The sequence below is a fragment of the Youngiibacter multivorans genome, from assembly GCF_017873395.1.
GTDB lineage: Bacteria > Bacillota > Clostridia > Clostridiales > Clostridiaceae > Youngiibacter > Youngiibacter multivorans.
Genome location: NZ_JAGGKC010000027.1, coordinates 1 through 57,033 on the forward strand (window position 1 = coordinate 1; position 57,033 = coordinate 57,033).

At 39.8% G+C, this 57,033-nt stretch carries 62 protein-coding genes; 58 read left to right on the forward strand and 4 right to left on the reverse strand.

What is annotated here, in order from left to right; genetic code table 11:
- The first annotated feature begins 424 nt into the window (after positions 1–424).
- On the forward strand, positions 425–868 hold the full coding sequence (locus J2Z34_RS13775; protein ID WP_209460447.1) for a hypothetical protein: 444 nt from the start codon (positions 425–427) through the stop codon (positions 866–868).
- Here the strand turns inward: J2Z34_RS13775 and J2Z34_RS17990 are convergent.
- A complete protein-coding gene (locus J2Z34_RS17990; RefSeq protein ID WP_425348050.1) occupies positions 808–1,230 on the reverse strand; it encodes a recombinase family protein in 423 nt (140 codons plus the stop codon). The genes J2Z34_RS13775 and J2Z34_RS17990 overlap by 61 nt on opposite strands.
- Before the next feature lie 349 nt (positions 1,231–1,579).
- On the opposite strand from J2Z34_RS17990, the gene J2Z34_RS13785 reads away from it, so the two are divergent.
- The 16 genes from J2Z34_RS13785 to J2Z34_RS17655 all read left to right on the forward strand — a co-directional run bounded on the left by J2Z34_RS13785 (position 1,580) and on the right by J2Z34_RS17655 (position 18,361).
- Complete coding sequence (locus J2Z34_RS13785; protein WP_209460449.1) at positions 1,580–2,239, forward strand: flavin reductase family protein; 660 nt, start codon at positions 1,580–1,582, stop codon at positions 2,237–2,239.
- A 197-nt stretch (positions 2,240–2,436) separates the two neighbouring features.
- On the forward strand, positions 2,437–3,705 hold the full coding sequence (locus J2Z34_RS13790) for an L-lactate MFS transporter (protein WP_209460450.1): 1,269 nt from the start codon (positions 2,437–2,439) through the stop codon (positions 3,703–3,705).
- Between the two features lie 423 nt (positions 3,706–4,128).
- Positions 4,129–5,352 (forward strand): thiolase family protein, encoded by a 1,224-nt coding sequence (locus tag J2Z34_RS13795; protein ID WP_209460451.1) that lies wholly within the window; start codon positions 4,129–4,131, stop codon positions 5,350–5,352.
- Between the two features lie 48 nt (positions 5,353–5,400).
- Entirely contained in the window at positions 5,401–6,144 is a 744-nt protein-coding gene (gene fabG / locus J2Z34_RS13800; protein WP_209460452.1) for a 3-oxoacyl-ACP reductase FabG, read from the forward strand.
- 429 nt (positions 6,145–6,573) lie between these two features.
- On the forward strand, positions 6,574–7,209 hold the full coding sequence (locus J2Z34_RS13805; RefSeq protein WP_209460453.1) for a YczE/YyaS/YitT family protein: 636 nt from the start codon (positions 6,574–6,576) through the stop codon (positions 7,207–7,209).
- A 104-nt stretch (positions 7,210–7,313) separates the two neighbouring features.
- Entirely contained in the window at positions 7,314–7,706 is a 393-nt protein-coding gene (locus J2Z34_RS13810; protein WP_209460454.1) for an enoyl-CoA hydratase/isomerase family protein, read from the forward strand.
- 6 nt (positions 7,707–7,712) lie between these two features.
- On the forward strand, positions 7,713–8,858 hold the full coding sequence (locus tag J2Z34_RS13815) for an acyl-CoA dehydrogenase family protein (protein WP_209460498.1): 1,146 nt from the start codon (positions 7,713–7,715) through the stop codon (positions 8,856–8,858).
- Between the two features lie 11 nt (positions 8,859–8,869).
- The gene (locus J2Z34_RS13820; protein ID WP_209460455.1) at positions 8,870–9,658 is read left to right on the forward strand and encodes an electron transfer flavoprotein subunit beta/FixA family protein; all 789 of its coding nucleotides are present in this window, start codon (positions 8,870–8,872) and stop codon (positions 9,656–9,658) included.
- 21 nt (positions 9,659–9,679) lie between these two features.
- Positions 9,680–10,693, forward strand: coding sequence for an electron transfer flavoprotein subunit alpha/FixB family protein (locus J2Z34_RS13825; protein ID WP_209460456.1), 1,014 nt, complete (start codon positions 9,680–9,682; stop codon positions 10,691–10,693).
- Positions 10,694–10,716: 23 nt separating this feature from the next.
- On the forward strand, positions 10,717–11,175 hold the full coding sequence (locus J2Z34_RS13830; protein ID WP_209460457.1) for a MaoC family dehydratase: 459 nt from the start codon (positions 10,717–10,719) through the stop codon (positions 11,173–11,175).
- Between the two features lie 87 nt (positions 11,176–11,262).
- A complete protein-coding gene (locus tag J2Z34_RS13835; RefSeq protein WP_209460458.1) occupies positions 11,263–12,861 on the forward strand; it encodes an acyl CoA:acetate/3-ketoacid CoA transferase in 1,599 nt (532 codons plus the stop codon).
- 363 nt (positions 12,862–13,224) lie between these two features.
- On the forward strand, positions 13,225–14,154 hold the full coding sequence (locus tag J2Z34_RS13840) for a LysR family transcriptional regulator (RefSeq protein WP_209460459.1): 930 nt from the start codon (positions 13,225–13,227) through the stop codon (positions 14,152–14,154).
- Between the two features lie 592 nt (positions 14,155–14,746).
- Entirely contained in the window at positions 14,747–16,540 is a 1,794-nt protein-coding gene (locus tag J2Z34_RS13845) for a hypothetical protein (protein ID WP_209460460.1), read from the forward strand.
- A gap of 213 nt (positions 16,541–16,753) precedes the next feature.
- Positions 16,754–17,464 carry a uracil-DNA glycosylase family protein gene (locus J2Z34_RS13850; protein WP_209460461.1) on the forward strand — a complete coding sequence of 237 codons (711 nt, stop codon included), beginning with the start codon at positions 16,754–16,756 and terminating at the stop codon, positions 17,462–17,464.
- Between the two features lie 81 nt (positions 17,465–17,545).
- Positions 17,546–17,854 carry an SRA domain-containing endonuclease gene (locus tag J2Z34_RS17650; protein WP_245250774.1) on the forward strand — a complete coding sequence of 103 codons (309 nt, stop codon included), beginning with the start codon at positions 17,546–17,548 and terminating at the stop codon, positions 17,852–17,854.
- Between the two features lie 87 nt (positions 17,855–17,941).
- Positions 17,942–18,361, forward strand: a complete 420-nt coding sequence (locus J2Z34_RS17655) for an HNH endonuclease (RefSeq protein ID WP_245250776.1) — start codon at positions 17,942–17,944, stop codon at positions 18,359–18,361.
- Positions 18,362–18,658: 297 nt separating this feature from the next.
- On the opposite strand, the gene J2Z34_RS13860 is transcribed toward J2Z34_RS17655, so the two are convergent.
- Genes J2Z34_RS13860 through hsdR form a run of 3 tightly spaced genes read right to left on the reverse strand, consistent with a single transcriptional unit; the run spans position 18,659 to position 24,136 of the window.
- Entirely contained in the window at positions 18,659–19,630 is a 972-nt protein-coding gene (locus J2Z34_RS13860) for an abortive infection family protein (protein WP_245250777.1), read from the reverse strand.
- Complete coding sequence (locus J2Z34_RS13865; RefSeq protein WP_209460463.1) at positions 19,584–21,806, reverse strand: N-6 DNA methylase; 2,223 nt, start codon at positions 21,804–21,806, stop codon at positions 19,584–19,586. Before J2Z34_RS13865 ends, J2Z34_RS13860 begins: the two co-directional genes overlap by 47 nt.
- A gap of 5 nt (positions 21,807–21,811) precedes the next feature.
- Positions 21,812–24,136, reverse strand: coding sequence for an EcoAI/FtnUII family type I restriction enzme subunit R (gene hsdR / locus J2Z34_RS13870; protein WP_245250790.1), 2,325 nt, complete (start codon positions 24,134–24,136; stop codon positions 21,812–21,814).
- Between the two features lie 622 nt (positions 24,137–24,758).
- Here hsdR and J2Z34_RS13875 point away from each other — a divergent pair.
- The 41 genes from J2Z34_RS13875 to J2Z34_RS14075 all read left to right on the forward strand — a co-directional run.
- Positions 24,759–25,715: a restriction endonuclease gene (locus J2Z34_RS13875; protein ID WP_245250779.1), complete on the forward strand. Its 957-nt coding sequence runs from the start codon at positions 24,759–24,761 to the stop codon at positions 25,713–25,715.
- 37 nt (positions 25,716–25,752) lie between these two features.
- Positions 25,753–26,271 carry a hypothetical protein gene (locus J2Z34_RS13880; RefSeq protein ID WP_209460464.1) on the forward strand — a complete coding sequence of 173 codons (519 nt, stop codon included), beginning with the start codon at positions 25,753–25,755 and terminating at the stop codon, positions 26,269–26,271.
- A 98-nt stretch (positions 26,272–26,369) separates the two neighbouring features.
- Positions 26,370–26,621, forward strand: a complete 252-nt coding sequence (locus J2Z34_RS13885) for a hypothetical protein (protein ID WP_209460465.1) — start codon at positions 26,370–26,372, stop codon at positions 26,619–26,621.
- Between the two features lie 117 nt (positions 26,622–26,738).
- Positions 26,739–27,371 carry a hypothetical protein gene (locus J2Z34_RS13890; RefSeq protein WP_209460466.1) on the forward strand — a complete coding sequence of 211 codons (633 nt, stop codon included), beginning with the start codon at positions 26,739–26,741 and terminating at the stop codon, positions 27,369–27,371.
- A 2-nt stretch (positions 27,372–27,373) separates the two neighbouring features.
- A complete protein-coding gene (locus tag J2Z34_RS13895; protein ID WP_342453190.1) occupies positions 27,374–28,219 on the forward strand; it encodes an ATP-binding protein in 846 nt (281 codons plus the stop codon).
- Positions 28,220–28,850: 631 nt separating this feature from the next.
- The gene (locus J2Z34_RS13900; protein WP_209460467.1) at positions 28,851–30,134 is read left to right on the forward strand and encodes a DEAD/DEAH box helicase; all 1,284 of its coding nucleotides are present in this window, start codon (positions 28,851–28,853) and stop codon (positions 30,132–30,134) included.
- Between the two features lie 27 nt (positions 30,135–30,161).
- Positions 30,162–30,557 carry a gp33 family protein gene (locus tag J2Z34_RS13905; RefSeq protein WP_425348051.1) on the forward strand — a complete coding sequence of 132 codons (396 nt, stop codon included), beginning with the start codon at positions 30,162–30,164 and terminating at the stop codon, positions 30,555–30,557.
- A gap of 111 nt (positions 30,558–30,668) precedes the next feature.
- Positions 30,669–31,430, forward strand: a complete 762-nt coding sequence (locus J2Z34_RS13910) for a hypothetical protein (protein ID WP_209460468.1) — start codon at positions 30,669–30,671, stop codon at positions 31,428–31,430.
- 53 nt (positions 31,431–31,483) lie between these two features.
- Positions 31,484–33,406 (forward strand): bifunctional 3'-5' exonuclease/DNA polymerase, encoded by a 1,923-nt coding sequence (locus J2Z34_RS13915; protein ID WP_209460469.1) that lies wholly within the window; start codon positions 31,484–31,486, stop codon positions 33,404–33,406.
- The gene (locus J2Z34_RS13920) at positions 33,403–33,588 is read left to right on the forward strand and encodes a hypothetical protein (RefSeq protein WP_209460470.1); all 186 of its coding nucleotides are present in this window, start codon (positions 33,403–33,405) and stop codon (positions 33,586–33,588) included. The genes J2Z34_RS13915 and J2Z34_RS13920 overlap by 4 nt, the downstream gene beginning before the upstream one ends.
- Positions 33,576–34,055: a DUF7768 domain-containing protein gene (locus J2Z34_RS13925; RefSeq protein ID WP_245250780.1), complete on the forward strand. Its 480-nt coding sequence runs from the start codon at positions 33,576–33,578 to the stop codon at positions 34,053–34,055. The genes J2Z34_RS13920 and J2Z34_RS13925 overlap by 13 nt, the downstream gene beginning before the upstream one ends.
- On the forward strand, positions 34,021–36,933 hold the full coding sequence (locus J2Z34_RS13930) for a DUF927 domain-containing protein (RefSeq protein ID WP_209460471.1): 2,913 nt from the start codon (positions 34,021–34,023) through the stop codon (positions 36,931–36,933). Before J2Z34_RS13925 ends, J2Z34_RS13930 begins: the two co-directional genes overlap by 35 nt.
- A 264-nt stretch (positions 36,934–37,197) precedes the next feature.
- Positions 37,198–37,410 carry a VRR-NUC domain-containing protein gene (locus J2Z34_RS13935; RefSeq protein WP_245250782.1) on the forward strand — a complete coding sequence of 71 codons (213 nt, stop codon included), beginning with the start codon at positions 37,198–37,200 and terminating at the stop codon, positions 37,408–37,410.
- On the forward strand, positions 37,401–37,880 hold the full coding sequence (locus J2Z34_RS13940; RefSeq protein ID WP_209460473.1) for an RNA polymerase subunit sigma-24: 480 nt from the start codon (positions 37,401–37,403) through the stop codon (positions 37,878–37,880). Before J2Z34_RS13935 ends, J2Z34_RS13940 begins: the two co-directional genes overlap by 10 nt.
- A 449-nt stretch (positions 37,881–38,329) precedes the next feature.
- Complete coding sequence (locus J2Z34_RS17900; RefSeq protein ID WP_342453191.1) at positions 38,330–38,494, forward strand: HNH endonuclease; 165 nt, start codon at positions 38,330–38,332, stop codon at positions 38,492–38,494.
- Between the two features lie 267 nt (positions 38,495–38,761).
- On the forward strand, positions 38,762–39,199 hold the full coding sequence (locus J2Z34_RS13950; RefSeq protein WP_209460475.1) for a sigma-70 region 4 domain-containing protein: 438 nt from the start codon (positions 38,762–38,764) through the stop codon (positions 39,197–39,199).
- On the forward strand, positions 39,189–40,433 hold the full coding sequence (locus tag J2Z34_RS13955; protein ID WP_209460476.1) for a site-specific DNA-methyltransferase: 1,245 nt from the start codon (positions 39,189–39,191) through the stop codon (positions 40,431–40,433). Before J2Z34_RS13950 ends, J2Z34_RS13955 begins: the two co-directional genes overlap by 11 nt.
- Before the next feature lie 68 nt (positions 40,434–40,501).
- Positions 40,502–41,266: a hypothetical protein gene (locus tag J2Z34_RS13960; RefSeq protein WP_209460477.1), complete on the forward strand. Its 765-nt coding sequence runs from the start codon at positions 40,502–40,504 to the stop codon at positions 41,264–41,266.
- Between the two features lie 56 nt (positions 41,267–41,322).
- Positions 41,323–41,802, forward strand: coding sequence for a phage terminase small subunit P27 family (locus J2Z34_RS13965; RefSeq protein ID WP_209460478.1), 480 nt, complete (start codon positions 41,323–41,325; stop codon positions 41,800–41,802).
- Positions 41,803–41,807: 5 nt separating this feature from the next.
- On the forward strand, positions 41,808–42,308 hold the full coding sequence (locus J2Z34_RS13970; RefSeq protein WP_342453192.1) for an HNH endonuclease: 501 nt from the start codon (positions 41,808–41,810) through the stop codon (positions 42,306–42,308).
- A gap of 34 nt (positions 42,309–42,342) precedes the next feature.
- Positions 42,343–43,899 (forward strand): terminase large subunit, encoded by a 1,557-nt coding sequence (locus J2Z34_RS13975; RefSeq protein WP_209460480.1) that lies wholly within the window; start codon positions 42,343–42,345, stop codon positions 43,897–43,899.
- An 88-nt stretch (positions 43,900–43,987) separates the two neighbouring features.
- Entirely contained in the window at positions 43,988–44,344 is a 357-nt protein-coding gene (locus J2Z34_RS13980) for a hypothetical protein (RefSeq protein WP_209460481.1), read from the forward strand.
- A complete protein-coding gene (locus J2Z34_RS13985) occupies positions 44,341–44,565 on the forward strand; it encodes a gamma-glutamylcyclotransferase (RefSeq protein WP_209460482.1) in 225 nt (74 codons plus the stop codon). Before J2Z34_RS13980 ends, J2Z34_RS13985 begins: the two co-directional genes overlap by 4 nt.
- Positions 44,501–45,052 carry a DUF5049 domain-containing protein gene (locus J2Z34_RS17995; protein WP_425348049.1) on the forward strand — a complete coding sequence of 184 codons (552 nt, stop codon included), beginning with the start codon at positions 44,501–44,503 and terminating at the stop codon, positions 45,050–45,052. The genes J2Z34_RS13985 and J2Z34_RS17995 overlap by 65 nt, the downstream gene beginning before the upstream one ends.
- Positions 45,053–45,126: 74 nt before the next feature.
- Positions 45,127–45,771 (forward strand): hypothetical protein, encoded by a 645-nt coding sequence (locus tag J2Z34_RS13995; RefSeq protein WP_209460483.1) that lies wholly within the window; start codon positions 45,127–45,129, stop codon positions 45,769–45,771.
- A gap of 169 nt (positions 45,772–45,940) precedes the next feature.
- Positions 45,941–46,291 (forward strand): DUF1413 domain-containing protein, encoded by a 351-nt coding sequence (locus J2Z34_RS14000; protein ID WP_209460484.1) that lies wholly within the window; start codon positions 45,941–45,943, stop codon positions 46,289–46,291.
- 70 nt (positions 46,292–46,361) lie between these two features.
- Positions 46,362–46,757, forward strand: coding sequence for a hypothetical protein (locus J2Z34_RS14005; protein ID WP_209460485.1), 396 nt, complete (start codon positions 46,362–46,364; stop codon positions 46,755–46,757).
- 4 nt (positions 46,758–46,761) lie between these two features.
- Positions 46,762–47,049 (forward strand): hypothetical protein, encoded by a 288-nt coding sequence (locus J2Z34_RS14010; RefSeq protein WP_209460486.1) that lies wholly within the window; start codon positions 46,762–46,764, stop codon positions 47,047–47,049.
- Positions 47,050–47,146: 97 nt separating this feature from the next.
- Positions 47,147–48,442 carry a phage portal protein gene (locus J2Z34_RS14015; RefSeq protein WP_245250784.1) on the forward strand — a complete coding sequence of 432 codons (1,296 nt, stop codon included), beginning with the start codon at positions 47,147–47,149 and terminating at the stop codon, positions 48,440–48,442.
- Positions 48,384–49,073 carry a head maturation protease, ClpP-related gene (locus tag J2Z34_RS14020; protein ID WP_209460487.1) on the forward strand — a complete coding sequence of 230 codons (690 nt, stop codon included), beginning with the start codon at positions 48,384–48,386 and terminating at the stop codon, positions 49,071–49,073. The genes J2Z34_RS14015 and J2Z34_RS14020 overlap by 59 nt, the downstream gene beginning before the upstream one ends.
- Positions 49,074–49,083: 10 nt before the next feature.
- On the forward strand, positions 49,084–50,277 hold the full coding sequence (locus J2Z34_RS14025; protein WP_209460488.1) for a phage major capsid protein: 1,194 nt from the start codon (positions 49,084–49,086) through the stop codon (positions 50,275–50,277).
- Between the two features lie 10 nt (positions 50,278–50,287).
- Positions 50,288–50,509 carry a Head fiber protein gene (locus J2Z34_RS14030; protein WP_209460489.1) on the forward strand — a complete coding sequence of 74 codons (222 nt, stop codon included), beginning with the start codon at positions 50,288–50,290 and terminating at the stop codon, positions 50,507–50,509.
- Between the two features lie 327 nt (positions 50,510–50,836).
- Positions 50,837–51,112, forward strand: a complete 276-nt coding sequence (locus tag J2Z34_RS14035; RefSeq protein WP_209460490.1) for a head-tail connector protein — start codon at positions 50,837–50,839, stop codon at positions 51,110–51,112.
- 2 nt (positions 51,113–51,114) lie between these two features.
- Complete coding sequence (locus J2Z34_RS14040; protein ID WP_209460491.1) at positions 51,115–51,441, forward strand: phage head closure protein; 327 nt, start codon at positions 51,115–51,117, stop codon at positions 51,439–51,441.
- A complete protein-coding gene (locus tag J2Z34_RS14045) occupies positions 51,434–51,832 on the forward strand; it encodes an HK97-gp10 family putative phage morphogenesis protein (RefSeq protein ID WP_209460492.1) in 399 nt (132 codons plus the stop codon). Before J2Z34_RS14040 ends, J2Z34_RS14045 begins: the two co-directional genes overlap by 8 nt.
- Positions 51,825–52,154, forward strand: coding sequence for a hypothetical protein (locus tag J2Z34_RS14050; protein ID WP_209460493.1), 330 nt, complete (start codon positions 51,825–51,827; stop codon positions 52,152–52,154). Before J2Z34_RS14045 ends, J2Z34_RS14050 begins: the two co-directional genes overlap by 8 nt.
- A 1-nt stretch (position 52,155) precedes the next feature.
- Positions 52,156–52,728, forward strand: coding sequence for a major tail protein (locus J2Z34_RS14055; protein WP_209460494.1), 573 nt, complete (start codon positions 52,156–52,158; stop codon positions 52,726–52,728).
- Between the two features lie 186 nt (positions 52,729–52,914).
- Positions 52,915–54,990, forward strand: coding sequence for a DUF262 domain-containing protein (locus J2Z34_RS14060; protein WP_209460495.1), 2,076 nt, complete (start codon positions 52,915–52,917; stop codon positions 54,988–54,990).
- A gap of 84 nt (positions 54,991–55,074) precedes the next feature.
- Positions 55,075–55,419 (forward strand): hypothetical protein, encoded by a 345-nt coding sequence (locus J2Z34_RS14065; protein ID WP_209460496.1) that lies wholly within the window; start codon positions 55,075–55,077, stop codon positions 55,417–55,419.
- 26 nt (positions 55,420–55,445) lie between these two features.
- Complete coding sequence (locus J2Z34_RS14070; RefSeq protein WP_209460505.1) at positions 55,446–55,589, forward strand: hypothetical protein; 144 nt, start codon at positions 55,446–55,448, stop codon at positions 55,587–55,589.
- 14 nt (positions 55,590–55,603) lie between these two features.
- Positions 55,604–57,033: phage tail tape measure protein (locus J2Z34_RS14075; protein WP_209460497.1), on the forward strand; the 1,430-nt coding region annotated here is incomplete at its 3' end.

Below are 57,033 nucleotides of genomic sequence, written 5' to 3' on the forward strand. Positions count from 1 at the left end.
TAAAAATAAAATTTATTATTGCATATATTTAATATTCAAATTTGTATCAAAATCTGCGTTATTAGACATATTAGTACTCAAATATTGATACAATGCATAGTCCTTGAATTTCAAGGGCTATCATTGTTTTTGCGGACAAAACCATAAATGCGTTGATATTACTCACTTATTCTTTAATTCATCTGCACCTGATCAGGTGCTTTTTTGTTTTCAATTATTAATAAATATACAGATATATTGAATAATAGCTAGAACTATGCATCCTTATTTTAAAATATAGATGGTTAGGCTAAATTTTCATGGCTATTTATTGTGCTTTGAAAAACTGAATAATATCAGTGGTGATATATATAAATGCTTGCTATTAACAGCTGATAGAGCGAATATGACCATACCTGAATAAAGTAATGGGGGAGTGTTCGATATGAATCAGTCTAGAGTAACTGTAATACCTGCAATTTTTGAAAGTAAAGGGGAGCAAACTAGGGGAACTCCAGGAAAGATCCATGTGGAGGGTTATACGCTCGCGAATAGGGGAACACGTCCATGGGCAATGGTACGGAAAGATCTTAGAGGGTTTGCTGCAGCCCACACAAATTGGGAGATAACAGGAATAGCAATTGATTATCGTGAGACTGAAGATAAAGAGGGAACCAACCATGTCTTTCCTGCATTATCAAGAAGAATTAAAAATAGAGAATTAGATATTCTTATAGTGCATTCTGGAGGAAATTTGGACTCGGTTCTTCTTATCACTTATTGTTTACTCGTCTATTGTGAATTTTATTCAGTCCAGCTTTATGTTGCTCATAATGGATTGCTGCTATCAGAAGATGACCTGGTGTTTCCTGAGAGCATCATGCTGTAATGAGTAGACTTGCGGGCAGTTTTATCAACATCTATTCGATGGATGTTGCTTCGATGCTCTTTCTCTTGTTGAGCTTTTTCGAATAGATCATTGGAAATTATTTGGGGATGTGTATTAGCAAGCTGAAATTTCGGGTGCTTGCCATTGTTGACATAACGTATTTTTTCTTTGTAGTCATGAGTATATGTTTTCCCGACCAATGAGTTTCCAATATACTTCTCATTCGTAAGGATCGTTTCAATTGACCTTTTTGGCCATGTCTCTTTACCTGTAGGGGATTTTATTCCCTGTAATTTAAGTTCTCTAGTTATTGCTAAAATACTATAACCCTTCAAATACAAATCAAATATGTGCCTGATCAGATCTTAGCAACGTCCTATTTGGAAGAAAGGAGCGGGATTTGACAAATAGGAAATTCTATTGAGTCATCTGGCTGAGAACAATAAGGATGAAGATAAGGATTTATGTCAGAATAGATGTGATGATTAGGAGAGAAGGATAGAAATGTGGAGGAAGTGTAATATGACATTCGAATTTTACACTTCAACGTTCTATTTGGCATATATAGTACATTATTTAATTTCCAATTTGGAATGAAAACGATTAAATTGGATTTGAATTGGAAGAAAATTCATACTAATATTATAAATAACAACACAGACCAATAAAAAAGTTTGTGATTGAAGAACAATAAAAAAGGAGAGTTTTATTATGAATTATGATCCAGTACTAGACAACCATGGACTACCAATGGGACCCTTCAAATCCATATCGGTTCCAAGGCCCATTGCTTGGGTATCAACTATGAGCAAGGATGGAAAATCAAATTTAGCCCCTTATAGTCAGTATATGAATTTGACCTTCGATCCTCCATATGTAATGTTATCAATAAATCAGACAACAGAGGGTGTACGCAAAGACACATGTAATAATATTGAGCAAACAGGTGAGTTTGTTATAAATATGCCTACATATGAACTTCGGGAGGCTTTGAACCGTACAGCTACTCAGTTTCCACCTGGCGTTGATGAATTCATAGAAGCAGGTGTTACAAAGGCACCCTCCATTAAGGTGAAACCGTATAGAGTTGAAGAAAGTCCTATACAGCTAGAGTGTATCCATCATCAAACTTTGAGATTGCCGGGAGCAGGTGCACAAGGAACTTGTGATGTCATTATTGGTAAAGTTGTTATGATTCACATAAAAGATGAAGTTATTGGAGAGAATGGGCAAATTGACATAGTTAAAATTAGGCCTTTGGCTAGACTTGGCTATTGGAATTATACATCAGTTACGGATAGCTTTGAAATGGTTATACCTAATGCAAATAAAGAGCTACTTGTCGGACTACAAGGCGCGAAACAGAAATAAACAGATTAATTAGGTATTTCGGATATTATAGCGCCATAATGATGGCGCTATAATATGGATTACTTACATGAACTTACATGATGAGGCGATGTGAGATTTAACCAGCAAAATCTTTAAATGGCAGATTTTAAGTGTAAAGACAGCACAGAAGAAAACAAAATTTTGGAAGTTTTCATAATATGTGAGGAGTGAATCAGATGGAAAATAAAATTAATCGGTGGTCCGTCTTAATTGCTGGTGTATGCGCTAATTTGTGTATAGGTGCGGCATACGCATGGAGCGTTTTTTCCAAGCCAATAGCAGGAGTATTTAGTGCTTCCCCAAGTCAAGCTGCTTTAGTTTTCAGTATTGTTAATGTATCAATGCCTATATCAATGCTTATTGCAGGGAAAATTCAGGATAAGCATGGCCCCCGACTAATATTTAGAATTGCTGGAGTTATGTTTGGTCTGGGTTATATTATTTCAAGTTTTGCTACATCAATAGAATTCCTATATATTTCATACGGTCTTATCGGAGGAATTTGCAATGGAGCAGTGTACTCGTGTACTGCAGTAAACACAGCAAAATTCTTTCCTGATAAACGAGGTTTAGCGGGAGGATTAATTTCTGCGGGATTAGGATTAAGTTCAGTCATAATTGCTCCTATTGCTGCAAAAATAATTCAACAGAGTGGTCCGCTTTATACATTTAGGATACTCGGCATTGTCTTTATAGTAGTAATTCTCATCGCATCACTTTTCATAAAAGCTGCACCAACTGGATACAGGCCGGAAGGTTGGACACCACCCGCAGTGGCAGCAAATAAGAAAAAATCTTCATTGGTTAGTGGTGTAGAACTTACTTGGAAAGATATGTTAAAAGAACCGCTTTTCTATATTGCTTGGGTGATGCTACTAATTGCTGGAATAGCTGGATTGATGATTATTGGGCATGCTTCAGCGATAGGTCAAGAAATATTTGGGCTGACTCCTGCAATTGCTGCTATTTCAGTTAGTATTTTGGGACTGTCAAATACATTAGGACGTGTATTCTGGGGTTGGGCCTCTGACAAGTTAGGTAGATTCAGAGCTCTTCAAGTCATGCTTGTTATGTTTGCCTTAGGTTTGGGAGTTCTTGCAACAATAGCAAGCACATTCGCTGGATTCTTAGCATGCTTAATGCTGATCGGATCTAGTTATGGTGGATTCTTCGGTGTTTATCCATCAGTTACTGGTGATATGTTCGGAATGAAAAATATGGGTATGAACTGGGGAATAATGTTTACAGCGTTTGCTCCCGCTTCAATAATTGGGCCTTTGTTAGCTGCAAGAGTAAAAGTCTTGAATAATGGCGATTATGGAATGGCTTTTGCTATAGCAGGAGGATTGAGCATTCTTGGAATACTGTTGACATCTTTGGCACTTAATATATTAAAAAAGAGAAGCCAGGCTAATACGAAAGTACAAGTTGAAACTGTAAATTAATAACTCTGGTATACTATTCTGCGAAGCTATCACACAATGTGGATAAGCTTACTAAAGCATCAAACGTGATTGATAAGTTATTTGCACACTTATAAATACTGAATCTGATGTCTCCTACTATAAGTGTGCTATAAACAGAATTTATGATGTTGTTTCTCGAGCCTGATATTGCTTTGTTATATTTAATATTAATCGAACGATTCTGTTTAATATCAAGATTTCCTAAGTGAAAATGAGTAATCTCGTGGTCACAATAAACATCAGTTTGTATTGATTTATTAAATCTCTTTTTTATATTGGGACATTATATTTTAATGTCCCTTTTATATACGAAAAATAGATACAAGAAAACTAGCTATAAATATACAAAGCAAATCTATTAATTATTTAGAGATACTAAAACATACTTAAACGGAGGTAGTAATGGAAAAGAAGGTAGTTATAACAAGTGGAGCAAGAACTGCAGTAGGAGCGTTCATGGGCGGGCTCAAGACAGTTCCTGTGCAGCAGCTTGCAGCTAAGGCCATAACGGAGGCACTCAAGCGATCCAATGACCTGAATCCCGAGCTTGTGGATGAAGTTGTAATAGGTCACGTTGAGTCATCAGGTGAATCACCGAATATCGGAAGAGATGCAGCTCTGCTTGCAGGACTTCTGTCAGCACCAGGAAGCTCAGTCAACAGGATATGCGGATCAGGAATGCAGTCAGTTGCGAACGGCCTGATGCTTATACAGACAGGAAATGCAGATGTTGTTGTAGCAGGCGGTGCAGAAAGCCTTTCAAGGGCTCCTTTCTATCTTCCGCTCGAGGCAAGATATGAAGGCCTTAAGATGGGAAACTCGGTACTTAACGATGCCAACAGCACATACCACTACAATGCTCAGCCTGCACCTCAGTATCCGAGGATGCACATGGGAAACACCGCTGAGAACGTGGTAAGGCGTCACTCCATACCAAGAGAGGATGCGGACAAGTTTGCATTCGACAGCCAGATGAAGGCAAAAGCGGCCATGGAAAGAGGAAGATTCGACAGGGAGATAGTTCCTGTAGAGATTGCTGGAAGAAAGGGTGCAGTAACAGTAATAGACAAGGATGAGCATCCAAAGCCGGCTACAAACATGGAAGGACTTGCGAAGCTCAAGCCTGCATTCGAGAAGGAAGGGACTGTAACAGCCGGAAATGCATCAGGACTAAATGATGCAGGTGCCGCAGTTGTCATGATGAGCCAGGAGAAGGCTGATGCGCTTGGACTTGAGGCTTTGGTTGAAGTAGTGGACTTTGCAGTAGTTGCACTTGACCCAAGCGTAATGGGACTCGGACCGGTCTACTCCATAAGGAAGCTCCTTGAGAAGACTGGGCTTAAAAAAGAAGACATCGATGTATATGAGATCAACGAGGCATTTGCAGGACAGATGCTCGGATGCATGAAGGAACTCGACATGTACCTTGACAGCCCGCTTTATGAAAGGATCAACCCTAACGGTGGAGCCATAGCACTCGGACATCCACTGGGAGCTACAGGCACAAGGCTTGTAATCACAGCAATGTATGAGCTCATCGAGAAGAACAAGAAGTATGCGATAACCAGCGCATGCATTGGCGGCGGAATGGGCATAGCGGTTCTTCTGAAGAATCCGAAGGCATAGCAGCAAGCAGTAAGATAAAGTAGAAAGCAAATAATAGGAGGATATGAAATGAGATTAGAAGGAAAAGTTGCAGTAGTCACTGGTTCAGCAAGAGGATTGGGGAAAGCGATAGTCGAGAGGCTTGCTAAAGAAGGGGCCAAGGTTGTAGTAACAGACGTAAATGAGGAGGGATGCATTAGTACAGCAAACGAAATAATAGCAAATGGCGGAGATGCACTGGCGGTAAAATGCGACGTTACAAGCAGGGAATCGGTTGAGGCACTTGCATCGGCGATTATTGCCAAGTACGGGAAGATCGATATACTTGTCAACAACGCAGGAATCACAAAGGACTCATCACTTAAGAAACTCACTGACGCGGCATGGGATGCAGTAATCAACGTAAACCTTAAATCTGTTTTCCTCTGCACTCAGATCATGAGCAACTACATGGTAGAGCAGAAGTGGGGAAGGATCATCAGCCTGAGTTCACTTGCGGGAGTTGCTGGAAACTTCGGACAGACGAACTATTCTGCATCAAAGGCAGGAATAATCGGATTGACTAGGACCTGGGCGATAGAGCTTGGCAAAAAGAATGTCACAGCAAATGCAATAGCACCTGGATTCATGAACACAGAAATGACAAAGACCATACCAGAGGACATCAAGAAGACTCTTCTTGCAGCTATTCCGGTCGGAAGAATGGGAGAGCCTGAGGAGATCGCTGCTGCCGTAGTATACCTTGCATCTGATGAAGCTGGATTCGTAAACGGAGTCACGCTCAACATCAATGGCGGAGCATACGTTAACTAAATCAGACATTAGAATGTTGCAGACGAAGAATTGTCAATTATTATGAAGGAATCCTATTGAAAGTGAAGCTTAGGGAGAATTCTAGGGAAGGTGTTTTATAGTCAATGGCTTAGTTACTCAAAAGCATGTAAATCGTGTCATTTGAAATCTATGACATGGAATAAATCCTTGCTAGAGCTCCCAAGCAGCACTGTGGTGTTTTTCATAATTCAAAATTAAATAGTTGAATATAATGTATTACTCTCGTGTAGTTTTCATATGTCTACAACTACGCGGAGAGGATAGCGAAAACCTTGTTATCATGATTTCGATTTTTCAAGTAATGGATTACTATTTTCTGGGCTCACTTTAGTCCAGTCGTAATAACTTTCATTATAAGTATTGTAAGTACTAAATGGATTGTAATCTACCAAAAGGAGTAATTAATTAATGTTAACCACAAAGAGATTTTTTGTTTTTATAATCGGCCTTTTGGTCTTATCTTTCGGAATTGCATTATCAATCAGGTCAGGATTAGGAATATCACCTGTTAGCTCAGTTTCATTTGTGCTGAGCCGTATAATTGGCATTTCTGTAGGTAACACGACGACTGCATTCTACTCATTCTGCGTGTTACTTCAGCTTTTTATACTTAAGAAAGATTTTAAGCTCAAACATTTCCTTCAAGTTGTCTTCTCATTCGTATTTGGAAAATTTACTGATTTGAGTCTCTTTATCACAAGAGCCTTTATAACAGAAGTTTATATATTTAGGGTTCTAATGCTTTTTGCAAGTTTAGTCATAATAGCATTAGGAGTGTACACTGTTGTGCTAACGGATATAGTAATGATTGCTCCTGATGGCCTTGTAAAGGCGATTGCCGACCATTGGAGTTTGGAATTCTCACAAGTAAAATCAACCTTTGATATTATCTGTGTTTCCATTTCGGCTATCCTATCGCTTGTTTTTCTTGGAAGTATACAAGGATTGAGAGAAGGTACCTTAATATTAGCCCTTTCTATAGGGAGATTGATAGGAATAATATCTAGAAATTATAAAGATATGATTACTGCATTGTATATTTAATAACTAAATAATGTCAATGTTTATACGATAACAATTGAAGTAATGATAACACAGCAAGTATTTTTTAGAGAACTGAGCTGCTTGATCTATCGACCATAGCAGCTGTGAATGGATTCTGCTTCGGTGGCGGCCTGGAATTCGCACTTTGTGCTGACATAAGGCTTCCAAGGACAGTCGGCAAGTCAAATGCCAAGGAGATGCTCTTCACAGGAAAAAGGGTGAAGGCTCAGGAAGCTTTGGAAATGGGACTGGTGAACCACGTATATCCTATGGATGAGCTGATGGGCAAGGCGTTGGAACTTGCTGAGATGATGGTTAGGAATTCACCTAATGCGATTGCAAAGATCAAGATGCTTGTTGAGAAGGGCGTCGATATGGACCTTGAGGACGGGATAACATTGGAAAGTGATTATTCTGCACCTAACTTCGAATCCCGGGACCAGCTGGAAGGCATACAGGCATTTTTTGAAAAGAGAAAACCAAATTATAGGAGATAAGGAGAAATAGGTATGAAATTGACTAAAGAGCAAGAGATAATAGTTAAGCTTGCCAAGGACTTCAGCTTGCGAGAGGTAGAACCGCTTGCTGCAGAAATTGATGAGACAGGTGAATATCCTGATGAACTTGTACAGCTGCTGAAGGACACAGGCTTCCTTGGATGCATATTCCCAAAGAAGTACGGCGGATTCGATACTGACTACCTGACATATGCAATGATAGTTGAGGAAGTATCCAAGTACGATGTGGCAACAAGCATGATAATCAGCGGCAACTGCTCACTTTCCGCTGGACCTCTGGCTAAGTTCGGTAGCGAACAGCAGAAGGAGAAGTATCTTACAAAGGTCTGCAACGAGGGCATGATTATGGGCTTCGCCCTTACTGAGCCTGGTGCTGGATCTGATGCGGCCGGCGTACAGACCACTGCAGTGCTTGACGGGGATGAGTGGGTAATCAACGGAAACAAGATATTCATCTCAAGCGCAGGAATAGCTGACCTCTACATAGTCATGGCATCGACCGACAAGTCAAAGGGAACACATGGCATATCAGCGTTTCTTGTTGAATACCCAACTCCAGGGTTCACCATACCTAACTTTGAAAACAAGATGGGTATCAGGGGATCACATACAGGGGAGCTCGTTTTCCAGAATGTAAGGATTCCTAAGGATAACCTTCTTGGAAAGCTGGGTCAGGGCTTCCAGATATCGATGCAGGCTCTGGACGGCGGCAGGATAACTGTCGCAGCAAGCTCAGTAGGACTTGCGCAGAGGGCTCTGGACGAGGCTGTCAAGTACTCAAAGGACAGGGCACAGTTCGGTAAGCCGATATCCAAGAACCAGGGTATATCCTTCATGCTTGCTGAGATGGAGACGAAGCTTGCGGCTGCAAGGCTCCTTACCTATGATGCTGCTGCCAAGAAGGCGGCTGGAGAGCCTCATTCCCACGAAGCTGCAATGGCAAAGTATTTCGCTTCAGAGGTCGCTAACTTTGTAGCTGACAAGGCTGTGCAGATACATGGCGGTTACGGCTACACGAAGGATTATGTTGTTGAGAGGCTTTACAGGGATGCGAAGATCCTGGAAATCTATGAAGGAACCACAGAAATCCAGAAGATAGTAATCGCAGGACACGTCCTTAAGAGAAAGTAGGAGGGAACACAATGAAGATACTCGTCTGCGTAAAGCAGGTACCAGATACAACAGAAGTCAAGATAGATCCAGTCAAGGGAACGCTTATAAGAGAAGGCGTTCCAAGCATACTTAATCCTGATGATGCAAATGCAATAGAAGAGGCGTTAAGGATCAAGGACAAATATCCAGACACGAAGATCACAGTAGTATCCATGGGGCCACCATCTGCAGAGCTTGTCCTGTACGAGTGCATGGGAATGGGAGCTGACGATGCATACCTAATAACCGACAGGGCCTTCGGAGGCTCGGACACATGGGCTACATCCAATGTAATAGCTGAAGCAATAAAGTACCTTGGAGAGTTCGACATCATATTCGCAGGCAGGCAGGCTATCGACGGAGATACCGCACAGGTAGGACCTCAGATAGCGGAGAAGCTTGGAATACCTCAGATCACATACGTGCAGAAGGTTGAAATCGAAGGCAACAAGCTTGTGGTTGAGAGAAACCTTGAGAACGGTTATGAAGTCCTTGAGGCTACCACTCCGATAATGCTTACGGCGATCAAGGAACTCAACGAGCCGAGGCTCATGAACATGAGGGCGATCCACAAGGGCTTCCATGAGGCTGGAATCAAGCAGATCACAAATGCCGAACTGAAGATTGAACTGGATATGGCAGGACTTAAGGCATCACCAACGAATGTAAAAAAGACATTCACCCCGGAACTTATCGTCAAAGGAACAAGGATTGAGGGCAATCCAAAGGATGCTGCAAAAGAACTGATCAGGCAGCTTAAGCTGAACCATATAATTTAGTCTTCACGAAAGGAGAAACAGATGAAACTTATCGGAAATAAAGATGAATTTAAAAATGTGTGGGTCTATGCAGAGCAAAGGGAAGGCGAGCTGCAGAAGATAGCCCTTGAACTTGTAGGTGAAGGAAAGAGACTTGCTGAAAAGCTAGGAGTGGAGGTATGTGCGGTACTAGTAGGAAAGAACGTACCAGGACTCACAGGCAAGCTTTTCGAATACGGAGCGGACAAGGTATACGTTGTCGAGGATGACCTCCTTGAGCACTACACTACAGATGGGCATACAAAGGTCATCAGCGAGATGATTGATAAGCTGAAGCCTGAAATCATGCTCATCGGAGCGACAAACATAGGAAGAGACCTTGCACCAAGGATAGCTTCCAGAGTATCCACAGGACTGACTGCAGACTGCACCCATCTGGATATTGAAGCTGAAACAAGGACACTGCTTCAGACTAGACCTGCCTTCGGAGGCAACCTGATGGCTACTATAATAAATACTGAGTTCAGGCCGCAGATGTCCACAGTAAGGCCTGGAGTAATGGATCCACTTGACCCGGTTGAAGGAAGGACAGGGGAAGTCATAAGGATAACACCTAATATTTCCGCAGCGGATGTCAGGGTCAAGGTAAGGGAGATCGTAAAGGCGAAGAAGAAGGGCGTGCTCATTGAAGAGGCTCATGTGATAGTATCTGGCGGACGAGCCATGGGAGGTCCTGAGGGCTTTGAGATACTCAAGCCTCTTGCAGAGAGACTCGGAGGAGAGATCGGTGCATCAAGGGCTGCCGTTGACAGCGGATGGATCGAGAAGAGCCACCAGGTAGGCCAGACAGGAAAGACCGTAAAGCCTGTCATATACATTGCATGTGGAATATCAGGCGCAATCCAGCACCTTGCAGGAATGAAGGATTCTGATGTAATCATAGCAATAAACAAGGACCCTGAGGCTCCGATATTCAAGATAGCAAACTATTCTATAGTCGGTGACTACAAGGAAGTCGTTCCAGAATTAATAGAAAATCTTAATAATAATAAATAAACAAATTAAATGGAGGGAAAGAAATGATTGAGTACAAATCAAAAGGGCTATTTTTTGAAGACTTTGAAGTAGGTCAGGAGTTCGCAACAACAAGAAGGACCGTAACAGATGGAGATGTAATAAACTTCGCTTGCCTTACAGGAGACTTCAACCCAATCCACATCGATGATGTTACTGCAGCTGAAGGGCCATTCAAGAAAAGGATAGCTCATGGCCTGCTGGGAGTGGCGATAATGAACGGGCAGATGAACCAGCTTGGAATTTTCGAGGGCACCACGATTGCGAAGGCAGAGGATACAAATAAATATAAATCTCCACTTTTCATTGGTGACACAGTCAGCACACTGATAAAGATCGTCGGAGCAAAACTTAGCAGCAAGGGTGGCAAAGGTACAGTTAATGCAGATACATACCTCATAAATCAAAGAGGTGAAATTGTGACTGAAAGCAACAATGTAATACTCATAAAGTGTAGAGAGTAGGGAGTAATGAGTATGAGAGAATTTTATGACAGCATGGAACTGTATGCAAGAAAGCTGCAATGGTTACCAAAATAGAGACATATCATAATGAACAAACGGATAGGAGTTGATGGTGAGATGAAAGTGATAAGCCAAGAAGAAGCAGTAAAAATGGTTAAAGATAATGATACAATTATCACAGCTGCATTTGGGATGCATGGATTTCCTGAAGAATTCGCTATGACTCTTGAGAAGAGCTTCATTGAAACAGGAAAGCCGGTTGGAATAACATACTTCAATGCAGCTGCGAGTGGAGACTTTGGACAAAGTGGAGTGGCACATCTGGCGCACGAAGGACTTCTCAAGAGAATTATTACAGGACATTTCGGATCAGGAGGACCAGCTCTTCAAAATCTCATTGTAAAGAATAAGATTGAAGCATATAACATGCCACAAGGAGTTCTTGCCAATATACCAAGATACATAGCAGCAAGAAAACCTGCGCTGATTACAAAGGCAGGACTTGGGACTTTTATTGATCCAAGAAATGAGGGTGGGAAAGTTAATGATAAAACAACAGAGGATCTAATTGAACTCATAAATATAAACGACGAAGAATATATGATGTATAAGCTTCCCAAAATTGACGTTGCAGTAATAAGAGGTACATATGCAGATGAAAATGGCAATGTATCAACTGAAGATGAAGCAATGCATACTGATCCTCTCGCTGTTGCGACTGCTGCAAAATCATGTGGTGGAATTGTAATAGCAGAGGTAAGATCAATAGTAAAAGCAGCTACATTGCATCCTAAAAAGGTTAAAGTGCCGGGACTTATGGTAGATTATGTTGTCCTTGCTAAACCTGAAAATCACCGCCAGAACGCAACAACGATTTTTAATCCTGCTCTATCTGGGGACATGAAAATTCCTCTTAACTCAATTCCAAAGATGCCACTAAATGAAAGGAAAATAATCGCTAGAAGGGCATCGATGGAACTGATTCAGAATGCTGTAGTTAATGTAGGAGTTGGAATTCCTGATGGGGTTCCAACTGTAGCAAATGAGGAGGGTGTAAGCGGTGATATTTACATGGGAACTGAAGCTGGGGTAATAGGTGGAATTGCTGGCCAGGGTGCATTTGACTTCGGGAGTGCATATAATTCTGAAGCAATAATTGAGCATTCTCAACAGTTTGACTTCTATGATGGCGGCGGAATTGATGTAACATTTCTTGGACTTGGTGAGTCAGATTATTCTGGCAATGTAAATGTAAGCAAACTTGGTGGCAAACCTGTTGGAGTAGGCGGGTTTGTAAATATCACACAGAATGCTAAGAAGGTTGTTTTTTGTGGCACATTCACTGCAGGAGGACTTAATGAAGAAATAAAAGATGGGAAGCTTCTCATATTGAGTGAAGGGAAAAACAAGAAGTTTAAAAAGAATATTGAGCAAATATCCTTCTCAGCAGCAGTATCAACAAAGAACAATCAGCCAGTACTTTATGTTACTGAAAGAGCTGTATTTGAACTTATTAATGGAAAACTAACACTTACTGAAATCGCTCCGGGTATAGACGTTCAAAAAGATATCATCGATCAGATGGAATTTACGCCTGAAATTTCAGAAAAGCTTAAAATAATGGACAATGACATATTCTATGAAAAATGGGGTGGGTTAAGAGATATTATCTACAGAAACAAATGATTAGGTATTAATTATAAAATCAAAAAAGTGATGGTAGCGGTTACTTCTTATTAGTAAATCATCATCACTTTTTCTGCTTTTATTAATTCAATTCCAATATTGTGAATAACTAAAGCGTACAGAAACTTTAATATTAGTACTAGCAACCTATTTGAATTATTTAAGAACTTAGTGTACATTAATAACATCAACTATTATATAGAATGTTATCAATACAGTTAAGTATGATCAGGGGTCAAATTTATTGTCTTAGTTTTATACTTAAATTTTCAATAATGAATATATTAGGTGTATAGAATTTTAGTGCTAGAAATATTATATATTAATAAATGCAAATATTAGAGTATTATAGGAGGTTTGAGTTTGGATAATATTGATGTTGAATCCGTACTAAATGTTGCACGATATCTGAATTTTGCTTTTGCAGCAGAAGATATGTCTTTCTCTGCTTCTGCGATCTCAAAGAGAATAATGAGCGTAGAAAAGGAACTCGGAGTTATGTTATTTGAACGTAATGGACGCCAAAAAGTTGCTCTCACACAAGTTGGTGAAGAAATATTACCTTTTTTTAAACGCATTAAGCTTGAGCATGATCATATAATAAATTATATATCTTCAGATAAAAAAAGGCTTACCCTCAATACTGCCTGCTCCTATTTTATTGGAGCGGTTGGGGTTGAGAAGGCTTTTATGAATTATATTTTGGATCACCCTAATATTGAAGCTAAAATTGGTATAGTTGATGATGCTGAAATTATTAGACGCATGATTTCTGGGAATATCGATCTTGGCATAACTTTGGTTATGGGTAATATTGATAAGAAAAAAATATTCATAGACTATCCAAATGACAATTTTGAAGTGATTGAAATTCAAAAGAAAATTCCACTAATAGCTTTAAGTACTAAAGACAGTCTGGCGTATGCGAAAGAAATTACTTATGAGAGTCTTAATGATAGGAAATTCGTTTTTATGAAGCATGAATATTGTGGAATCGATACTGAAAGAAGGATTGCTGTAGAGAATGCTTGTTTGAAATCAGGATTTAAGTGTAATGCAATTTATGTAGAAGATCCTACCGGAAAGCTGGCACTAGATATGGTTGAAAATAACAAGGCTGTAGCACTATTGGTAGCACATCCAGATTATCAATCCACCAAAATTAAAATTCGGAAAATATCGAATTGTCCATATGAAATTACATTAGTTGCTTACTATTTGAAAGAACGTGTATCTTCGGAACTAGCAGAGTTTATTAAGTACCTATGTTCAGTTTTTCGAGATAATAACTAATATATTGAATTAAAATGTTTAATACTAAAAATAGTTGTTATATTCAATATAAACTTAATAAATATTTATTCAGTTTTCACTTATGTTTCAATCAGAAATATGGAATGGGGGATACTTTTACGCGTAAGCCAATTATGCGGATTAGTATCTTCTTATTGCCAAAACACATGTTGAGACAGTTGTATTGATAGAGAGGGTAAAGCCTTGAGCGCCAAGGTGTTTGGGGATTTGGATGAAATCGAAAAATAATCAAAATGGCACTAAAATTGGGTGAAAACCTCGATTTTAGTGCTTTTTGCATAGGGGGGCATACTTTTACGCGAAATATAAACTAATATAGTCTAGAGTTGATAATAAGTTAATAATCCACAAAGACACATTGTATAAAACTTTATAGTACAAGAAAAACAAATATTTGGAGGTGCTAAAGATTGAATTTTCTTACAAAATAAAGTAAAATTATTACATGATATATTTGTGTAAGTTAAGTGATTTTATTTTGAATATTGATAACTAAGTAGGAAATTCTATTGGGTTTTTATAGTATTAGATTTCAGTAAAGATTTTCAATATTATAAAGGAGATGTATTATATGAAATTCAAGTTCAGAAGGTGTTGGATGGCACTTCTAATTTTGATGAGTCTGAACATTTCGATAATTGCTAATGCAGCTACCTTATACCCTATTGAATATAGTTCTGGAAAGCAAACTGTCGTTGTTAGAACTGCAACCGGACAGACATTTACAACTACTAATAGTGCTCTACTAAATAGTATACAGTTAAACATAATGGCTAAGGATGATAAGAAAACTTTTGACGTAAGAGTTGAAGTATGGTCTATGAAAAATGGATTTCCATATTTATTGATTGATGTAAGTGAGCCTGTGACTATTTTAAATGGGTCATTAAAAGGAATAGCAGATGCAATTCCCAATTTAAGCGATATGACTGAATTCAATTTTTCTGGAAAAAAACAATTGGACAGTGGGAGTGAATATGTACTTGTATTAGTTGGAGCGTCGAGTAGTAATAAAGTAGCAGTACAATATTCAAATCGAAACGGTACTTATAGTGGTGGAAACTATCTCACATGGAGTGGCTATCCATATCCTAATTCAGGCTGGAATATATACTCTGGTAAAGACTTAAACTTTAGAGTAAATGCAATCGATGAATTTACATTGACAATAAATTATGAGTATGAGAATGGGGCTGTAGCTGCGCCATCGATTAATAAAAGTATATTTATTAACGATGTATATAATATTCCATCACCAGTAATTGATGATTGTTTGCCAAGTCTTGCGTCTGTTGAAGGAACTATGACTGCTGACAATAAGGTAATAACAATAACATATAGTTCGATTTATTTACCTGCAAATGGATATTTGCTAGATGTTGATGGTGGCGATGATTTGTTTGGAGTTTTGTACAAAAAAACTGATATAGATAATGGGGTCTATTACAAACAAATTAGTAAGAATGGTATTTGGGGTCCTGAAAAACTTATCGCTAATAATGTCAGCGAAGCAAAATTGGAAATTGATAATTTAAACTCACCACATATAGTATATACATACGAAGGTAAAGTTGTTCATAAGTTATTTAATGGTTCTTATTGGGATGAAACTATAGTATATGATAATACTGAGGGAAAATGTAGTAGTCCAGATATTGCTGTTGATAGTAATAATAAATCACATATCACATTTACTTTTACGTCTGGAACGTACAGGACAACAAGTTTTAAACGCTATATTATGTATTCAACTAATACAAGCGGCTCTTTCATTAACTTAATAAAGTATTCCGACTTGTATCATGAAGGAACATATGGAGGAGCCTCATGGAGTAAGGAATATGGAAGAGGTTCCCTAATTGCTATTGACTCGAATGACAACTACTACATTGTTACACATCAATACGAGTGGATATCCGGATATTCTGTAACAAATGAATTACTACTTACATCGAACCTTGGTTCTGGCTCCTTGGTCAAATGGATTCGTGTTTCAGGTGAAATTGGACTCGATTTAAAAGATCTTACATCAACAGGGAACGATATTGGGATTTTGTATGGGTACAACTACGAAATTCGGAGAGCGGCCATTTCAATAGCAGAATCTGTAATTCAGATATCAAATCAAAGCATAATCCCAATTTATCATGTTACGTCATTAGCTGATGTTGATAGCAATAGTGTTGCTGGGGGAATTTCTTCAACAATTAATCTCCAAGTTGATTATAATGGTTCAATAATAAATCATGACAATATCATAGTTAAAGATTATAAAGTGTTCATAAAATATTTAAATGGAAGTTTTTATGCTATATATAGAGACAATAATGATAGTTTTATAAAAGTTATGAAAATTACTTCCTAAATTAGAAAATTGATTTATAACAAACTCTAAGGAAGGAAATGCGAAGAAAACAAATCGATATTTATATTCTAATAATTTACAATAAAGCTTCTGAATATTCAGAAGCTTTATTGTAAGATGATTTGTTTCAAAGTTTGTGAATTTAACAAGGTGCAAAATAAATTCTAATGGTATTCTTTAATAGAGCGATTACATAAACTATCGAGGTTACCTATGAATAGGAATCAACTACCAGAGTTATTATACGACCAAATCAGTACAGTTGAACCATACCCAAATCAAGTTAAGCCAGTTAGTGAAATGCTTAATGTGACAGCATTCTTTCCTGGGGGCAAGGGATTATGGTTGGAAGATAACTCAGACGTTTTTCCAGATGTCCTGGTGCTTGGCCATGATTTTTCCACAGTCAACTATTACAACAAAATGCTTGAAAATGGGCAGAGTGAGATTAACTCGCCAACATGGAGAGTGATGAGAAAGCTTTTTAGTGAAGCTGACTTGGATCTCAATAGATGTTTCTTCAGCAATGTATATATGGGTCTTCGTGATACGGATAAAATGACTGGTGTGTTTCCTGGTTCTAAAGATAAGGAATTTGTTAAACGGAACCTCGAGTTCTTAAAGACTCAGATCAGTACAGTAAATCCGAAATTTATTATTACACTAGGCAAACCTGCTTCAATTAACCTAGCTCTTCTCTCCGAGCAACTAGTTGAGGAGTGGTCAAAAGGCAAAGCATTAAGTAGAGCTAATAATGGATTGAAAAGAGATGTAATAACAGACGGACACAGTTATGTATGTGTTTCTTTAGAGCATCCATCAATGAGAAATCAGAATGTGAAAAGAAGAATATACGAAAATGAAAGGGGTAAATATTCGGGTAATGAAGCAGAAATAGAAATGCTAAAGGATGCACTCAAATAATGAGCACCAGTAAAAGGTGTCCAAATTGACCATAGAGCCTTATGTTCTGTCAATTATGTAGCCTTGTTTGGAGGAACTAAGATGAGCAGTTTTTGTAAATTTGAAATTGGACAAATAGTAACTAATAACGAAATAGTCTCTGAATTTCAATGTGGAAACATGGGTGGGATGCGAAAATCTAATGCGAAAAACTCCTTAGTTCTTATTAGTGATCACATGAAGAGTCTTTACGATGATAAATGGACCGGAGATATTTTGAATTACACTGGCATGGGGAAATCTGGAGACCAGAGCTTGGATTTTATGCAGAATAAGACTCTTGTAATTTCAAGAACAACTGGAATTGAAGTGCACCTTTTTGAGGTTCTAATTCCGACACAATATATCTAAAAGGGCAGAGTTACTCTTGAAGGAGAGCTATATAAAGAAGTCCAAAACGGTGATGATGGAATTCCAAGATATGTCTGGATGTTTCCCTTGAAACTTAACAATGAATCAGAACCAATACCTGAGGAAATCCTTGAGGAAAACATAAGAATAAAAGAGAAGATTGCACAAAAGCTATCTTTGAAGGACTTAAAGAGAATTGCTGAGAAAAATGAGAGCGAAATTGTCAGCAGCCGCAAAGTCATGAGTAATGCTTATATCAGGGATGCTTACGTTGCAGAATATGCCAAACGTAAAGCCAACGGAGTGTGTCAGTTGTGTGGCCATAAAGCTCCATTCTCAACCAGTGCAGGGGTTCCATATTTGGAGTGTCATCATATTGAATGGATCTCAAATGGAGGTAGCGATACTATCGAGAACACGGTTGCGTTATGTCCGAACTGTCACAGGAAGATGCATGTTTTGAATCTAATTAGCGATAAGGAAAAATTAATAATGGCTGGAAAATAATGAATCAATAACGAATACAAATAGAGTCAGTAATGATTGTGGGTGATTTAACTCAAACATCTCCATCATATTTGAAAGCACAAATTGATTCATTGAAAGCTCGTGATTTCAGAGGCTTTTGTCGTATGGACCATATTGATGTTAGGGATTTTCTAAAAAAGACTTTGATACAGCAGAGAATCCTTTGTAGATGAACTCGCTGCTGTATTAAGGCAATTGTTGCAAATTAATTAGTAACTATTATGCTAATAAAATAAAGTTTAGACTAATAGAATTCCTATTTAGCAGGTAGAGTGATTATTCTATGCTTCGATTTCCTACAGCCAAAATAAAGTCTGCCATCGTCATAGCCGAATTCACAAACAAACGAGCATGATGTTCTGCGATATTTATGCGTTTGGCTCCAACACCATGAGAATCGCTTCCTTTATTTCGCATTTCAGCGATAGCAGAAAGAACTTTTTCGAGGCCAGAAAGTAGCCTATTTATTCTTTTGTCGATGTCACTATCTTGGTGCATATTGTGTAACTGCTTGACTTGACTATACAATTTGCCAATATCGCCACTTTCGGATGGGGCTTCATCTTTTTTTTCAATAACGTAACAAAATACCTCTTCTAGTAAAGTTCTAGATTTTGTAATGGCGCTATCATAATTACCGTCCATTACATCCTGCATTGCTCGTTCGGACAATTTTACAATATAATTGCGGTCAATCATTCTAATAGCTGGTGCAGTAACTTCAACAGTTGAACCAATCATATTTATTCCAAAATTTTCTCCAACCTTTACTAATTCATTACCACCAAAATATAAGATACCGTTGATTTGTTTTATGACTGTTTCAATGATCTGAGTGTATGATGATTCTATTACTTCGGGGGTATGTCCTTTTAGTTTTTCGACAAACTGTCCTTTTGAGAATAAAAAATTCAATAATTCTGATTCTCGATGATTCTCAATACAGTACGAAAGTAAATTGTCAAGATATACCCATCTACTCTGTGCTCCTCCATTCCAGCCGTATGTAACAGGTAATCCAAATCTATTGGATATATCGCATAGAACCGGGCCGCTCAAATAGGGCATAGAGTTTCCTATGTCTCCATTTGAATCAGTGCTATCAATTTGTCCAAATGCTATGTCCCCATCAAGTATCGACAGAATGCTTTTATTTCTAAGTAACTCGAACATATTACTTTGCTGAGACAATTTTAACACCTCACTTCGATTTTTCACAAAGTGGCAGCAGATTTTGTAGCTTTTCAACAATTCGCCTTTGCTCTGCAATAGGTGGAACAGGAACTAAATAATCTTTCAGAGTTTTAAGGCCTAATTCCTTTTGTTTGGTTGTTCCAGAAGATTGACTCTCAATTACAAATTGTATGCTGGGACTCGCCCAATAAGCGTATAAAAAGCGAGGTAATATTAGATTTTGCTTAAGTCTTATTACGGTGACGTGACTATCAGCTACTGCTAACTCATATTGGTTGTGTTCAGCTGGGTAGAGTGCAGCACGACCAAGCGTTCCTAGTCCAGTCGAGTTGATTAATAAATCTTCATCACGTAAAAAGCGCTCTTCTGAATAGGTTGAAAGTGTATTAGGATCAATGAATTGAGCCCTCTCATGATGGAATCCGTCCCACTGAATACACTTTTGTGAGACTACCGGGATCTTTTCAATGGAAGAATATTTGGGTGATTTCCCTCTTTGTAAATAAGTGCATAATTTAGACAAATTAGCCCACTTCCAAGAATCAGGAACTGAAAAGGGTGGTTCAATTATTGATTCATCAATACCTTCTAGTTTAGGTGGGACATCAGTCATTATTTGTTCGACAAGTTGCCCCTTCACAGCTGCTTGAAGAAGTGAATTTTTCATCTCTAATGGGAATTCTGAATTGAGCTGTCCGAGTTCAAGCGCAATTTCGTTAATGTTACTCAGTTGGATACTATTATTACCTGATAGGTATTCATGAAAAGCATTTGTAGCAATATCAATTTGGCTTTCAAGTTCTTCCCGTCTAGTTACATAATTAGATAGTGTTTCATCAGGTGATAGGATAATTCTTTCTTTATATGGATACTGACAATAATTAAGATCATAGTTATTTAAAACAACATCATCAACTGGAACAAATAATGACTTCCATGTATCCGTTAAACTAGCGTCCTCCTTGCTGTCCTTTATCTCTTCTCGATTATTCCACCATTCGATTACTGGACAAAAATGTGCTTTTGTCATTGGTTTTGTTTTTGAGAAGTGTTTATATTCATTAGGTATATCTAAACGATAATACCATATGCCTTTAGTAGGATGTGTTCGATCAAAAAAGAGAATATTGGTAGTAATATCTGTATACGGTGAAAAAACACTATGTGGCATTCGAATAACTGTATGTAGGTTATATTCACCGAGAAGTTTTCTTTTTATAGCTTTTTTTATGTTGTCAGTACCCGATAAAAAGCCATCAGGTATGATAACAGCAGCACGGCCGCACTTCTTCAGTCGATACATTATTACGGACATGAAAAGATCTGCTGTTTCGCTGCTAGCAAGATCTGAGGGGAAATGCTTTTTAATATCTGCTTTTTCGTTGCCACCATACGGAGGATTCATTAGGATGACGTCAAATTGATCGTCTTCCGTATAGTCTAATACATCCCTTAGAAGAGAATTGTCATGAAAGATTTTGGGGATATCAAGACCATGGAGAAGAATATTTGTGATACAAAGCATATACGGAAACTGCTTTTTTTCTATTCCAAAAATCGATTTATCATATTCGATCTGATCTTCAGTTGTCTTTATTGATGGGGCAAGTTCCTTGAGCCAGCTCGTAATAAAGCCACCGGTTCCGCAGGCAAAATCTGCCATCCGTTCACCGATTTGGGGCTGTATCATTTTTGCCATGAAATCCGTAACGGCACGAGGTGTATAAAACTCACCAGCAGAACCTGCACTCTGCAATTCACGCAGGATTGACTCATAGATATCACCGAAGGCATGGCTTTCCTCATAATCACTCAAATCCAATTCATCGATTATGTTAATAACTTGACGGAGTAAAACTCCATCTTTCATGTAGTTATTTGCATCTTCAAACGTAGTCCTGACAATGGATTTCTTGATAGGTGTCTCAGGTGTAATAGTCAATCCTTTAAGAGTGGGAAACAGTGTGTTATTGATAAAGTTCATTAGTCTTTCACCGGTCATTGCCTTCCCACTTTTGTCATCAACAGCCCAATTTCGCCAACGACAATCCTCGGGGATTATTGACTTATAGTATTTCTCATCAATGTCCCAGTCTTTCTCTTTAGAGTCATACACCTTTAAGAAGAGCATCCACGCAATCTGCTCTATCCTTTGAGCGTCACCGTTGATACCTGCATCATTTCGCATTATATCGCGAATTCTTTTTACAAAATTTCCTAAATTGTTCATAGTAATTAACCTACCTTATAAAGTTCTTCTTCTAATTCTCTGATAGCTTGCAGATATCCGTCTTTACCTCCAAAAAACTGTGCTATCTTTGAAGGCTTACCGAACTTCAAGAACGGATCAAGCTTCAAAACCTCAGTTTTTTCAATTTCATATACACCTGTGTTCATATACTTGTCAAGAAGAGCTTCCAGAACCTCACGAGCTACACCGTTATATTTACTCAAGAAATCTCTCTTCTTGACATTATTTGCTCTTTCACGACGTGTCAGTGGTTTTTGCCCAAATGCAACATGACAAATGAAATCAAAATCGTCAACATCAACCATATTCTGTTCTACCTTCAGGCTCTCAAGATCAATACCACGCTCTAGGAGTAAATTCTTAATGCTCTCCTTCTTATCTTCAGAGGACCACTTACTAATAAAATTGTCTAAAGAGGCGTATGATCCTAGAATGTTGGACTTGGTGTAATCAATAATGCTTTCCTGTCTGAGCAATTTGCCGTTGGAGTCATATATCGAAACGGTTTTTCCTATCACTATGACTGTACAGCCGTATTCATCAACGATAGGTTTCTCATTTTTTTCTGGACCGGGGCTGGGAGGAGTAACAGAACCCGGTGTCACTGGATTTGGTCCTCCCTTGTCGAATTTATCGTCCTGCTCAATAGGACCGTCCCATTCAGGATCTGCAAAAAGACATGTGACGTTTCGGAAATCCATTACTGTAAAGTGCGTTTTACCCTCCTTCTCACGGAGTCGCGTGCCGCGACCAATAATCTGCTTGAATTCAGTCATTGAGCCTATCATCTGGTCTAGAACAATCAATTTGGTCATCTTGCAGTCTGCACCAGTGGAGAGAAGCTTCGAGGTAGTTGCAATCACAGGATAATTAGCAGAAACAGAAATGAAGTAATCAATTTTACTTTTGCCATATACATCGCTTCCAGTTATGCGAACAACATAATCCGGATTCTGTTTAACCATATCGGAGTTGAGATTTATCAGAGAAATTCTCATCCGCTCGGCGTGATCTTCGTTGGCACAAAAAACAATCGTCTTCTGCATTCTATCCGTGCTTTTAAGGTATTTAGTGATTTCCCGTGCTACTTCGTGTGTCCTGCCATCAATTACGATTTTATAGTCAAAGTCGCTGTTTGTATAAATTCGATCTTCAATTTCCTGGCCATTCTTATCAAGCTGGCCTTTGAATGGACGCCAGCCCTCACCAATATTTGTGTGAATATTAATGACGCGAAATGGAGCAAGGAACCCGTCTTCAATACCTTCACGAAGACTGTAAGTATATATCGGTTCGCCAAAATAATCAATATTGGAGATATATTTCGTTTCTTTTGGTGTAGCAGTCATACCGATTTTTGTAGCTGAGTTGAAATAATCAAGAATCCTTCGCCAATTACTGTCCTTTTTTGCTGATCCCCGATGACACTCATCCACAATAATGAGGTCAAAGAAGTCCCGCTGGAACAGGGTAGCAAGACGGCTGACTGTTTCGTCTTCATTGTCTTCTACCTCTTCATCTTCACGGTCGGTCAACTGCTGATATAGTGAGAAATATACTTCATGAGAAGTAATGGTAATAGGGTCATCTTTGGCAAAATTGATTTTATGAATAGTCTTTTCAAGTGGAGCGAAATCTTGTTGAATGGACTGATCAACAAGAATATTGCGGTCAGCAAGATACAGTACCTTTTTCTTCATTCCGCTTTTCAGCAAACGGTAGACAATTTGAAATGCTGTATAAGTTTTGCCAGTACCAGTAGCCATTACGAGCAGAAGGCGTTGTTGTCGCCTAGCAATCGCATCAACTGTACGGTTGATAGCATTACGCTGATAATACCGAGGTGCATATGTATTCTGACTTGTATAGTATGGCTGACCGATGATTTGCTTTCCTTGGTCAGATAGTACTTTGGCCGCTTGATATCGGACCATTAACTCTTCTAAAGATGGAAACTCGGTTAGAGGGATCTGTCTTTCAAAACCAGTCAGAAAATCGTGTTCAAAAAAAGCATCGCCGTTTGAACTATAAGCAAAAGGCACATCAAGCATCTGTGCATATGTCATGGCTTGCTGCATTCCAAAGGATACGGAGTGATTATTGTCTTTTGCCTCAACAATAGCAATTGGATTGTTCTCATTTACATAAAGTATGTAGTCAGCTTTTTTAGGTTTCTCCCGGAATACAAAATTGCCCTTGAGGTTGATCTTACCATCCGTAATTTTGGTTTCCATAGTAATATGGTCAATGTTCCATTTCATAGTAATCGCAGGAGTGATGAAGCGAAGCTTTATATCTTCCTCGGTCATCAGCTTTTTGTTAATCACGAACAATCGCTCCTTTCCGATATGACGTACAGTTTATGATACTCTCGTTTATTCAATACAGTTTATTCAATCAATGAATCCGACAGTTAAGAATTATCCATAGATTGTTAGATTGGGTTTTATAGTCATGTTATGTGTCCACACGGAGTATGTGTATAGCTTAGATATTACAAAAAATTCTTGAATTCAATGCTTTGGTAACGGACACCCTTTTAATTTGTCAGATTTCTCCAGATTGTTCACTTTTCAACGCTATTACAATTATATATCATTTAGCACTAAATTTACACATATTCATTCGATGAATATGATTTAGTTTCCAATAAGATGTGTGCAACTTTATTGATAACGTGTTGATTCACGCCTGCTTCAAATCCATGCAAGTATTGATTCAATAGACATTTTCCATAAGTTATAAGAAATTAACAAAAATTATGTAATCGTCGAGAGAAAATTTACTTGAAATGTGTATACAGAATGCACATACCTATCAAAGGTACGATTGAGTTTATGTAAAATTGAATGGATCAATGATAATACTCTTTATTAGTGATATGATGTATGTGAATGATTAAATCAAGTGTTAAACTTATGGTCGAAATTGATGAGTTGTGATGTATCAGTATTATGGGGTGATGATATGCCGATTCCTAAATATTATGAGATGTACAGAACCTTTTTAGAAATACTACAGGATTCCCAAGACCATGAATTATCTGAGATTAAGAAATCAATCACAATGAAAATGAGTATTACTGAAGATGAGATGTCCCTCGTTCTACCAAGTGGAAAACAAAAAATATTTGACAATCGTATCGGTTGGGCCAGAACATATTTAAAGAAAGCAGGATTGATTGAAAGCCATTCAAGAGGTGTGTTTAATATTACAAGTGAAGGAGCTAGTCTTCTAAGTAATTATATTGGTGAAATTACTGATGATTATCTTATGAAGTATGATAGTTTTAAGGAGTTCAAAAAACCAGCGCTTATCAACGGAACTAGTAAGGTAGACTTAGTAGAGATAGATGAAAAAACTCCGGAAGAGGTAATGGATGGAGCTTTCTCATCAATTCACAAGAAGCTATCCGATGAATTGCTATCAGAAATCATGAAGCAAACTCCTGCATTTTTTGAGTATTTGGTGGTTGAGTTGCTTAATAAGATGGGCTATGGTGGTCAAATAGAAGGCTCTGGGAATGTTGTAGGTAAGTCAGGCGATGAAGGTATAGATGGAATCATTAGGGAGGACAAATTGGGTTTTAATAACATCTATATTCAGGCAAAAAGGTGGGGTTTAGATAGTACAATTGGTAGACCGGAGATACAAAAATTCGTTGGTGCTGTATCTGGTCAAGGTGGATCTCGAGGATTGTTTATTACTACTGGAAAGTTTTCTAAGGAAGCTCTTGAGTTTTCAAATAAGCATTTAGCAACTAAAATAATTCTTGTTGATGGCACCAGATTAGCCGATTTGATGATTGAACATTGCCTAGGAGTATCTGTTCAGAATAAGTACGAGATTAAGAGGATTGATACTGATTATTTCAGTAGTGATAATTGAGGAAAAGTAATGAATCAATAGTTTGGTAGGTGTATTTATGAAAGATAAATCTCATTTTCTATATTCTGTAAATTCTCAGTTAGCATACAAAATTTCGCAAAAGTACTATAATATGTTTCATTACGTATGGTGTTCAACAAAATTTGATTTTGGTTATGATCAACCAGCTTCATCTAACCCAATGACTATAGCTAAAGACTTTTTAAGAGATATTAGAACTATGGATAGACACAGCTCTATTATTAATAATAATAAAATTGGGATTTTACGAGGAGCGAAATACAAAAGAGAAGAAAACATAATATCGTCGGAGCAGGAAGAAGAGATAATCGCTATTGTCAATGCGGCGAAATTTGAGAATTTTCTACCAATTGTCTATGTCATTCCATATGAATTAGTAAAAGATAGCATAACCTCAGTCGAAACAAAAGATAAAGCAGCTGACCATTCAATTGAATATAAAATTGAAACGCTTAATAGAGAGCAATTTGATAAGATAGACCTGGACAAATTAGCAATCGAATTTTTACTAAGAAAGGATGATGAGTTCAATTGAAAAGTTCTAGACGTGCGAGCATTAATCATCCCAGTCGATCTAAAATCACTATAAGGAAAAGAAGTATTAAATCAAATCACATAGAAACACTTAAGTCATTGGAATATGGAGACTTAATAGAGATTTCAAGCATTCACATTAATGAGCTGAAAGGCTCTAGTAAGGAAGATAAGAGTAAGCTATCACCGCAAGGAAAAAAATTACTTACAATTATTGAATCGAGCAAAAGTGAAAGATATAAGAACCTAATTAATGTTGAGGTAAGTTCAGCGCTAAAAAGAAAAATGAACAAAATCAGTGAAGAGCATGATGGCGAATCACTATTAGCAGAGTTGAGTAAAGTAGAATAGTTATATTATGTGGCTTAAGTAACTATAAAATATTATTTTTTGTGAAAATATACTACTCATTTTTAACTTGATTGAAGACAAGAGTGTTTAATATTGTAGAAATCGAAGAGGTACACAATGAATTCAATAAATTTATTTTCACTCACTAGAATTGTCAATAATAACCTATTTGTAAAGTATGAGAAAAAGTTATCTGGTAGAAAGTGTGATTTGGCGATTAGGGATTGGGAAAGGAAGAGTCTCGTTGATTTTGTAGAAATCATGCTAAACAACGGAGCCCAATATAGAGATTTAGGTAAATTCTATTATTCGTATGAAATACCTCAGATTGGGAAAGAATTCGATTTATTAAGAATTGATGATAATCTGGTAATAAATATCGAATTGAAAAGTCAGTATGTAGACGAGGAAAAAATTAAGTCGCAGTTAATTTCTAATAGATACTATCTATCGCATTTAGGAAAACCTCTATTCCAATTTGCCTATATTAGTGGTGATGACAAAATATATAGGTTAGTTGATAATAGTGTTACTAAGGATTCTATACACAGTGTAATAAAATTACTAGGTAGTATGGCAAATTGTTATAATACGGATATAAATTCATTGTTTAGGGTCTCTGATTTCCTAGTATCACCTCTAAATACACCAACAAAATTTTTATCAAAAGAATATTTTTTGACCTCACAACAACAAGATTTCAAAAAAAAATCCAACAGATATTTACCGATACTAATTTTAACTTTTTAGGGATTACAGGTGATCCAGGCACAGGAAAAACGCTTTTACTCTATGATATTGCACGAGATTGCGCGGATAATTGGAAGTGTTGTTTGGTTCATTGTGGAGTTTTAACCTCAGGACACACAGAGCTTAGTTTGAAAATAGCTAATCTTGATATTGTCTCTGCTAAAGAGATTAGTTCTACTTTCAATTTTTCGCAGTACAAGTATGTTTTCATAGATGAAAGTCATCGTTTTTATAAAAGCCAATTCGAGATTGTTGTTAAAAAGACTATCGAACAGAATCTATGGACTGTATTCTCCTACGATAAAAACCAAACATTATCTAAAGCCGAGAGAAAAGCTGACATTGCTACAGCAATTAGTAAATTACCAAATTACTCAGAGTTCAAGTTATCAAATAAGGTAAGATCAAACCCAGAGATAGCTTCATTTATCAGAAAACTTATGAATTTGCATGCTGGTGAATCATTTGAGTGTTATCCATCGGTGGATATTAGATATGCAAGAGACGAAGAAGAAGCTAAGTTATTCATAAATGAATTTAAGAGATTGAAGTACACATTTATAAACTATACTTCATCGCGTTATTGTAGATGTTCTCATGATGTATATAGATCACTTTATAATACTCATTATGTAATTGGCCAAGAGTTCGATAATGTACTAATGGTGATGGATAACATATTTAATTATAATAGTGAAGGTAAATTAGTCGGTAAAGAGCATCCAAATCCGGATTATATATATAGGCAATTGCTTTTCCAAGGATTAACACGAGTTCGAGAAAAGTTAGCGATAGTAGTTGTTAGAAATGATGAGTTATTTAGCAATATTCTAACAATTCTGAATTAATATAGGGAACAGCTAATAATGTGTAACGTATTACAATAACTTCAATCAATGAAATAAAAGCTTAAGTGGTTATTAGTGGTCTAAACAGTTAATCCTAGTAATATGAATTTGTATAATATATCGACTTTGCTTTATTTGCAAGGTCTTTTATTTTTATATAAACCACGTATTATTGTGTCGAATCTGGATGTCGAAACTTCTATTAAAAATATTCGCTTGTTCGATTTACAACTATTGACAGGCGCGATACAATAAAATAGAACATATGTTCAGGAACATAAGTTCTTGTAATGCGGAGGTGATGTCATGAAAACCTAGTAATACCAACGTGTTCAGACATGCGACTACAATGTAGCATAACAAGTATCCAAGAAATGGGATACCAAGAGGAACCAATGAAAGAATTAAGAAGCGACTACAGGCCTCAAGTCCATTACACCCAAGAACAAAAGACTAAGACGCCACATAAGGTGGAGCCGGAGCAGCCAATGCCAATCAAAGTCAAACCATACTTGCACCAGATTATCGGCTACAACTTAGCCTGCAGAATCCTCGGTATCTTTGAGGGAGGTGGTTAAGATCTCAAAAGAAGAAGCCAAATCAAAAGGCGTAGCACTTTTGATGGAATGAAATGGGCTGCGGCAAGACAATCACTACTATCGCAGTTTTAGGAAGAGCATACCTAAACAACAAGATAAAGCGAGCTCTCATCATAGCTCCTAAGTCCATCGTTGGAGTGTGGCAGGAGGAGTGCGTAAAATTCTCAAGTATTCCGTATCTACTACGAATCTTAACAGGAAGCAGCCTTCAGAAAGTGCAGCAACTGAAAACAATTTTCGGGGCTGGACTTCAAGTAGCAGTAGTCAACTACGACAGCGTACCACTAATCGAGGATGAGCTTCTTAAGTGGTCACCGGACTTCATCATAGCAGACGAGTCAACAAGGATTAAGAACCCAGGAGCCAAGACCAGCAAGGCAGTGCACCGAATTGCTAGGAAATGCAGATACAGGATGATCCTCACAGGGTCACCAGTAACTCGGAATCCACTGGACCTTTACTCACAGTACAAGATGCTGGATGAAAGCATCTTTGGAAGCTCCTTCTACGCATTCAAGAACCGGTATGCGACCCTTGGAACATTCCACCAACCTGTAGCTTATAAGAACATGCCAGAGCTCATAGAGAAGGCACACTCAATAGCCTACAGAGTAACAAAGGCGGACGCTCTGGACCTTCCAGAGACAATCGACGAGATACATCCCATAACACTCGAACCTAAATCACTAAGACAGTACAGAGAGTTTGTAAAGGACTCATACCTGGAATTATCCAAGGGCGAGGTAACAGCCACAAACATACTGACAAGGATCCTAAGGCTTCAGCAGATGACCGGAGGATTCATCAGGGCAGACGATGAAACAGAGAGATACGAGCAGGTATCAAGTGCCAAGCTTGAAGCTCTGGAAGATATCCTGGACTCAGTTCTAGAATCAGGAGAAAAGCTGGTTGTAATGGCCAGGTTCATCCCGGAGATAGAACAGATCAAAAAGCTCTTTGAAAACAGAATGGTCGGGCACGCTACTATCCACGGAAGTACAAGAGATAGGGCAGAAGAGATCCGGCGCTTCCAGGAGGACCCAGAATGCAGAGTCTTCTTGGGACAGATACAAACCGCGTCAATGGGGATAACCCTGACTGCAGCAAGCAACTGCGTCTTCTACAGTCTATCCTACAACTACGCAGACTACATTCAAGCAAAGGCCAGGATTCATAGGATTGGCCAGAAGAGCAAATGCGTGTACATTCACTTGATTGCTAAAGGAACTATCGACGAAACTGTACTTACTGCCCTCCAGAAGAAGGAGGATATCGCACACTCTATCGTGGACAACTGGAAGAACATCATCACATAAGGGGAGGGGAGGAACATAGAGAATGAGATTTTCAAACTATCTGACAAGCTAAAGGAGCTCAGAAGCGTAAAGAAGCAAGTGGAGGATGAACTAAAATTCATTAACAAAACAATCGATGAAACAGACCAGAGACTAACTGAACTAATGATTAGCAATGAGACACAGAGCTTCAATCGCAGCGGTACACTATTTTACCTTAACACCAAAATCTACGCATCCGCTGCTGGAGAGAAGAAAGAGGAGCTTTTTGAAGCCCTCAAGAAACAAGGGTATGGATCCCTTGTGGTTGAGACTGTCAACGCAAACAGTCTGTCTGCCTTCGTCAAAGAGCAGATATTAGAAAATGAGGATTTATTACCCAATTGGCTTGAAGGCAAAGTAAACGTATTCGAGAGGACCACAGTTGGGGTCAGGAAGGCTTAAAGCACCTGATGCAAAGAAACAAAGAAGCAAAGAAGCAAAGAAGCAAAGAAGCAAAGAAACGAAGAAAATAAGTGCATTGAAGCATTAATTATAGTGAGGAGGACATAAAGAATGAAAGAGAAAGAAAATGAAATCATGGTGCCAGTAACAAATGAGGGATTCCTGAAGCTAGTGGATGTAAACCTGGCAGATAACCTGAGTGAGGAGCTTGCAGGCATGGACCTGAGCTTTGAGAGAGTAAAGATACCTACAGGAGGATCAACAGTTTTTGAGATACCTGGTGATGATTCCAATGAAACAGTTACGGTTAGGTCCTTTAAGGCAGTCATCCTTTATCATCATCCAGTCCAGGCATTTTATAAGAGCAAGTATTCAGGAGGTAATCTTCCACCAGATTGTGGCAGCTATGATGGAATAAGTGGTCAAGGAGAACCAGGAGGAGCATGTTCATCTTGCCAGTACAATAAATTTGGAAGCGGAGAGAACGGCAGCAAAGCATGTAAAGAAAGGCGAAGGATATACCTTCTCACTGAAGGAAGCATACTTCCAGTGATCATAACTTTGCCAACAGGATCCATAAAGGAGTTCAACAGGTACGTCCTTAAACTCTATGGAAAGGGTCAGAAAACAGGAATGGTTGTTACTAAGTTCACTCTGAGAAAGGTCACAAACAGCGGAGGAATAGCTTATTCACAGGCTCAGTTCTCAGTTGATAGGAAGCTTACAGAAGAGGAGCTCAAAATAGTGGCGAAAGTTTCAGAGGATGTCAAATACCTTAGTGGCAAGATCAGCTACGAAGTTGATGGTGTCGACGATAATGAGAATCCATTCATAGACGTAGAAACAGGGGAGATTCTGGACAAATTCAGATAAGAGGAATTGTAACGGAGCAGGTTAGCTGCCTGCTCCTCCTATAAGGAGATAGCATGACAGACTACAAGTGTGTAAGGACACTGAAGGAATTAAAAGAATACATAGGAGACCGCATGATATTTTCCTTCGACATTGAGACCTCGCCTAATGATGAGCATAGAGGTGAGGAGCTTGCAGCTCTTGATCCCCACAAATCAAGCATCACCGGAGTGTCATTCAGTGTCAGCGAAGGAACTGGAATTTATGTGCCCCTTCGCCATGGTAGAGGAAACAACGTTACAAATATGCAGGATGTTGAATCCTATATTGCAAAAATACTGACGGACAAAAACAGGATAAAAATAGCGCATAACTTAGCCTTCGAAACAATGTTCTATTACCACCAAGGGACAGTGATCCAAGAGCCTTGCTACGATACCATAGCAGCTAGCCAGTTGACACTTAAGACAGAGACTGAGTTCAGAGAACTGAAGGACAGTGGACTTAAGAAACTGGTGCCAGAGATGTTTGGTATTGAGATGCCAAGCTTCGCTGATGTTACTGCAGGCAGGCACTTTGACGAGCTGGATCCAGATCACGATGAAACCATCAGTTATGCTTGTGCAGATTCAGACTACACTTTAAGGCTATACCACCTATTCAACGAGTGGTTCGATAAGTACATGCCAAGCCATAGATATATTGTGGAGAAGGTAGAATCGCCAACAGCAATCTTTGTCGGCATGATGAAGCATAACGGAATTCTGGTAGACATTGACCTGATGCTTGAGAAGAAGGCAGAGGCTGAAGAGAAGCTAAGCCAGTTGAGGCTAGAAATCTCGGATATGATCGGAGAGGTCAATCTAGGGCTTAATGCTGCAACGAAGGAGTTCAAGGACTTTCTGTACACGGAGCTGGAGCTCCCAGTTCTAAAGACCACTGAGAAGTTTAACGAGGCTGCAGACGACGAAGCTCTGATGCTCCTAGCAGACTGGAGCAAGGATAACAGACCGGAACTTGCACCACTATTTGATAAGACCATGGAGTTTAGGAAATGGGGAAAACTAAAGTCAACTTACATAGATGGCTACTTAACCCAGGTTAATGATGCCACCGGTAGGATACATCCTAACTTCTTTCAGTTAGGCACAGAGACAGGACGCTTCGCCAGCAGGAAACCTAACCTACAGAACATACCCAGAAAGGGCAATGACCGTGTGGGAGTGCGTAACTTCTTCAAGGCAGCTGATGGCTACAAGTTCTTGGACCTTGATTTTTCTCAGATTGAGCTAAGGGTCGGAGCATACTACTGCCGTGATGCTAAGATGCTTGAAACCTACAGTAATGGTGGAGACATTCACGCTCAAACTACATCGGTTATCTACAGCATACCGTTTGAGGAGGCTGTGGATACCGGACACAATGACTACAAGGAAAGACGAAGCATAGCCAAAAATTCTAATTTCGGAGTGTTTTATGGCCTTTATCCAAAGGGACTACAGCGTAACCTGCAGTTCAAAGCAGGGCTAATAAAGACCGAAGAAGAATGTGCCAAGATAATAAACAACCTGAAGTCAGGTTATCCTGGACTAACCAGGTGGCAGAATGACACAAAAAGAATGGCTAAGCACAAAAGATACAGTGAGACTGCCCTTGGCCGTAGAAGGTACCTAAAAGGCATCCTGAGTACTGAGTGGGGTGTCAGGTCCTATTGGGAGAGGTGCGCCTTAAACACGCCGATACAGGGCACAGCAGCAGATATACTTAAGCTCTCAATGAGTAGACTTATAGAAGGTCTAAACGAGAGACCTTACATCAGGCCGCTACTTACAATACACGACGAGCTTGTATTCGAAGTACCAGAGAATAAGGTACAAGAGGCATATAACTTCGTAAAAGACTGCATGGAGATAGTTCCTTTTGAGGGATTCGATGTGCCGATCGTAGCTGAAGGAGCCATAGGAGACCGATTTGGAAGCATGGAGGAGCTAGGATGATAGAACGTAAGAAATTCATAAAAGACCTTGAGAGCTACAAGTGTAGTATCCCAAAGCAAACATACAAAACCATAAGAGGACAAGCTCTTGCAGGAGACCTTGATGGAGCCATGAGAGGCTTACAGAAGGTCCTGGAGCGAGAAAGAACAATAGACATGGAGTTGATAAAATGGAACGCATAAATCTATACAATACGGAACACTACATAGATCCAACAGCATACGCTGCCCTGGTTAAGATTGAGAAGGAACGAAGATTCAAACCTGTGGTCTACATATGCTCACCATTCGCTGGCGATACTGCTACCAATGTTGAACGTGCCAGGAGATACAGCAGGTTCGCTGTGACTAAGGGTGTGATCCCAATAGCTCCTCACCTTCTGTTCCCTCAATTCATGGATGATAATCAACCTGAAGAAAGGGAAGATGCTCTCTTCATGGGAATAGTACTCCTTTCAAAGTGCAGGGAGATCTGGGTGTTTGGAAACAAACGCTCTCCCGGGATGGTGAAAGAGATTGAGAGAGCAGAACAAAAGAACATGAAGATCAGGTACTTCAATGATCTGTGTGAGGAGACAAACAGAATCGGTGAGAAGGTTGCAGGGGAGGGATACAATGGTCAATCAAGGGTTTTTAAGGGAAATATATAAAGGTTGTAAAGACGGGTATATAACACTGAATACTATCCCTGAAAAAGAAACTTTCTGGTTCAAGGTAAATGAGCTTGATAAGGCAGAGAAAAAAGCAGCAGAGCTTGGAAAGAAAACCAACACTTTCTTCGGAGTGAACCTACGAAAAAAGCAGCTTGGCTTAGGACTAAGAGGCAGTGATCATGATATCCATTCAGTTAATGTGCTCTATGCAGATATCGATGTAAAGGGAGCAGCTCATGCAGAGACTGCTCTCCCTGAAACTAGGGAAATTGCACTTCAGTTCATGGGTAGCCTTCCAGTGAAACCAAGCATAATTGTTTGGTCAGGAAATGGTATGCATGTATACTGGCTCCTCAATGAACCATTTATCATTAGTTCAAAGCAGGAAATGGAGCAGATCAAGGACATAGTTTCCAGCTGGGGTAAACACATCAATGAAAGAGCTAAGATCTTAGGGTGGAGAATCGATTCAGTATATGACATTGCAAGAATGCTAAGGTTTCCAGGAACACTAAATCACAAACTAGAGAATAAGACTGAATGCAAGGTCATAGAATCAAATGGAACAAGGTACAGTATCGATACCTTCAAGAAATACAGTTCAACACATAAGCCAGTTGAGGAACGAACATCAGTAAAAAGAACCTCCGAGGCTTCAGCAGAAAGGGTCACTGAGAAGTGTAGCTTCATAAGGCATTGCAGGGATAAAGCTAAAACCCTCCCAGAGCCATACTGGCATGCAATGATCAGCAACCTTTCGCTAACTAAAGATGGAGATGGAGTAGTTCACGAATACAGCAAGGACTATCCCAAATACGATAAGACTGAAACGGAGAAGAGAATCCGACGAGCACTGAAAGAAGATAAGCCACACACTTGCAGTTACGTACAAGAGACCCTAGGTTTCACCTGTAATCCAAAGTGCACAGTCAAAGCTCCCATAGTTCATGGTTCTCAGTCCATGGAGGAGCTGGTCAAAGAACTGGTTGCTAAAGAGAATGTAGACATAGACGAGGTGTTTTCAGAGCAGAATATTAAGGCTATGGCCTACGCTAAGAAAAGCCTACCTGCTGAGTATACGAAGTACAAGCAGAAACTAAAGAACAAGGTTAGCATCAGAGATTTTGAAAATGCACTCAAAGCTGCAAATAAAGAAGCAGGATTCGTAATGGATCCTGATGCTGACAAACCATTAAAACTTGATGGTATAGACCTAAGAGGAGCAATCCAACCACATGGATGGGATGTAACCTTGAAGAATGGTGTTAGAAAATATTCAACTACGAGCGGGGGGACAGTTGTATCAACAATATGTCCCTCGCCTATTGTCATCTCCAGGAAGTTTGAGAACATCGATGATAACTCTTCGAAGGTGGAGCTGGCATACTTTAACAACAGAAAATGGAAGCGAATAATAACTTCACCGTCCCAGGTCTTCAACAAGAATTCCATAATGAAATTTGCGGACAATGGCATACAAGTAAGCTCTGACTCATCAGGAGATCTTGTAAAGTATCTGTGGGATTATGACCTAAGGAATGCCGAAGGAATACCAATAACTAAGTCCATTTCTAGGATTGGTTGGTTTGATAAATGCAATCAATTCTATCCATTCGTAACAAAAGATGAAGTCATCTATGACAGCACCAGCAAGGAAGGAACAGACATAATGGCAGCTATGCACAAGGACGGCAGCTATGAGCTCTGGAAAGAGAACGTGCTAAAGGCGAGAGAGAACCCTATTGCTAGGTTTCTAATATCAGCATCTTTTGCATCACCATTACTTGAGCCACTGAAGCATAGGATCTTCTTTGTGCATATATGGCATGATTCAAAGAGTGGTAAGACTGCTGCAGTAAAGCTTGGCTTAAGTGTTTGGGGTGATCCAAAGGTGCTTCTGGCGAGTTTTAACGCTACATCAGTAGGTCTTGAGAGAATGGCAGGAGCGCTCAATAATCTACCCTTTGCCATCGATGAACTGCAAGTGCTGAATGATAGAAGAATATCAGCGGAGACAATAATCTATGGGCTATCCATGGGATTTGGTAGGTTAAGAGGAGCAAAAGAAGGTGGGCTTCAAGATAAAACCGAATGGAACAATATCGTAGTAACCACCGGTGAACAGCCTATTTCAAAGGAGAACTCCAACGATGGAGTCTTGTCCAGGGTCCTTGAACTTTATTCAAAACCTGTGGATGATGAAGACTTCGCTCATGAACTCCACATAATAAGCGAGAATAACTTCGGTTATGGTGGAGAGGAATATCTTCGCCACATTCTTTTGAATTATGGTAAAGGCAAGAACCAGCTAAAAGACGAATACACAAAGCTTCGAGATGACATTAGCTCATATTACCACCAGAAAGAAAAGAGTAAAGCAAATAGTCAGCTTGATAATGTGGCTGTAGTTTGCCTCGGTGATTATCTGTCATCAGTCGCAGTGTTTGGAATATCTATCGATGAAGCATGGAATCAAGCGGTCCTATTGGGATATGCTGCTCTCACTAACAATAGGCAACTGGAAAAAGTGGATACAATAGAGAGAGCTTGGGAGTATGTTGAAGGCTGGCTTGTGAGCAATACCGCCAGATTTACAAACGATACGCAAGTTACATATGGCATCTGCAACGGCTCAACTTACTACATAATTCCAGCATTTTTAAGGGCTGCGTTGGAGGAAGTAGGGTTCGATTACAGCAAAGTGATCAGAGGTTTTAAGGACAGAGGGTATATCACCACGCGCAAGGATGCAAAAGGGAACACCAGGATGCAGTATCAAAAAAGAATCAATGGAAAATCGTGCAAAGTCATTGAGATTCAATTGGATCCGAGTGAAGAAAATGCAGTTCCACTCATCGTAAAAACTGAAAAATAACCACAGAATGTTACCGTTGTTTCCTTTGTTTCCATGTTTTTCCGGACACATAAGTATATATATGTATGATTAGATAAAACGTACGTGTAATTTAATGTGCTCCTATACGAGGTGTGTGTACACATAAAATGAGGTAACAGAGGAAACATATATATAATAATAAAGGATAATTAATAATATATGTTAGAAAAACAGGTCGTGGCGAAAATCCTTAAATACCTTAAGTCTCAACCTAAATGCTTCTGTTGGAAGGAGCATGGTGGTATGTACGGAACTACTGGAATCCCTGACATCATCTGTTGTTACAGAGGAAACTTTGTGGCCTTTGAAGTTAAAACAGAGAAGGGAAGACTAACCAAACTGCAGTCAGTTTCTCTTGAAAAGATAAATGAGGCTGGCGGCAAAGCTTACAAAGTTACAAGTTTGGATGAAGTGAGAGCAATCTTGAAAAACTTGGAGGAATGCGAATGGATGTGAAAAAATATTTGAGTCAAGCGTACTTTCTGGACCAGAAGATCAACATGAAGCTGAGTCAGAAAGAAGAGTTGAAAGCTAGAACAATGCGAATAACATCAAGTCTTAGAGAAGATCGGGTAAGTTCGAGTAAACAGAAAAGTCCAATGGAGAATACCATTGTGAAGATGGTGATGCTTGAACAAGAAATAAATAGGGATATCGACAAGCTTTATGAACTAAAGAACGAGATGGAGTTATTCGTCCTAGAGATTGAAGATCCGCTTCATAGGGCAATAATTGACTTCAGGTATATCAAGAACAAACAATGGGATGAAATCTCAGAGTTGCTTGGATACCATGTAAGATGGATTTTGAAACTTCATAATCGAGCGTTGAGTGAGGCTGAGAAGGTGCTGGAGAAGCATATTCGTGTATCAAACACTGTGAATGCCATTCTTACTGAAAACGAGACAATGAGAAATAGTGTTTGAATAAAACTGGACACTAAGAGGACACTAAAAGACACCCCAAGCTGTGATAATATGTAATTGTGAAAGAATTTAAATAAGCCTTGAGAGTAATCTCAGGGCTTTATTTTTGGGGAAGAAGTCTCATTTGTGAGTTAACAAGCAAAACTGGACACTAAGAGGACACTAAAAGACACTCCAAGCTGTGATAATATGTAATTGTGAAAGAATTTAAATAAGCCTTGAGAGTAATCTCAGGGCTTTAACTTTAGGGAGGAAGCTGTATGCCAAGGAAAACAATGAAGCCCTGTAAGCAGCCTGGTTGTCCGCTGCTCACTGCAGGCAAGTACTGCGATGTTCATGCCAAGCAGTCTGCAGCAACCGTGCTAAGCTCAACAGACAAAGGCTATGATGGCAGGTGGCGTAAGGTTAAGAAGAAGTACCTTGAGTCACACCCTCTGTGTGTAAGGTGCATGCAGGTTGGGTCACTGACCAAGGCAACTGTGGTTGATCACATCATACCTCATCGAGGTGATATGATCCTCTTCTGGGATGAGACCAACTGGCAACCATTATGCACTCGGTGTCACAATCGAAAAACGCGAGTAGAAGATATGCATATTTTATACAAATACTGAAATCGTTACATGAGGGGTAGGGGGTTGAAAACCCTTGGGGCTCAATGGGTTTCGAACGCGCGTTCCCAACGCGTGAATTTTCGCGAAATTTCATAAGGGGGGTATCGCAAAATGGTGTTGGAATTAACCTTAAGCCTTGTGGTACAAGACATTTGAAATTTGAAGTTTTGCGTAATAGTTCAAGATAAAAACCCTATGTTAGGACGCTAAGGTGAGCTCAGAAGTGAGCCAACCGAGGCGTTTTTTGTTTCTGGTGAGGTGAAGAACATGACTGATGAAGAACGACAAAAGATAACTGAACTAAGGGTAAATGGCTTCGGATACAAGGCAATCGCAGCAGCAATGGGAATGAACCGGAACAATGTGCGAAGCTTCTGCCAGAGGCATGGCATTGGTGGCAGTTCGGTTGTTGTGACATTGAACCTTGAGGAACAGAAGAATTCATCCCTGATCTGCAGGCACTGCAATAAAAAGCTTACTCAGTCATCAACTGGGAGAAAGCGTAAGTTCTGCTCGGAAGTGTGTCGTCGGAACTGGTGGCAGCTCCACCCAGCGTACCGGAAGCCTAAGGAGACAGCATTCAAGAAGATAACCTGTGGCCACTGCGGAACTGAATTTGAGAGCTATGGAAGCTCTGACAGAAAGTACTGCAGCCATAACTGTTATATCAAATCTAGATTTTGGAGAGATGAGAATGGAGTTTAAGAAACTAAGAATAGATGAGCTAATACCAGCCAGTTACAATCCCAGGAAGAAGCTGAAGCCTGGTGACAGTGAGTTTGAAAAAATCAAGAATAGCATAAAGGAGTTCGGTTATGTTGACCCTGTGATAGTCAATAAAGACAGGACAGTCATTGGTGGCCATCAAAGGATCTCGGTTCTTAAGACTCTCGGAGTCGAGGAGATTGATTGCGTGGTCATCGACATAGATAAGACAAAGGAGAAGGCACTTAATGTAGCTTTGAATAAGGTATCAGGTTTCTGGGATGAGAGCCTACTCGCTGATCTTCTCAAGGACCTTGAAGGTCTCGATTATGATCTTAAGTTCACTGGATTCGATCCACCAGAGATAGATGAGCTGTTTACTAAGCTCCACGACAAAGATGTCAAAGATGATGACTATGATGTGACTAAGGCTCTGGAGGAAGCAACATTTGTTAAGCTTGGAGAGGTTTGGCAGTTAGGTAGGCATAGGATCATGTGTGGAGATGCCACCAAGCCAGAAGATGTAGCTAAGCTAATGGATGGGAAGACAGCGAACCTTGTAGTTACGGACCCGCCTTACAATATCTCTTACGAAGGCTCCAATGGACTGAAGATTGAGAACGACAGCATGCAGGACAAAGATTTCTTTGAATTCCTACTCTCCGCATTTAAGAACATGACTTCCCACCTTGAACCGGGTGGATCAGCATATGTATTCCATGCAGACACTGAAGGTTTGAATTTCAGAAAAGCTTTCATCGAAGCAGGATTTCATTTAAGCGGAGTATGTATATGGGCAAAGAACACATTCACATTAGGACGATCACCATATCAGTGGGGACATGAACCAGTCATCTATGGATGGACTAAAGGTGGTAAGCACCGGTGGTACAGCGACAGGTCACAGAGCACCATCTGGAATTATGATAAACCTAAGAAGAACGACATCCATTGCACTATGAAACCAATCCCACTTCTATGCTATCCAATTAAGAACAGCTCACAGGTCAATGGTATTGTCCTTGATACTTTCTCAGGTAGTGGAAGTACAATAATTGCTTGTGAGCAGACTGACCGTGTAGGGTACGGGATGGAGGTTGATCCCAAGTACGCATCAGTAACAATCAAGCGATTTATCGAGGCTACCGGATCAGATAATGAGGTGTTCCTCCTGAAGGATGGTAATAAGATCAAGTTCTCCGAAGTTGTAAAAGAACTGCCAGGTAAGTCATGAATTAACTTGCTATAACCTGTGTTTAGAGTGATATATACACTACCAAGAAAACACAGGAGGTATTGAAAATGGACAAGAAGGAAGTTATCAAGGCAGTTGAGGAGAAGCTGGGAACAAAGGCTAAGTACAAAGGAGCTCCAACCTTCAGCTACGAAATTACAGACGGGAAGACAACCTACACGATCACAAGATCCGGAGAGGTTCTTGATTCTAATGGGGTGGAGGGATTCCTTGAGAGCATACTGAACAGCGAATCAGGTGAGGATGAGATAACATTCACAGAGCGAGAGCTTATGGGTGAGAGTCCAGCAACTCAGAAGGGAGCAATTGTGATTAGTCTCCAAGGCCACACCGGAGCAACGATTCGGAACCTTATCAACATGCTCACCAGCAAGCAGAAGCTTCTGGCTCTTGCCCTGGGCCTTGACTGGCAGCCTGTTGGGGCCGGTGTTGCCGAAGAACTGGCAGAGGCCAAGGTAACGGATCTGAAGGAACTTGAAGCGAACCTGGAGCCTTTAGGGCCCCGTTTTAAGGGCTTCCAAATCAATCTAAGTGGGCCAGCTCCCATTGCAGAATTTAGCATGGATGGTATCAGCGAGGCTAAAGTCAAAGCACTGAGAGAAGTCTTAAAGGCTGCAGCGAACCAGGCCAGGCAACAGAAGTATGCTTCATACAAAGCCTCACAGGATGACAACCCAAAGTACGCACTGAGAGTATGGTTAATCAGGTTAGGGCTCAACGGCGCTGAGCACAAGGAAACTAGAGCAGCTATTCTTAAAGGCCTTGAAGGCAACTCAGCCTTTAGAGGAGTAGAACCAAAGATAGAGAAATAGACATAGAATAGATTGGAGCCTTCGGGCTCTTTTCTTATTGGAGGGAGGTGATTAACATGGCGACAAGAGGAAGAAAGCCCAAGCCAACTGCTATAAAGGTCCTGGAAGGAAATCCAGGAAAGCGAGCACTAAACGAATATGAACCAAAACCAGATAAGAAGATGCCCAAGTGTCCTGTGTGGCTTGATGCTGAAGCCAAGAAGGAATGGCGAAGGACAGGTAAGCTTCTTGAGACCATGGGAGTCCTCTCTGAAGTGGATATGGCAGCCTTCGCTGGATACTGTCAGGCCTATGCCAGGTGGAAGGAAGCAGAGGAGTTCATAACCAAGCATGGAACCATAGTAAAGACTCCTTCAGGCTATTGGCAGCAGGTACCACAGGTTTCAATAGCTCAGACTTACCTTAAGATAATGAATAGGTTCTGTGAGCAGTTTGGCCTTACTCCTTCAGCGAGGAGTAGAATCGTCACTGACAAGCCACTAGAGAGTGACGATCCAATGGAGCTCCTTCTTCTAAAGGGAGGTGCTGGAGATTGACATATGTGATCATTGAAAGAGAGTCCTATATTACAGGCTACACCAGAAATGGTGTGGCTTTTACTTTTGATAAGGCGGATTACGATAAGGTCAGAAAGCACAGCTGGCACCTATCAAAGAAGGGGTACATTTCAACCAAGAGAAAAGGTATGGTTGTTCCACTTCACAAGGTGATCCTTAAATATCCATCCTGGATGGAAGTGGATCATATCTCAAGGGACAGGCTAGACAACAGGAGAACCAACCTAAGAGTGTGTAGCCATCAGGAGAACTGCTTCAATCAGAGCCTCAAGAAGACAAACACCTCAGGGTACATTGGAGTAAGTAAGGCCAAGCGTGAGAATGCCTTTGAAGCATACATACATCTCTGTGGGAGGAAGTACCACATAGGGACCTTCGAAGATTCTAGGCTGGCAGCTAAGGTTAGGGACAATGCAGCATTAATGTTATTTGGTGAGTTTGCTTCTCTCAATTTTCCAAAAGAATGCGGTGAGATAACTGACTAACAAGAAAAGCGATCTGTTTGTCCCAACAAAGTTTATGCTGCCAACATCAACCTACATGTCTGAAAGGGCAGATCATACTGTAAGGTTCATTGAGAATCTGAGACACACAAAAGGTGAATGGTACAATCAGCCATTCAAGCTCCTCCCATGGCAGGAGACAATAATCAGGAACATATTTGGAATCATCAAGCCAAACGGATTCCGGCAGATAACAACTGCCTATGTTGAGATTGCCAAGAAGCAAGGTAAGACTGAACTAGGTGCTGCCATTGCCTTGTACATGTTAACAGCAGACGGAGAGCGAGGAGCAGAAATCTATAGCTGCGCTGCAGACAGAGCGCAGGCCAGCCTTATCTACAACGTGGCAGTAGATATGATCTCATTAAGTCCGGCTCTAAAGAAAAGACTGAAGGTCGTAGCTTCACAAAAGCGAATCGTGTATCCAGCAATGAACTCTTTCTATCAGGTGCTTTCAAGCGAAGCGTACTCAAAGCATGGAATCTCACCAACAGCGGTGCTCTTTGACGAGACACATGTAGCCAACAGGGAGATGATGAATGTCATGCTGCATGGTGCATCTGATGCAAGGAGGCAGCCAGTGAACTTCCTGATCACCACTGCAGGTAATGACTTCAACAGCATTGGCTATGAGCTTCATCAGAAAGCTATGGACATACTGGAAGGTCGAAAGGTGGATCATACATTCTATCCAACCATCTATGCTGCAGATGAAAATGACGACTGGACAAATCCTGAAGTTTGGAAGAAAGCAAATCCCAGCCTTGGGATAACAGTTCAAGAAGACAAGATCAAAATTGCCTGTGAAAATGCCAGGCAGAATGCTGCAGAGGAGAATCTTTTCAAACAGCTAAGACTGTGTATTTGGGTTAAGCAATCGGTCAGGTGGATGCAAATGCACCACTGGGATGAATGTGACTTTGAAGTTAAACCAGAAGAACTTGTTGGTCGTGAGTGTTTCGCTGGTCTAGACCTTTCAAGCTCCATAGACATAACAGCATTTGTTCTTGTGTTCCCACCAAGGACCGAAGGAGAGAAATACATAATACTGCCATATTTCTGGATCCCTGAGGATAACCTTCAGAACAGAGTAAGAAGGGACCATGTTCCCTATGACACCTGGGAGATGCAAGGATTCATAAAAACAACAGACGGGAATGTAGTCCATTATGGTTACATAGAAAACTTCATTGAGGAACTTGGTACAAAGTACAACATAAAGGAAATTGCCTTCGACAGATGGGGAGCAGTACAGATGGTCCAGAACCTTGAAGGCATGGGCTTTACTGTTGTTCCCTTTGGCCAAGGTTACAAGGACATGTCTCCCCCTACAAAGGAGCTAATGAAGCTGACACTAGAGAAGAAGATAGCTCATGGAGGTAATCCTGTGCTCCGCTGGATGATGGACAACATTTTTGTCAAGACAGATCCAGCCGGCAACATAAAGCCGGACAAGGAAAAAAGCACTGAAAAGATTGACGGAGCAGTTGCCCTGATCATGGCATTGGATAGGGCTATAAGAAACGAGATAAAGGGCAGCGTCTACGATGAGCGAGGGATACTCACTCTTTAAACTTATACATAAATCTCAAGATTAACTTGCTATATATAGCTTTTAGAGTGATATATGTAATAACGAGATAAGCGAGGAGGGATTATGTATGAAAAAAGGTGATTTCCTAATCACAAAGAATGGAAAGGCAGTCTGCAAAATCATTGGTAAATGGGGAAGTGACTTCATTCTTGAGAACATCAACGAAGAGAATCAAGATTTGATGCTGTATGGAGAGACAGAGCTTCAGAGCCTAATCGAAGAAGGTACATTCCGAAGAATGCACCCAATAGGAATCAAGGTACAGAACAGCAAAGCAGTTGAACTCTTGAAAGGACTTATCGAGATGGTTGAAGGAGACCTGGAGACAATTGGTAAGAAGGTCAACATCACTGCTCAGAAGTATGCAAGCAACATCCTTGAAGAACTAAGAAGTGCCTTGGAAGAGTTGGAGGAAGAAAGATGAGCGACAGGTTTTTCACTCAGACACGCTGCGATAGGTGCCATAAGGAACTTAAGGATGGAAGGACAATGTCAATTTTCAACACAGACTGCATTTGTACGGAATGTATGATTAAGGAGACTAAGGACAAGGACTACAAGAAGGCGGTGGAGGCTGAGAATGCTGAGATTAGGAAAGGTAACTTCAACTACGAAGGAATCCGAGGAGGAAAGCGCAATGGCTAAGGCTGTTTTCTTAAGGAAGTCGGTTGATATAACAGAGCTCAAGTCGAGGGCCACAAGGCCCTCTGAAGGCATACAGTATGTCATCGAAGAGATTGTAGAGCTGACCCAAGATGAATATGACAACTTTGCAGCTAACCTCTTGGACGATTATCTCTTCATCGAGCAGAACTTACATGCAATGTATGTGGACACTAATGGTGTTTACCATTGTATTTATGTAAAAGCAGAGGGAGCTAAGGAAGGGATCCTTATTGAAAGTGAGGGGTACAGCTACGCCAGATATGCTGCCTATCATTCAGAACCAGGCTTTCTAACAGACAAGATCAAGGAGCAAATTTTGGACATCAGAGATTCAGGTAAGTACAACCTATTTGATGTCTATGGTGTCCAGAAGGAAGCTTATATAAGCGGATACTACGAACTCGCAGTCTTTATGGATGAACATAAGAAGGAGTATGCGGAGTTTATACTATACGGAAAGAGATAGAATATAGTCTGGAGAATATGATTGTGCTATACTATTCTCAATCAGTAGAATAATATGTTTGGATTGGAGATACTATGGCTGAGTTACTAACTATTCAAAACTTAATTTTAAGTGGAGCAAGTCTATTTCTTGGAGCTCTACTCAGTTCATATTTTTCATGGTTATATTTTAAGAAGCAGAAGAGAGCAGAAATTCAAATTGATGAAGCAAAAGCTATCCACAACCAAATTTTCAAAGTTAATGCTCAATTTGCGGAAATCCATGATCTGCTAATAAAATACAAAAATTTTCACACCTCTAATAATCAAAAAACTGGCTTAATAAGTAAGGAAGAATTGCTTAACAGAATGAATGTACTTGCCAATGAATTATTTAATACAGGGAAACTGTTCAACTATGCAAAGTATATACTTAACGTTAACACAAAGGCAATTGCGAAACTTAATAATGACTGGGTAGCAATCTTCGAACAAGAGATTGAGAGTCAGCAAATTGAAATAGACCGTGTAGACAACATTTTGAATTTTATCAAGCAGGCTGAAGACATTTTGAATGATGAGAACTTAAGGATAATATATATTTCGAATTCCAATATTTATACATCCCTTCAAAAACTGAAATACATACTCAATGCCTATAAAGACACAAATAATAAGCGCAAACAAATACCTAAATGTGTAGAAAATGCATTAATAAAATTTGCTGCTTGGTTAGACTGAATAGCATCTCGAAAGAGGTGCTATTTTAAACGCCTACTTTACGGAAATGAATAGTAAAAATAATAAACAATATAATAAAAATAAAATTAAAATAATAAAAATAGTTGACAAGGTACGGGCATAATGTATAATGGAGTTGTAAGAAATAAATGAAGGGAAGTGTACTAAAATGACCAGCAAAGTTATCCAAGTCACCTTCACAGAATACGAGTTTCAGCACTTGACTAAAAAAGCTGATGAAGAAGGATTAACGTTATCCTTGTACATCAAGTCAAAAGTTCTGGATGATACTGAATTCAAGAACAGATTTGCGGATCTACTGAAAAGAGTAAATGGCATTCCAGATGGTACAAAATTTAATGTCAAAGCAGTATTTGGAATTGAATGGGCTGGCATAGACAAGGGCGTCAGGTTAGCACTGGGGAAAGCTTTCTATAACTACGTGGTTTCTGGAAAATTGCCAAAAATTGAAGAGATTCAGGGTAAAATAGGTTCGACTCAGTGGTACTTGTGCAAATAGTAACTATTAAGGTGAACAATTGTCTCTAAAGCGATGTTTTCTCTAATATATATGAAAAGGAGAGATTGCAATGAGTAAAGCTGAGGGAAAAGTTGGACCTTTCTTCTATATCGACGAAAATGTGATCAGTGACTCGAAAATATGGACTGAAGCAGATAACTATGGGGATTTTAAAGATTGGGGATCTCATAACGACTTCTGGAAAATAATATGCATAATTTATAAAGTGAATGATGAAGAGGAATATTCCAGAGTGCCTAGAGGCAGAGTCACTTACAACACAAAGACACGAGTTTTTCATATCTATTTGAATCCTGATATAAACAATGAGAGAGTGTTAACCTTGATTTTGGAAGAATATTGTTTGAAGGGATTCCAATACAAAATTGACGATACTGATTTACATTACAAGATATATACTCCTAGTGAATTTGATGAGTTAATGAATAACAGCGAGGAGGGATAGTGCAATGACTAAGGAACAAGAGCTTATGGACTACTTAGACATGAAGGTATTTAATCCTGTGTTGACTTCAAAGACTGCACCAAAGGAATTGAAGCGTGGTATTAATTTGACAATCATGCGGATGAAATCACTAACAGCTGAAAAGATGGTTCAGTATTTTTGGTCGGCAATAATTGGTACGGAAAGGAGTATTGGATTCGCGAAGCTTATGAAAGATGCAGAATTTATTAGGTTTGAAGATGTTCTAGAAGAGTTTAGGTTGAAATTCGATGACAAATGGTTAAAATCCTGATAATTTTGGAGGTGTTGGCTTTTTTATAATAATAAAATATACTTCTTGCATCTCGGAAGAGGTGCTTTTTTCATGCCATTTTTAGGAGGAGTTTCTAATGCAAATACCAATATTCGGAAGGTTATTCAGGTCAAGAGATAAGCCAATCGCAAATACATACTATGGCAGCAATTACAGCTTCTTCTTCGGAAGTACAAGCAGCGGAAAGACAGTAAACGAGAGGACAGCTATGCAGACAACAGCGGTATACGCATGTGTAAGGATCCTCGCGGAGACGATTGCCAGCTTGCCACTACATGTTTATGAGCACACTTCAAACGGTAAGGAGAAGGCCTTAGATCATAGGCTTTACAGAATCCTCCATGATGAACCGAATCCTGAGATGACTTCATTTGTGTTCAGAGAAACACTGATGAGCCATCTTTTACTTTGGGGCAATGCTTATGCACAGATCATTAGAGATGGTAGAGGGAATATGCTATCACTGTATCCGCTTCTCCCAGATCGCATAGTTGTCGACAGAAACTCCAATGGAGACCTGATCTACGAATACAGGAATGAATCAGGTTCAATCAAACTCAGACGCGAGGATGTGCTGCACATTCCAGGGCTTGGGTTTGACGGTCTAGTTGGCTATTCACCGATAGCCATGGCAAAGAGTGCTGTTGGTATGGCTATAGCAACTGAAGAGTATGGAGCTACTTTCTTTGCTAATGGAGCTAATCCAGGAGGAGTACTCGAGCATCCCGGTGTGGTTAAGGACCCGAAGCGAGTAAGGGATAGCTGGAACGCAGTCTATCAGGGCAGCAGCAATGCACATAGGGTTGCGGTCCTTGAAGAAGGAATGAAGTTCCAGAGCATAGGAATACCGCCTGAACAGGCACAGTTCCTGGAGACAAGGAGGTTTCAGACTGAGGAGATATGCAGGATATTTCGGGTACCTCCACATCTGGTGGCATCGCTTGATAGAGCTACATTCTCAAATATTGAAAATCAGTCGATTAGTTTCATAGACAACACAATAATTCCCTGGGTATCAAGGCTTGAGCAATCCATGCAAAAGGCCTTGTTTTCATATGATGACAAAAAGAAGTACTTCGTTAAGTTCAACCTAAACGGAAGGCTTCGAGGTGATGCTGCTTCCAGGGCAAGCTTCTACCAGACCATGCGACAGAACGGAATAATGTCAGCCAATGACATAAGAGAGCTGGAGGAGATGAACTTGATACCGGAGGAGCTTGGAGGCAACAAGTACATGGTAAATGCTGCAATGATGGATATGGCAAGTGTACCTAACCTAATGGAATTAGATGCTGAAGGAGGTGAGAAAGAAAATGAAAGTGAAGTTTTGGAACTTCATGGAAGGGAGCGAAAGCCGAACGCTATACCTTGAAGGAGCAATTTCAAGCGAAACTTGGTACGGGGATGAGGTGACGCCGAAGATGTTCAAATCAGAGTTAATGAACGGAAGTGGTGACATAACCGTATGGATCAACTCTCCAGGTGGCGACGTCTTTGCTGCAAGCCAGATTTACAACATGTTGAAGGAGTATCCAGGGAATGTGACAGTGAAAATTGACGGCCTTGCTGCAAGCGCAGCCTCAGTCATTGCGATGGCTGGAAGTAAGGTCATGATGTCCCCGGTCTCAATGCTCATGGCGCATAATCCAATGACCATGGCATTTGGAGATGCGTTGGAAATGGAGAAGGCTATTGCAATGTTGTCTGAAGTTAAAGAAAGTATTATCAATGCTTATGAGCTGAAGACAGGTTTATCAAGAACAAAGATATCTCACTTCATGGATGCTGAAACTTGGTTCAATGCAAAAAAAGCGGTAGAGCTTGGTTTCGCTGATGAAATTATGTATGAAAAGGACAGCCCAGAGTCACATACCATTGAAGGTGCTGTATTCAGCAAGATGACTGTACTTAACTCTTTGAAGGAGAAGTTTCCTGAGAAGGAAAAGGAAAAGAAAACTGCAATAGTTGAACTTGATAAGAGACTAAGTCTCTTGAAATATTAGGAGGATTTGAATGAATAAGATATTGGAACTAAGAGAGAAAAGAGCGAAAGCATGGGATACAGCGAAGGCATTCCTTGATGCAAAGAGAGGAAACGACGGACTTATTTCAGCAGAAGACACTGCAACCTACGACAAGATGGAAGCTGATGTTGTTAACCTTGGAAAGGAGATTGATAGACTTGAAAGGCAGCAGGCACTGGACCTTGAGCTTTCTAAGGCGGTCAATACCCCAATAACTATGAAGCCAAATGGTGGAATGGAGATGAAGACCGGAAGAGCAACTGATGAGTATAAAGCTGCTTTCTGGAAGGCTTTGAGAAGTAAGAACAGCTTTGATATCCAAAATGCGCTGCAGATAGGCACTGACAGCGAAGGTGGATACTTAGCACCGGACGAGTTTGAAAAGGTCCTTATACAGGCACTTGAAGAGGAGAATCTGTTCAGAAGCCTTGCAAAGATCATAAACACATCTTCAGGTGATAAGAAAATACCGATTGTCGCATCGAAGGGGACAGCGTCATGGGTTGAAGAAGAAGCGCCAATTCCTGAATCAGATGATTCCTTCGGACTTGTATCAATCGGGGCTTATAAACTAAGTACTATGATCAAGGTTTCCGAGGAACTGCTTAATGACAGTGTATTCAACCTTGAGGCATACATAGCAAAGGAGTTTGCAAGAAGGATAGGAGCCAAAGAAGAGGAAGCCTTTTGCGTAGGTGATGGTTCAGGAAAGCCAACAGGAATATTCAATGCAACTGGTGGAGCAACACTTGGTGTAACTGCAGCTGCAGCAACGGCAATTACAGCGGATGAGATAATTGACTTGATGTATAGTCTTAAATCGCCGTACAGAAAAAATGCAGTATTTGTCACGAATGATGCGACTGTTAAGGCCATAAGAAAATTGAAAGATGGCAACGGGCAATATATATGGCAACCATCGCTAGTTGCTGGAACTCCTGACACTATACTGAACAGACCTGTGAAGACTTCAGCTTATGTGCCTACCATAGCATCAACTGCAAAGACCATAGCCTTTGGCGATTTCGGATACTACTGGGTTGCTGATAGGCAGGGTAGATCCTTTCAGAGACTTAATGAGCTATATGCTGCTACAGGTCAGGTAGGATTTAAGGCAACTCAGAGGGTAGATGGAAAACTCATACTGCCTGAGGCCATAAAGGTCCTCCAGCAGAAAGCGTAGGTGAAGGAATATGAGTAACGTTAAGAATTACACCGAGCAGGGTGGAGAAAAGACAGTGATAGGAGGAGAGCTTGAAATCGTAACGGGTGGGAAGCTCTCTTTCTCTGGAAGTGAAATGAAGCCTGCAGTTTTGCAGGCTGACAGTGTAGCTTCCACTGTGGCTGGAGTGGTCGTTGATCTGAATGCATTAATAGCAAAACTTAAGGGTGCAGGTCTAATGCTTTCTGAGTGATTGTCTGGATTGGGGACTTAAAGTCTCGAGAATTATACTTCGTTAACAGATAGACAATCCTGTTATTCTCAAGATGCTTTATGATATGATTAGTTTTGGAATGGATTGTGCATAAATATTAATTGGGAGTGATGACGATTGGTTGGAAAAGATAAGACCAGAATATTGTTGACTTTGCCACTAGACTTAAAAGAAGAACTAAAGAAAGAAGCTGATAGCGTTAACAGAAGCTTGAATAATTATATTTTGACATTGCTGCTACAGAACAAAAAATGATGCTCAAGAGACCGGTAAGGTCTCTTTTTATATGCATAAAAGGTGGTGAGTGTGTTGGTTACGCTCGAAGAGGCAAAGCAGTTTTTGAAAATAGATGGAGATGAGGACAATGCACTCATCTCCTCTTTCATTAGTTCAAGTGAAGAAATATGTGAAAATATTCTAAGATTCCCACTGTCAGAGTTAACGGTTGTTCCTGAGTCAATTAGGCAGGCAGTTCTATACTGCATTGCTAACCTATACGAGAAGAGGGAAGATCTGAATATGAAGGAAGTCATCAATGTGATGATTGGTCTACTAAGCCCATACAGGAAAGATGGGTGGTAATCATGACCATTGGTGAAATGAGACATAGGATAACAATTCAGAGAGTCACAATATCAACGAATGAGAATGGGTACGAGGTAGAAACTCCTGAAGTAATTAAGGAAGTGTGGGCCAAGGTGGCGAACCTTCATGGGAAGGAATACTTTGCAGCTAAGGCAGTACAAGCTGATAATACAGTGAAGTTCACCATAAGGTATATGAGTGGGCTTGACCAGTCAATGCAGATCCATTTTCAAGGCAAGGTCTACAACATTACCGCCATCGATAACATCAAGTGTCGAAATGAGTATATCGAGATTCAGGCTAAGGAGGTAGACTCCAATGGCTAAAATCTCACTTGAAGGAATGCAGGAACTTATTGATAAGGTTAATAAGATTGGCGATATAGGTGAGGCCATTAAGAAAAGTGCCTTAAGTAAGGCTGGTGACCTTGTTAAGAACAGCATGGAAGGAAAAGCGCCTAGATCCAAGGATACAAAGAAGCATATGGCAGACAATATAAAGGTATCCAAGAAAGAGAAGGGTGACGGGATAGATTTTGTGAGCATTGGTCCAACCAAGGATGATGCATCAGAATTCTTCTATTCGAAGTTTACTGAATTTGGCACATCAAAGATTCCGGCTCAGCATTGGGCTGAAAAGTCACTTAAGGAAAACCAAAGTGAAATTAATAATGTGATAAGAGAGGAACTTGAAAGGGGGCTAAAGGAGTTTGAATAAAAAGATATTAGATGCTCTTACTCCTCTTGGAGTCACTGTGAAATTCCAGAAGCATTCAGGAGCAGCAAGCCAATACATTACATTCCATGAATACTTCCAAGTAGGTGAAGCATACGAAGACGATGAGGAAAGCCTGACAGGAAGATATTTACAGGTTGATATATGGTCAAAGATTGATTATGAAATCCTAGTAATTCAAGTGAAGAATCAGATGAAGAACGCTGGTTTTACTCGAATAGACGAAGCTGATCTCTATGAACCAGATACCAGGATTTACCATAAGGCGCTTAGATATTACTACCTAGAAGAAAGAGAGGGATAAAATGCCTAGACAAATAGGACTTAAAGATATTCACATCGCTACTGTAACAAAGGACGACGGCACTGGCGCAACATATGGAGTTCCAGAGAAGCTTGAGAGAGCGATTAGTGCTAAAATATCACCAAAAGTAAACTCAGAAAACATCTACTCTGATGATATTGTGGAGGACGTTATTTCAGCATTTGACAGTGTGGAAGTTGAGATAGAGCTGAACCAGCTTTCCTTGACAAGTAGAGCCACGCTCCAGGGAGCAAAGGTAGTTAAGGGTGTTCTCATTGAAAGTAAGGATGATATACCACCGACCATTGCCATGGGATTCAAATCAAAGAAGGCCAATGGGAAGTACAGGTTTGTATGGCTTCTAAAGGGTAAGTTCGAGCTGACATCTGATGAGTTTGACACTGAAGCAGGGAAGCCTGCACCTAAGAGCTCAAAGCTTAAGGGTGCGTTCTTTGCCAGGGACTTCGATGGTAACTATAGGTTCATTTCTGATGAGGACGAAGTTGGTGCGGATCCAACAATAATCTCTGGATGGTTCACAGGAGTTCCTGCAGAGCCTACTGAAACCCCGTAATTTCAGAAAATTATATGGCTCGAAGCTAGACTATCTTTTGTTATCATACTAATCATGTTAATTTATGATTATAATAGAAATATATGAACTCAAGGATTAGTAATATACGACGATGTTTTAATTCATAGTATAGCCTTGATTTGAGTTGATTAATGTTGTGCTAAGATAGCAAGGGGGCTACGTTAATTGCAAACACTAGAGTCATTAAAGAGTATATTTAAAGACAGGGTATTTAAAATTCCAGATTACCAGCGAGGATATGCCTGGCAAGAGAGACAATTAAAGGATTTCTGGGAAGATATTGTAAACCTTCCGGATGACAGATTTCACTATACTGGGTTATTGTCACTGAAACAAGTTGCAAAAAAAGACTATGAATCAAAGAATTGGACATCTGAAAGATGGCTAATCCAAGATAGAGCGTTTAGGCCATTCCATATTGTAGATGGACAGCAGCGACTCACTACATTTGTTATCTTTATTAATGAAATACTTAACTTAATAAAGTCGTTACCGGAAAATGCAGATAAGACCGATGAAAATATCTTTATTGGGACATTTTCACTGAAGCAAATAAAAGAAGAGTACCTAGTGGTTCAGATGCCTCCAAAGTATATTTTGAATACTTACAAGTTTGGCTATGAAGAGGACAATCCTAGTTTTAAATATCTTAGGCATAGGATTTTGGGGGAGCCTGATGGAGGCAGTATCACAGAAACTTTCTATACATTAAATCTGGAAAATGCAAAGCGGTTTTTTAAAGATAATCTGGCAAATTATTGTAAAACATATGGGATTTCAGAGCTTGAACTGCTTTTTAAAAAAGTAACTCAAAATCTAATGTTTAATATGCATGAAATTGGTGACGATTTTGACGTTTTTGTTGCATTCGAAACAATGAATAATCGTGGTAAAAAACTCTCAAATCTTGAGCTTCTCAAGAATAGATTAATATATTTGACCACGCTTTACGAGCCGTATGAAATTACGGATGATGAAAGGGCGGTTCTACGAGACGATATTAATAATGCATGGAAGGATGTTTATTATCAGCTGGGAAGAAATAAGCAAAAACCCCTTTCAGACGATGATTTCCTAACTGCACATTGGATTATGTATTTTCAGTATACAAGGCAAAAGGGAGATGACTATATTAAATATCTTCTTGAAGAAAAGTTCTCTCCACAAAATATTTTCAATAAGACTGAAGTTAAGTTGGATTCAATTACAACCATAACAGAAGTAAGAGATCAAGTTGGTGAGGAAGAAATAGAAGAAAATGGTATTGATGATAAGCCGATTTTTCAATCGAAACTTTCCCCGAAAGAAATCTCGGATTATGTGAAGAGCCTTCAGTCAGCAGCAGTACACTGGTATAATTCATTTAATCCACTAAATAATTCAGAACTCACTGCAACTGAACAACTTTGGCTTGATAGACTTAACAGAATTGGAATTGCCTATTTTAGGCCCCTTGTTGTTGCATCATATCTCAGATCGGATATCAATTCTCGAAGCAGGGTGAAGCTATTCAAGGAGATTGAGAGATTCATATTCATAGCTTTTAGGTTAGGCCGAGCATTTTCTTCTTATAGAAATAGTGAATACTATAGGCTTACTAAACTACTTCGTAGTGGAAATGTAACCATTGACTACATATGCAATACTCTACGTAGTCGTGTTGAAGACTGGATGAGTCCGGCAACTGCATTTGATACGCAATCGTTCAAGACCTATATTGCTAGAAACTATAAGAACGGCGGTGGTGGTTTTTATTGGTGGAATGGGCTGCATTACTTTCTTTATGAGTATGAGCAAGAAAAGGTTAGGCAAAACGGCAATCCCAAAATTGACTGGACCTTATTTGTGAAAAGTGAGAAAGACAAAGTATCAATTGAACATGTATATCCGCAAACTGCTGATAATCCATATTGGAATAAAGCATTTAAAAAATATAATGCACAGCAAAAGGTTTATCTGACTGGTTCATTGGGGAATCTATTGCCATTGTCGAGCAGTAAGAACTCTAGTCTTCAAAATGATAGTTTTCCTGACAAGAAGTCACCAAAGGGAAAATCACACAAAGGCTATACAGATGGCTCTCACAGTGAAATTGAAGTAGCTGCTTATAAGGATTGGGATGCTAATGCCGTTTTAGAGCGTGGGTTGCTCTTGCTTGATTTTATGGAAAAAAGATGGGATATTAAATTCACTTCTAATGAGGACAAGAAAGATGTGTTGTTCCTTAACTTCATAAAATAAAAAAATACATACGATATGAATAATGAAAGGATTTGCGATAAGTAAGTCCTTTTTTCTTTGGGAAAATCAGAAGGAGGATACGAATTGAAAGGCAAAGAGTTGAAGGACAAGGGTATCAAGTTTACCCTTAATGAAAAGGATTATGAGCTTAAATTTAATTTGAACACATTCTGCGAGCTGGAGGACATATATGGAGACCTGAACAAAGCTTTTGAAGATCTTCAGAGGATGAAGATCAAGGCTGTGAGAGCCCTGGTATATGCTGCAGTTAAGGTTGAGGATGATTCGGTAACTTTGAAAAGCGTTGGTTCACTTCTAGGCTTAGATGATCTTGAAAGGCTCGGAACAGTAATTAATAAAGCTTTAAGCATAGCAATGCCTGAGGTTGATGAAACCTCGGGGGAAGTGAAAGCCACTCAGGTTCCATAGATTGGAGTTGGGAGTGGCTTTACTATTTGGGGACTGTGATCCTCAAGATGACAGAGGAGCAGTTCTGGAAAAGTACTCCACGTAAGCTACATGGGCTGTTCAGAATCTACAAGGCAGTAAATGGCATTGATGACAACAGCGTCGACACAATTGACAATATTCCATTGTAAAGGAGGTGGTAAATTTGGCTGGAGGAAGCAGTACAGTAGTAGCAAGAATAGGACTTGATGATACAGGATTCCAGGAAGGAGTCAATAAGATCCAGAGAAGCCTTAAGCTTGTGCAGAGCGAATTTACCGCAGCCAGTGCAAAGCTTGGTGACTTCGGGAAATCAGCTGAAGGATTGAAGCTTAAGGCTGACAGCCTGAATCAGCAGATTGAGATACAGAAGGGAAAGGTCGAAGCGCTCTCTAAGAGTTACCAGGAAAGTGTAGAGAAAAAAGGTGAGGACACCAAGGCTTCTGAAAACCTGAAGATTAAGCTTAACTATGCCAATGCTGAACTCAGCAAGATGCAGCAAGAACTGAAAGATACATCGGAGGAGCTAAAGAAGAAAACCTCTGTCTGGAACACTTTGTCTGAAGCCTTGGATAAAGCCGGCGATAAGATGAAGGCTGTCGGTGAGAAGATGCAGTCAGTAGGTAAAAACCTATCAACTGCTGTGTCTTTACCAATCCTCGGCATAGGAACCGCTGCTACAAAGATGGCTATGGATGCAATAGAATCAGAGAACCTCTTTGAAGTATCTATGGGTGGACTTGCAGGAGAGGCTAGAGGCTGGTCCGAAGAGATGTCCAAGGCGCTTGGCCTTAATGCATACAATGTAAGGAGCAATGTGGCTACCTACAACGCTATGCTGACATCTATGGGTCTTGCATCAGATGAATCGTTAGGAATGTCAGAAGGCTTGACTAAGCTGGCCTATGATATGGCATCCTTTTACAACCTTAGTCCTGATGAAGCTTTCAATAAGCTAAGAGCTGGTATTTCTGGTGAGGCAGAGCCGCTTAAGGCGCTTGGAATACTCGTTAATGACAACACAATAAAGACCTATGCATATACCCATGGAATAGCAAAGCAAGGTGAAGAACTCACCGAAGCTCAGAAGGTTCAAGCTAGGTATGGTGTGATCCTCGATTCAACCAAGAATGCCCAGGGAGACCTGGCTAGAACTATGGACAGCCCAACTAATAAGATAAGAGCAATGAAGGAACAGGCTGAGCTAATAGGAATTCAGTTCGGTCAAATACTCATACCGATACTTGAAAGCCTGATCGGCATAGTCAAACCGCTCATGGACAGTTTCCAGGGTCTCTCAAAGGAACAACAGGAGATGATTGTGAAGGTTGCCCTTGTTGCTGCCGCTGTGGGGCCAGTGATCCTTGTCATAGGTAAGGTAGTATCAATCGTTGGCGCGGCAGTGTCGGCCTTCAGTGCAGTTTCTGGGGCAATATCTGCAGCAGGAGGAGTCATAGCAATAATAACCGGGCCAATAGGAATTGCTGTTGCTGCAATCGGCGGACTCATAGCAGTGGGTGTGCTTTTGTATAAGAATTGGGACATCGTTAAAGCCACTGGAATCAGTGTCTGGAATGGAGTAACTAACACAGTATC

What these genes read in the sequence shown, in the direction of transcription:
- J2Z34_RS13775 (WP_209460447.1), top strand. Translation starts at nt 425, where the DNA reads ATGAATCAGTCTAGAGTAACTGTAATACCTGCAATTTTTGAAAGTAAA.
- J2Z34_RS13785 (WP_209460449.1), top strand. Translation starts at nt 1,580, where the DNA reads ATGAATTATGATCCAGTACTAGACAACCATGGACTACCAATGGGACCC.
- J2Z34_RS13790 (WP_209460450.1), top strand. Translation starts at nt 2,437, where the DNA reads ATGGAAAATAAAATTAATCGGTGGTCCGTCTTAATTGCTGGTGTATGC.
- J2Z34_RS13795 (WP_209460451.1), top strand. Translation starts at nt 4,129, where the DNA reads ATGGAAAAGAAGGTAGTTATAACAAGTGGAGCAAGAACTGCAGTAGGA.
- fabG (WP_209460452.1), top strand. Translation starts at nt 5,401, where the DNA reads ATGAGATTAGAAGGAAAAGTTGCAGTAGTCACTGGTTCAGCAAGAGGA.
- J2Z34_RS13805 (WP_209460453.1), top strand. Translation starts at nt 6,574, where the DNA reads ATGTTAACCACAAAGAGATTTTTTGTTTTTATAATCGGCCTTTTGGTC.
- J2Z34_RS13820 (WP_209460455.1), top strand. Translation starts at nt 8,870, where the DNA reads ATGAAGATACTCGTCTGCGTAAAGCAGGTACCAGATACAACAGAAGTC.
- J2Z34_RS13825 (WP_209460456.1), top strand. Translation starts at nt 9,680, where the DNA reads ATGAAACTTATCGGAAATAAAGATGAATTTAAAAATGTGTGGGTCTAT.
- J2Z34_RS13830 (WP_209460457.1), top strand. Translation starts at nt 10,717, where the DNA reads ATGATTGAGTACAAATCAAAAGGGCTATTTTTTGAAGACTTTGAAGTA.
- J2Z34_RS13835 (WP_209460458.1), top strand. Translation starts at nt 11,263, where the DNA reads ATGAACAAACGGATAGGAGTTGATGGTGAGATGAAAGTGATAAGCCAA.
- J2Z34_RS13845 (WP_209460460.1), top strand. Translation starts at nt 14,747, where the DNA reads ATGAAATTCAAGTTCAGAAGGTGTTGGATGGCACTTCTAATTTTGATG.
- J2Z34_RS13850 (WP_209460461.1), top strand. Translation starts at nt 16,754, where the DNA reads ATGAATAGGAATCAACTACCAGAGTTATTATACGACCAAATCAGTACA.
- J2Z34_RS17650 (WP_245250774.1), top strand. Translation starts at nt 17,546, where the DNA reads ATGAGCAGTTTTTGTAAATTTGAAATTGGACAAATAGTAACTAATAAC.
- J2Z34_RS13865 (WP_209460463.1), bottom strand. Translation starts at nt 21,806, where the DNA reads ATGAACAATTTAGGAAATTTTGTAAAAAGAATTCGCGATATAATGCGA.
- hsdR (WP_245250790.1), bottom strand. Translation starts at nt 24,136, where the DNA reads ATGACCGAGGAAGATATAAAGCTTCGCTTCATCACTCCTGCGATTACT.
- J2Z34_RS13875 (WP_245250779.1), top strand. Translation starts at nt 24,759, where the DNA reads ATGAGTTGTGATGTATCAGTATTATGGGGTGATGATATGCCGATTCCT.
- J2Z34_RS13880 (WP_209460464.1), top strand. Translation starts at nt 25,753, where the DNA reads ATGAAAGATAAATCTCATTTTCTATATTCTGTAAATTCTCAGTTAGCA.
- J2Z34_RS13890 (WP_209460466.1), top strand. Translation starts at nt 26,739, where the DNA reads ATGAATTCAATAAATTTATTTTCACTCACTAGAATTGTCAATAATAAC.
- J2Z34_RS13900 (WP_209460467.1), top strand. Translation starts at nt 28,851, where the DNA reads ATGGGCTGCGGCAAGACAATCACTACTATCGCAGTTTTAGGAAGAGCA.
- J2Z34_RS13910 (WP_209460468.1), top strand. Translation starts at nt 30,669, where the DNA reads ATGAAAGAGAAAGAAAATGAAATCATGGTGCCAGTAACAAATGAGGGA.
- J2Z34_RS13915 (WP_209460469.1), top strand. Translation starts at nt 31,484, where the DNA reads ATGACAGACTACAAGTGTGTAAGGACACTGAAGGAATTAAAAGAATAC.
- J2Z34_RS13920 (WP_209460470.1), top strand. Translation starts at nt 33,403, where the DNA reads ATGATAGAACGTAAGAAATTCATAAAAGACCTTGAGAGCTACAAGTGT.
- J2Z34_RS13925 (WP_245250780.1), top strand. Translation starts at nt 33,576, where the DNA reads ATGGAACGCATAAATCTATACAATACGGAACACTACATAGATCCAACA.
- J2Z34_RS13930 (WP_209460471.1), top strand. Translation starts at nt 34,021, where the DNA reads ATGGTCAATCAAGGGTTTTTAAGGGAAATATATAAAGGTTGTAAAGAC.
- J2Z34_RS13935 (WP_245250782.1), top strand. Translation starts at nt 37,198, where the DNA reads ATGTACGGAACTACTGGAATCCCTGACATCATCTGTTGTTACAGAGGA.
- J2Z34_RS13940 (WP_209460473.1), top strand. Translation starts at nt 37,401, where the DNA reads ATGGATGTGAAAAAATATTTGAGTCAAGCGTACTTTCTGGACCAGAAG.
- J2Z34_RS17900 (WP_342453191.1), top strand. Translation starts at nt 38,330, where the DNA reads ATGCAGGTTGGGTCACTGACCAAGGCAACTGTGGTTGATCACATCATA.
- J2Z34_RS13950 (WP_209460475.1), top strand. Translation starts at nt 38,762, where the DNA reads ATGACTGATGAAGAACGACAAAAGATAACTGAACTAAGGGTAAATGGC.
- J2Z34_RS13955 (WP_209460476.1), top strand. Translation starts at nt 39,189, where the DNA reads ATGGAGTTTAAGAAACTAAGAATAGATGAGCTAATACCAGCCAGTTAC.
- J2Z34_RS13960 (WP_209460477.1), top strand. Translation starts at nt 40,502, where the DNA reads ATGGACAAGAAGGAAGTTATCAAGGCAGTTGAGGAGAAGCTGGGAACA.
- J2Z34_RS13965 (WP_209460478.1), top strand. Translation starts at nt 41,323, where the DNA reads ATGGCGACAAGAGGAAGAAAGCCCAAGCCAACTGCTATAAAGGTCCTG.
- J2Z34_RS13975 (WP_209460480.1), top strand. Translation starts at nt 42,343, where the DNA reads ATGCTGCCAACATCAACCTACATGTCTGAAAGGGCAGATCATACTGTA.
- J2Z34_RS13980 (WP_209460481.1), top strand. Translation starts at nt 43,988, where the DNA reads ATGAAAAAAGGTGATTTCCTAATCACAAAGAATGGAAAGGCAGTCTGC.
- J2Z34_RS13985 (WP_209460482.1), top strand. Translation starts at nt 44,341, where the DNA reads ATGAGCGACAGGTTTTTCACTCAGACACGCTGCGATAGGTGCCATAAG.
- J2Z34_RS17995 (WP_425348049.1), top strand. Translation starts at nt 44,501, where the DNA reads ATGCTGAGATTAGGAAAGGTAACTTCAACTACGAAGGAATCCGAGGAG.
- J2Z34_RS13995 (WP_209460483.1), top strand. Translation starts at nt 45,127, where the DNA reads ATGGCTGAGTTACTAACTATTCAAAACTTAATTTTAAGTGGAGCAAGT.
- J2Z34_RS14000 (WP_209460484.1), top strand. Translation starts at nt 45,941, where the DNA reads ATGACCAGCAAAGTTATCCAAGTCACCTTCACAGAATACGAGTTTCAG.
- J2Z34_RS14005 (WP_209460485.1), top strand. Translation starts at nt 46,362, where the DNA reads ATGAGTAAAGCTGAGGGAAAAGTTGGACCTTTCTTCTATATCGACGAA.
- J2Z34_RS14010 (WP_209460486.1), top strand. Translation starts at nt 46,762, where the DNA reads ATGACTAAGGAACAAGAGCTTATGGACTACTTAGACATGAAGGTATTT.
- J2Z34_RS14015 (WP_245250784.1), top strand. Translation starts at nt 47,147, where the DNA reads ATGCAAATACCAATATTCGGAAGGTTATTCAGGTCAAGAGATAAGCCA.
- J2Z34_RS14020 (WP_209460487.1), top strand. Translation starts at nt 48,384, where the DNA reads ATGAAAGTGAAGTTTTGGAACTTCATGGAAGGGAGCGAAAGCCGAACG.
- J2Z34_RS14025 (WP_209460488.1), top strand. Translation starts at nt 49,084, where the DNA reads ATGAATAAGATATTGGAACTAAGAGAGAAAAGAGCGAAAGCATGGGAT.
- J2Z34_RS14030 (WP_209460489.1), top strand. Translation starts at nt 50,288, where the DNA reads ATGAGTAACGTTAAGAATTACACCGAGCAGGGTGGAGAAAAGACAGTG.
- J2Z34_RS14040 (WP_209460491.1), top strand. Translation starts at nt 51,115, where the DNA reads ATGACCATTGGTGAAATGAGACATAGGATAACAATTCAGAGAGTCACA.
- J2Z34_RS14045 (WP_209460492.1), top strand. Translation starts at nt 51,434, where the DNA reads ATGGCTAAAATCTCACTTGAAGGAATGCAGGAACTTATTGATAAGGTT.
- J2Z34_RS14055 (WP_209460494.1), top strand. Translation starts at nt 52,156, where the DNA reads ATGCCTAGACAAATAGGACTTAAAGATATTCACATCGCTACTGTAACA.